53 protein-coding genes (1 of these 53 running past the window's edge) are annotated in these 56084 nt (G+C 70.8%); 28 read left to right on the forward strand and 25 right to left on the reverse strand.

Annotation, left to right across the window (positions count from 1 at the left end; all coding sequences use genetic code 11):
• Window positions 1-184 precede the first annotated feature (184 nt).
• Complete coding sequence (locus ACGF4C_RS08870; protein ID WP_393564536.1) at window positions 185-523, reverse strand: ArsR/SmtB family transcription factor; 339 nt, start codon at window positions 521-523, stop codon at window positions 185-187.
• Between the two features lie 169 nt (window positions 524-692).
• Here ACGF4C_RS08870 and ACGF4C_RS08875 point away from each other — a divergent pair, with 169 nt between their 5' ends.
• Together ACGF4C_RS08875 and ACGF4C_RS08880 are read left to right on the forward strand one after the other, a co-directional pair.
• Window positions 693-1694: a zinc-dependent alcohol dehydrogenase family protein gene (locus ACGF4C_RS08875; protein WP_393564538.1), complete on the forward strand. Its 1002-nt coding sequence runs from the start codon at window positions 693-695 to the stop codon at window positions 1692-1694.
• A gap of 143 nt (window positions 1695-1837) precedes the next feature.
• Window positions 1838-2269 carry a nuclear transport factor 2 family protein gene (locus tag ACGF4C_RS08880; RefSeq protein ID WP_393564539.1) on the forward strand — a complete coding sequence of 144 codons (432 nt, stop codon included), beginning with the start codon at window positions 1838-1840 and terminating at the stop codon, window positions 2267-2269.
• A gap of 52 nt (window positions 2270-2321) precedes the next feature.
• On the opposite strand, the gene ACGF4C_RS08885 is transcribed toward ACGF4C_RS08880, so the two are convergent.
• The 7 genes from ACGF4C_RS08885 to ACGF4C_RS08915 form a co-directional block, all read right to left on the reverse strand.
• Window positions 2322-3347: a hypothetical protein gene (locus ACGF4C_RS08885; protein ID WP_393564540.1), complete on the reverse strand. Its 1026-nt coding sequence runs from the start codon at window positions 3345-3347 to the stop codon at window positions 2322-2324.
• Window positions 3348-3467: 120 nt separating this feature from the next.
• Window positions 3468-3662, reverse strand: coding sequence for a DUF1918 domain-containing protein (locus ACGF4C_RS08890; RefSeq protein ID WP_393564996.1), 195 nt, complete (start codon window positions 3660-3662; stop codon window positions 3468-3470).
• 110 nt (window positions 3663-3772) lie between these two features.
• Window positions 3773-4522: a hypothetical protein gene (locus ACGF4C_RS08895; RefSeq protein ID WP_393564542.1), complete on the reverse strand. Its 750-nt coding sequence runs from the start codon at window positions 4520-4522 to the stop codon at window positions 3773-3775.
• Between the two features lie 7 nt (window positions 4523-4529).
• Window positions 4530-5180: an RNA polymerase sigma factor gene (locus ACGF4C_RS08900; protein ID WP_393564543.1), complete on the reverse strand. Its 651-nt coding sequence runs from the start codon at window positions 5178-5180 to the stop codon at window positions 4530-4532.
• A 136-nt stretch (window positions 5181-5316) separates the two neighbouring features.
• The gene (locus ACGF4C_RS08905; protein WP_393564545.1) at window positions 5317-6801 is read right to left on the reverse strand and encodes a serine/threonine-protein kinase; all 1485 of its coding nucleotides are present in this window, start codon (window positions 6799-6801) and stop codon (window positions 5317-5319) included.
• A complete protein-coding gene (locus ACGF4C_RS08910; protein ID WP_393564547.1) occupies window positions 6798-8789 on the reverse strand; it encodes an ABC transporter ATP-binding protein in 1992 nt (663 codons plus the stop codon). The genes ACGF4C_RS08905 and ACGF4C_RS08910 overlap by 4 nt, the downstream gene beginning before the upstream one ends.
• A gap of 419 nt (window positions 8790-9208) precedes the next feature.
• Entirely contained in the window at window positions 9209-9619 is a 411-nt protein-coding gene (locus ACGF4C_RS08915) for a Rid family hydrolase (RefSeq protein WP_362139274.1), read from the reverse strand.
• Window positions 9620-9858: 239 nt separating this feature from the next.
• On the opposite strand from ACGF4C_RS08915, the gene ACGF4C_RS08920 reads away from it, so the two are divergent.
• Window positions 9859-10389 carry a hypothetical protein gene (locus ACGF4C_RS08920; RefSeq protein WP_393564549.1) on the forward strand — a complete coding sequence of 177 codons (531 nt, stop codon included), beginning with the start codon at window positions 9859-9861 and terminating at the stop codon, window positions 10387-10389.
• 217 nt (window positions 10390-10606) lie between these two features.
• Here the strand turns inward: ACGF4C_RS08920 and ACGF4C_RS08925 are convergent, their stop codons facing one another.
• Entirely contained in the window at window positions 10607-11833 is a 1227-nt protein-coding gene (locus ACGF4C_RS08925; RefSeq protein WP_393564551.1) for a macrolide family glycosyltransferase, read from the reverse strand.
• Window positions 11834-12057: 224 nt separating this feature from the next.
• Between ACGF4C_RS08925 and ACGF4C_RS08930 the strand changes: the two genes are divergently transcribed.
• The 3 genes from ACGF4C_RS08930 to ACGF4C_RS08940 all read left to right on the forward strand — a co-directional run bounded on the left by ACGF4C_RS08930 (window position 12058) and on the right by ACGF4C_RS08940 (window position 15080).
• Window positions 12058-12915: a MerR family transcriptional regulator gene (locus ACGF4C_RS08930; protein WP_393564553.1), complete on the forward strand. Its 858-nt coding sequence runs from the start codon at window positions 12058-12060 to the stop codon at window positions 12913-12915.
• Between the two features lie 76 nt (window positions 12916-12991).
• Window positions 12992-13801, forward strand: coding sequence for an SOS response-associated peptidase (locus tag ACGF4C_RS08935; protein WP_393564555.1), 810 nt, complete (start codon window positions 12992-12994; stop codon window positions 13799-13801).
• Window positions 13802-13934: 133 nt separating this feature from the next.
• Window positions 13935-15080, forward strand: coding sequence for a permease (locus tag ACGF4C_RS08940; RefSeq protein WP_393564556.1), 1146 nt, complete (start codon window positions 13935-13937; stop codon window positions 15078-15080).
• A gap of 107 nt (window positions 15081-15187) precedes the next feature.
• Here ACGF4C_RS08940 and ACGF4C_RS08945 read toward each other — a convergent pair whose 3' ends face one another.
• Window positions 15188-15775 (reverse strand): hypothetical protein, encoded by a 588-nt coding sequence (locus ACGF4C_RS08945; RefSeq protein ID WP_393564557.1) that lies wholly within the window; start codon window positions 15773-15775, stop codon window positions 15188-15190.
• Window positions 15776-16108: 333 nt separating this feature from the next.
• Between ACGF4C_RS08945 and ACGF4C_RS08950 the strand changes: the two genes are divergently transcribed.
• The gene (locus ACGF4C_RS08950) at window positions 16109-17617 is read left to right on the forward strand and encodes a hypothetical protein (RefSeq protein WP_393564558.1); all 1509 of its coding nucleotides are present in this window, start codon (window positions 16109-16111) and stop codon (window positions 17615-17617) included.
• A gap of 63 nt (window positions 17618-17680) precedes the next feature.
• Here the strand turns inward: ACGF4C_RS08950 and ACGF4C_RS08955 are convergent, their stop codons facing one another.
• The 4 genes from ACGF4C_RS08955 to ACGF4C_RS08970 all read right to left on the reverse strand — a co-directional run bounded on the left by ACGF4C_RS08955 (window position 17681) and on the right by ACGF4C_RS08970 (window position 21172).
• Window positions 17681-18079: a hypothetical protein gene (locus ACGF4C_RS08955; protein WP_393564560.1), complete on the reverse strand. Its 399-nt coding sequence runs from the start codon at window positions 18077-18079 to the stop codon at window positions 17681-17683.
• A 198-nt stretch (window positions 18080-18277) separates the two neighbouring features.
• On the reverse strand, window positions 18278-19087 hold the full coding sequence (locus ACGF4C_RS08960) for an SDR family oxidoreductase (protein ID WP_393564562.1): 810 nt from the start codon (window positions 19085-19087) through the stop codon (window positions 18278-18280).
• A gap of 114 nt (window positions 19088-19201) precedes the next feature.
• On the reverse strand, window positions 19202-20134 hold the full coding sequence (locus ACGF4C_RS08965) for a helix-turn-helix transcriptional regulator (protein ID WP_393564564.1): 933 nt from the start codon (window positions 20132-20134) through the stop codon (window positions 19202-19204).
• Between the two features lie 111 nt (window positions 20135-20245).
• Window positions 20246-21172, reverse strand: coding sequence for an MBL fold metallo-hydrolase (locus tag ACGF4C_RS08970; RefSeq protein ID WP_393564566.1), 927 nt, complete (start codon window positions 21170-21172; stop codon window positions 20246-20248).
• Window positions 21173-21364: 192 nt separating this feature from the next.
• On the opposite strand from ACGF4C_RS08970, the gene ACGF4C_RS08975 reads away from it, so the two are divergent.
• From ACGF4C_RS08975 to ACGF4C_RS08985, 3 genes are read left to right on the forward strand one after another with little or no spacing between them, the layout of a single operon-like run.
• A complete protein-coding gene (locus ACGF4C_RS08975) occupies window positions 21365-21604 on the forward strand; it encodes a hypothetical protein (RefSeq protein WP_393564568.1) in 240 nt (79 codons plus the stop codon).
• Window positions 21588-23114 carry an amidase gene (locus ACGF4C_RS08980; protein ID WP_393564570.1) on the forward strand — a complete coding sequence of 509 codons (1527 nt, stop codon included), beginning with the start codon at window positions 21588-21590 and terminating at the stop codon, window positions 23112-23114. The genes ACGF4C_RS08975 and ACGF4C_RS08980 overlap by 17 nt, the downstream gene beginning before the upstream one ends.
• 9 nt (window positions 23115-23123) lie before the next feature.
• A complete protein-coding gene (locus tag ACGF4C_RS08985) occupies window positions 23124-23696 on the forward strand; it encodes a TetR/AcrR family transcriptional regulator (protein WP_393564572.1) in 573 nt (190 codons plus the stop codon).
• 17 nt (window positions 23697-23713) lie between these two features.
• Here the strand turns inward: ACGF4C_RS08985 and ACGF4C_RS08990 are convergent, their stop codons facing one another.
• Entirely contained in the window at window positions 23714-24109 is a 396-nt protein-coding gene (locus tag ACGF4C_RS08990) for a 4-oxalocrotonate tautomerase family protein (RefSeq protein ID WP_393564574.1), read from the reverse strand.
• 153 nt (window positions 24110-24262) lie between these two features.
• On the opposite strand from ACGF4C_RS08990, the gene ACGF4C_RS08995 reads away from it, so the two are divergent.
• Window positions 24263-25150 (forward strand): LysR family transcriptional regulator, encoded by an 888-nt coding sequence (locus tag ACGF4C_RS08995; RefSeq protein WP_393564576.1) that lies wholly within the window; start codon window positions 24263-24265, stop codon window positions 25148-25150.
• A 19-nt stretch (window positions 25151-25169) separates the two neighbouring features.
• Here the strand turns inward: ACGF4C_RS08995 and ACGF4C_RS09000 are convergent, their stop codons facing one another.
• The 5 genes from ACGF4C_RS09000 to ACGF4C_RS09020 form a co-directional block, all read right to left on the reverse strand.
• A complete protein-coding gene (locus ACGF4C_RS09000; RefSeq protein ID WP_393564998.1) occupies window positions 25170-26327 on the reverse strand; it encodes a winged helix DNA-binding domain-containing protein in 1158 nt (385 codons plus the stop codon).
• A gap of 92 nt (window positions 26328-26419) precedes the next feature.
• Window positions 26420-27313 carry a DUF2268 domain-containing protein gene (locus ACGF4C_RS09005; RefSeq protein ID WP_393564577.1) on the reverse strand — a complete coding sequence of 298 codons (894 nt, stop codon included), beginning with the start codon at window positions 27311-27313 and terminating at the stop codon, window positions 26420-26422.
• Between the two features lie 81 nt (window positions 27314-27394).
• On the reverse strand, window positions 27395-27814 hold the full coding sequence (locus ACGF4C_RS09010; protein ID WP_393564579.1) for a hypothetical protein: 420 nt from the start codon (window positions 27812-27814) through the stop codon (window positions 27395-27397).
• 81 nt (window positions 27815-27895) lie between these two features.
• Window positions 27896-28045 (reverse strand): hypothetical protein, encoded by a 150-nt coding sequence (locus ACGF4C_RS09015; RefSeq protein WP_158744938.1) that lies wholly within the window; start codon window positions 28043-28045, stop codon window positions 27896-27898.
• Window positions 28046-28182: 137 nt separating this feature from the next.
• Window positions 28183-28890, reverse strand: coding sequence for an SDR family NAD(P)-dependent oxidoreductase (locus ACGF4C_RS09020; RefSeq protein WP_393564581.1), 708 nt, complete (start codon window positions 28888-28890; stop codon window positions 28183-28185).
• 102 nt (window positions 28891-28992) lie between these two features.
• Between ACGF4C_RS09020 and ACGF4C_RS09025 the strand changes: the two genes are divergently transcribed.
• Window positions 28993-29823, forward strand: coding sequence for a helix-turn-helix transcriptional regulator (locus ACGF4C_RS09025; protein ID WP_393564583.1), 831 nt, complete (start codon window positions 28993-28995; stop codon window positions 29821-29823).
• 65 nt (window positions 29824-29888) lie between these two features.
• On the opposite strand, the gene ACGF4C_RS09030 is transcribed toward ACGF4C_RS09025, so the two are convergent.
• Window positions 29889-31058, reverse strand: coding sequence for an acyl-CoA dehydrogenase family protein (locus ACGF4C_RS09030; RefSeq protein WP_393564584.1), 1170 nt, complete (start codon window positions 31056-31058; stop codon window positions 29889-29891).
• Window positions 31059-31161: 103 nt separating this feature from the next.
• Window positions 31162-32364 carry a CaiB/BaiF CoA transferase family protein gene (locus ACGF4C_RS09035; protein WP_393564586.1) on the reverse strand — a complete coding sequence of 401 codons (1203 nt, stop codon included), beginning with the start codon at window positions 32362-32364 and terminating at the stop codon, window positions 31162-31164.
• A gap of 206 nt (window positions 32365-32570) precedes the next feature.
• On the opposite strand from ACGF4C_RS09035, the gene ACGF4C_RS09040 reads away from it, so the two are divergent.
• The 3 genes from ACGF4C_RS09040 to ACGF4C_RS09050 all read left to right on the forward strand — a co-directional run bounded on the left by ACGF4C_RS09040 (window position 32571) and on the right by ACGF4C_RS09050 (window position 34481).
• The gene (locus tag ACGF4C_RS09040) at window positions 32571-33296 is read left to right on the forward strand and encodes an HNH endonuclease family protein (RefSeq protein ID WP_393565000.1); all 726 of its coding nucleotides are present in this window, start codon (window positions 32571-32573) and stop codon (window positions 33294-33296) included.
• Between the two features lie 11 nt (window positions 33297-33307).
• Complete coding sequence (locus ACGF4C_RS09045; RefSeq protein ID WP_393564587.1) at window positions 33308-33607, forward strand: hypothetical protein; 300 nt, start codon at window positions 33308-33310, stop codon at window positions 33605-33607.
• Window positions 33608-33734: 127 nt separating this feature from the next.
• The gene (locus ACGF4C_RS09050) at window positions 33735-34481 is read left to right on the forward strand and encodes an SAM-dependent methyltransferase (protein WP_393564589.1); all 747 of its coding nucleotides are present in this window, start codon (window positions 33735-33737) and stop codon (window positions 34479-34481) included.
• Window positions 34482-34501: 20 nt separating this feature from the next.
• Here ACGF4C_RS09050 and ACGF4C_RS09055 read toward each other — a convergent pair whose 3' ends face one another.
• On the reverse strand, window positions 34502-35344 hold the full coding sequence (locus tag ACGF4C_RS09055; RefSeq protein ID WP_393564591.1) for an SMP-30/gluconolactonase/LRE family protein: 843 nt from the start codon (window positions 35342-35344) through the stop codon (window positions 34502-34504).
• Window positions 35341-36117, reverse strand: a complete 777-nt coding sequence (locus ACGF4C_RS09060; RefSeq protein ID WP_393564592.1) for an IclR family transcriptional regulator — start codon at window positions 36115-36117, stop codon at window positions 35341-35343. The genes ACGF4C_RS09055 and ACGF4C_RS09060 overlap by 4 nt, the downstream gene beginning before the upstream one ends.
• Before the next feature lie 204 nt (window positions 36118-36321).
• Between ACGF4C_RS09060 and ACGF4C_RS09065 the strand changes: the two genes are divergently transcribed.
• The 6 genes from ACGF4C_RS09065 to mmsB all read left to right on the forward strand — a co-directional run bounded on the left by ACGF4C_RS09065 (window position 36322) and on the right by mmsB (window position 43688).
• Entirely contained in the window at window positions 36322-37476 is a 1155-nt protein-coding gene (locus ACGF4C_RS09065; RefSeq protein WP_393564594.1) for a mandelate racemase/muconate lactonizing enzyme family protein, read from the forward strand.
• Between the two features lie 47 nt (window positions 37477-37523).
• Entirely contained in the window at window positions 37524-38558 is a 1035-nt protein-coding gene (locus ACGF4C_RS09070; protein ID WP_393565001.1) for a zinc-binding dehydrogenase, read from the forward strand.
• Window positions 38559-38738: 180 nt separating this feature from the next.
• On the forward strand, window positions 38739-39713 hold the full coding sequence (locus tag ACGF4C_RS09075; protein ID WP_393564596.1) for a hypothetical protein: 975 nt from the start codon (window positions 38739-38741) through the stop codon (window positions 39711-39713).
• 4 nt (window positions 39714-39717) lie between these two features.
• Window positions 39718-40821, forward strand: a complete 1104-nt coding sequence (gene chvE, locus ACGF4C_RS09080; protein WP_393564597.1) for a multiple monosaccharide ABC transporter substrate-binding protein — start codon at window positions 39718-39720, stop codon at window positions 40819-40821.
• A 56-nt stretch (window positions 40822-40877) separates the two neighbouring features.
• A complete protein-coding gene (locus tag ACGF4C_RS09085) occupies window positions 40878-42458 on the forward strand; it encodes an ATP-binding cassette domain-containing protein (RefSeq protein ID WP_393565002.1) in 1581 nt (526 codons plus the stop codon).
• A gap of 9 nt (window positions 42459-42467) precedes the next feature.
• Window positions 42468-43688, forward strand: a complete 1221-nt coding sequence (gene mmsB, locus ACGF4C_RS09090) for a multiple monosaccharide ABC transporter permease (protein ID WP_393564599.1) — start codon at window positions 42468-42470, stop codon at window positions 43686-43688.
• A gap of 20 nt (window positions 43689-43708) precedes the next feature.
• Here mmsB and ACGF4C_RS09095 read toward each other — a convergent pair whose 3' ends face one another.
• Window positions 43709-44116 carry a winged helix-turn-helix transcriptional regulator gene (locus ACGF4C_RS09095; RefSeq protein WP_393564601.1) on the reverse strand — a complete coding sequence of 136 codons (408 nt, stop codon included), beginning with the start codon at window positions 44114-44116 and terminating at the stop codon, window positions 43709-43711.
• A gap of 109 nt (window positions 44117-44225) precedes the next feature.
• Here ACGF4C_RS09095 and ACGF4C_RS09100 point away from each other — a divergent pair, with 109 nt between their 5' ends.
• The 7 genes from ACGF4C_RS09100 to ACGF4C_RS09130 all read left to right on the forward strand — a co-directional run.
• The gene (locus ACGF4C_RS09100; protein ID WP_393564602.1) at window positions 44226-45173 is read left to right on the forward strand and encodes an NADP-dependent oxidoreductase; all 948 of its coding nucleotides are present in this window, start codon (window positions 44226-44228) and stop codon (window positions 45171-45173) included.
• 471 nt (window positions 45174-45644) lie between these two features.
• Window positions 45645-46937: an MFS transporter gene (locus ACGF4C_RS09105; protein ID WP_393564603.1), complete on the forward strand. Its 1293-nt coding sequence runs from the start codon at window positions 45645-45647 to the stop codon at window positions 46935-46937.
• 79 nt (window positions 46938-47016) lie between these two features.
• On the forward strand, window positions 47017-48396 hold the full coding sequence (locus ACGF4C_RS09110; RefSeq protein WP_393564604.1) for a non-ribosomal peptide synthetase: 1380 nt from the start codon (window positions 47017-47019) through the stop codon (window positions 48394-48396).
• Between the two features lie 201 nt (window positions 48397-48597).
• Window positions 48598-51933: an amino acid adenylation domain-containing protein gene (locus ACGF4C_RS09115; protein WP_393564606.1), complete on the forward strand. Its 3336-nt coding sequence runs from the start codon at window positions 48598-48600 to the stop codon at window positions 51931-51933.
• The gene (locus tag ACGF4C_RS09120) at window positions 51933-53975 is read left to right on the forward strand and encodes a non-ribosomal peptide synthetase (protein ID WP_393564608.1); all 2043 of its coding nucleotides are present in this window, start codon (window positions 51933-51935) and stop codon (window positions 53973-53975) included. Before ACGF4C_RS09115 ends, ACGF4C_RS09120 begins: the two co-directional genes overlap by 1 nt.
• A 52-nt stretch (window positions 53976-54027) precedes the next feature.
• On the forward strand, window positions 54028-55959 hold the full coding sequence (locus tag ACGF4C_RS09125) for an amino acid adenylation domain-containing protein (protein ID WP_393564610.1): 1932 nt from the start codon (window positions 54028-54030) through the stop codon (window positions 55957-55959).
• Window positions 55949-56084: the start of a condensation domain-containing protein gene (locus tag ACGF4C_RS09130; RefSeq protein WP_393564612.1), read on the forward strand. It continues 2870 nt past the right edge of the window; only the first 136 of its 3006 coding nucleotides appear in the window; the start codon lies at window positions 55949-55951; its stop codon lies off the right edge, out of view. The genes ACGF4C_RS09125 and ACGF4C_RS09130 overlap by 11 nt, the downstream gene beginning before the upstream one ends.

The following is a 56084-nucleotide window of genomic DNA, read 5'->3' on the forward strand; positions in this document are numbered from 1 at the left end:
CCAGAAGGGCGTCCAGGTTTGTCGTCACACACGAGCCAACGGGCGCCCTTCGCCATGGTCGCGGCCAGCATGAACATAGGACTCATTCATCTAGGAGGGAGCGGGCGCGCCCTCCCGGGGACTGAAAGAACACGTATGTCGTGCCACCGGCGGTGCAGCCTTGCCGGGGCACGACACGGCACCTTCAGTCCCCCTCGCGCTGCTCCATGAGGACGCGGAGAAGTCCCGGGAAGGCTGGCTCGAACTCATCGCTGCGCAGTGCGTTCATGCGCGAAGTGCCCGCGTAGTACTGCCTGATGAGGCCGGCCTCGCGCAGGACATGGAAGTGGTGGGTGGCGGTCGACTTGCTGACCGGCAGGTCGATCGTGCCGCAGGCGAGTTCCCGGCGAGCGGCGTACAACTCACGGACGATCCGGCGGCGTATCGGGTCGACCAGGGCCTCAAGCACCTGCTGGAGGCTGATCTCCTGAATGTCCGGGTGGGGCGGGACCCGCTCCTGTCCGCTCCGTCGTGCTCCTGCCATCGCGCGTTGACCTCCCATGCCCGTGCCATGACGTCCAGCGAAGTATGGCACTCATCAAAGTACGACTCACATCGAAGTTTGACAGCTGTCGTACCTTCCGCTTGAGTGAGGCCGACGCGGTGGCGCGTTCGCGGTAATTACCTTGGGTCCATGGATAGGGGAATGCATGATGACCAGAGCAGTGCGGTTCCATGAGCACGGTGGCCCGGAAGTCCTGCGACTGGAGGACGTGGAGGTCGGCGAACCCGGCCAGGGTGAGCTGCTGATCCGGGTCGACGCGATCGGCCTCAACCGTGCCGAGGTGCTGTTCCGCGACGGCAACTACATCGAACCCGTACGGGAGTTCCCCGCCCGGCTCGGCACCGAGGCCGCAGGCGTGGTCGAGGCCGTAGGTGCGCACGTCACCGGATTCGAGGTCGGCCAGCCGGTCAGCGTGGTGCCCGCGTTCTCGATGAACGACTACGGCGTCTACGCCGAGCGCGCACTCGTCCCCGCGTCCGCGGCAGTACACCGTCCCGACGAGCTCGACGCAGTCGGGGGCGCCGCGGTGTGGATGCCGTACCTGACCGCGTACGGGGCGCTGGTGGAGGTCGGCGGGATGCGTGCCGGGGACACCGTCGTACTGACCGCCGCCTCCAGCAGTGTCGGACTCGCCGCGATCCAGATCGCCCACCGCGTCGGTGCGGTACCCCTCGCGACGACCCGCACCAACGCCAAGAAGGACGCGCTGCTCAAGGCCGGAGCGGCCGACGTGATCGTCACTGACGAGGAGGACGTCGCCGCGCGAGTGCTCGACCTGACCGGTGGCCGGGGCGCCGAGTTCGTCTTCGACGCCATCGCCGGTCCCGGTGTCGTGGACCTGGCCAAGGCGGTCGCCCCGGATGGCACGCTCTTCCTGTACGGCGCGCTGAGCGGCGAGCCGACCCCCTACCCCGGATTCGAACTCGGCATGCCGGCCCTGAACATGCGCACCTACACCGTCACGCAGGAGACGACCGCCGACCCGGAACGCCTGCGCCGCGCCGTGGCGTTCGTCTCCTCCGGCCTGCGCACCGGTGCGTTCCGGCCGCTGGTGGACCGCACCTTCCCGTTGGACGACATCGCCGAAGCCCATCGGTACATGGAAGCGGGCACCCAGGTGGGCAAGATCGTCGTCACCGTCGACCACTGAGACACACACCCACGCCAGAAGACGGCTATTCAAGTTTGACTAGGTGCCTCCTGCCGACCTACCCTCACTCGCGTAGTCAAACTTGATGTGCTCTTCGTCCGCCCGACGCGACGAGCGCCCAAAAGCCTTGAAGAGGAGCCAGCGTGACCGTTCTGCCCCCGATCGGCTATGTCCCCACCACCGAGGACCGCGCGAGCCTGGATGCCTGGTTCGCGGAGTACGACGCCCAGAGCGCGAAGCGCAACATCGAGCGGATGGCCGAGATGGCGGTCTTCCCCCTCAACCTCGTGAGTGACGACGCAGCCGGCAACGGCCGTTCGGCGCAGTGGGACCGCGAGCAGTTCGTTTCGACGATGACCCATGTCATGGGGGACGGCAGCGAGGACATCGGGTTCGAGTCGACACGAACGCCCGTCTTCCTCTCCCCCGCCATCGCCGTGGTCTTCACGGACTCGACCATGACGATCCAGGGCGAGACCCAACAGCTGCGGTACGCCGACATCCTGCTCAGGCAGGACGGAAAGTGGGCGTTCCAAACGATGATCCAGGGCGGCTGGGGCGACAACCTGGGCTGACCTCGACCAGCGAAGGTGTCTGAGGCTGCTCACGAGGCCATCGGCCAGGCATTCACGCCTCAATGCGCAGCCAGGTGTCCCCCGTACGGAGCCACAGGACGCCGTCGCGGCCTTGGCCGCAGCGCATGACGACCCGTCCGGGCACGCGGAGCTTACGACGGCTGGTCACCGTCCAGGTGGGGGTGTTGGGCGCGTTGGGGGCGTTGCGGCCGGTAGAGCCGGCAGAAGCGGTGGTGTCGTCGAGCTCGGCGCGGATGAGTTCGACGGACCGCTGGTGGTGATTGCGGACGGTCAGCACGGCGCGTCGGCCGCGGACGGCGAACCCGTCCGGGTGGGCAACAGGGCTGCGGTAGCTGGTCACTTCGCCGGTGGACGGGGTGATCCGGGTCAGATACGTGCCGGCACCGCGTCCGCCGCCCGAGTACCACACCAGCCATACCCGTTCGCCCTCGGTGGCGGCGGTACAACCTTGCAACGGGTGGGCGGGGAGCCGCCCTTCGGGCGTCCATATCGCATGGCCCTCGGCATTCCAGCCGGCCATACCTGCCGCTGACTCCGGGTGGCCGCCGTATATGCCCTCGTCTCCGTAGGCCGCCCAGATTCCCCCATGGCGGTCGGCGACCAGAGTGGAGAGGTCATCGCCGATGCAGAATTCGCCTTCGGGTTTCCCGGAGGGCGACAACACCACGGCGTTGGGTATCCAGGCGCCCTCGGTCGCCCCCTCTTCGGTCTTGGGCCTGAAGGTGCGGCCGGCGGCCATGAGGAATCGCGATTCCGGAAGCAGGACCAGGTGGCTGGGCCGGATCGGGATGTTCTCCAACGGCGTGCGCCGCTCTCCCTCTGCCGTGACGGTGACCAGTTCGCCACTGAACGGGGCTTCCGGCCGCCACCCGATCCACCCCTTGACGTAGCGAGAGCGGCTCAGACACCTCCGGTGAACCAACAGGACGGCCAGTTCCCCGGCGGGCCCCACGTTCCACCACAGGGCCCGCCACCCTCGCACGGCGTCGATGGCGGGCAGCCGCCAAGCGCTGCGTATCGCGGCGTCGGAACGGGCAGTTACGGGCCGAAGATTCATGAGGAGACGCCTTGGGGACTCCAGGGGCTCACGCCGCCCGAAGAGCGTTACCTTACCCGGCCCACGACCCTCACCCGAGCCTTATCCGCAATCCGTCCGGCCGCCCCCTCCTCCCCCGGCTCACGCCTCGGTTGCGAAAGGCCGGACCACGGTGTCCGGGCCAGGGGACATGATGGTCTCGTGACCGTCCTCGAAGCGCACCCGATATGGCGGGCTGCCATGTGCTCCCAGCACCTCGATGACCTCGGCGGTCCGGTCGCGCTGCCCGACGATGCGCCCGTGAATGAGCAACCTGTCACCTACGCTGACCTGCATGATCATGCCTTTCTGAAGACCGGTTCCGGCCCGCATGGCATCCCCGTAGCAACACTGCGCTATGCACGGTGTCACCGGATCGGACGCAGCGTCACTTTCCGCGGGAGTGATCAGCGCCCGGTGAAGTGCGCGGTGGCGAGGACCCGGCCGTCGGTCGTGGTCAGGCGGGCGCCCGCGAGCGTGGAGGTGTTCACGGAGTTCGGGGCACCCCAGTAGGCGTAGCCGCCGCGGAGGCTGAAGGTGCCGAGTCGGACGGTGGTGCCGTCGGTACGCTCCAGTGTGCAGATGACCTTCCCGCTGTACCGGATACCGGCGTCGGCGAGGTCGACGGACATGAAGACCCAGCCGCGCGGTCCGGGGTGCGCGAAGATTTCGCCGACCGGTTGGCGATGGTCCGTACCGTCCGCGGTCAGGTTCGCCCGTAGCATTCCCGCCGCGGTCTGCACGGGCGGTGCGGGGCCGGCGGCCAGGTTTTCGATGGCCGTACCGACGGCCCAGCCGCCGAACCCGAAGCCCAGCGCGATGACGGCCGCCGCGGACGCGACCCGTAGCCGTACGCCTCGGCGGACTCGGGTGGGCCGAAGCGCGGCGCCGCGCGCGGTCTCGCGTCCGTCACGTGCGGCCTGCGCCTGGGTCAGCCGCCGCGCCACCCGGGTTTCGAAGCCGGCCGGCGGCTCGCTGCCGGGCAGGAGGGACAACAGGCCGTCGCCGACGAGGGCGAGCTGCTCGATGTGCTCCCGGCAGTCCGCGCAACGGTCCAGGTGAGCGGCGGCCTCGGCCCGCTCCCGGCCCGAGAGCACGCCAAGGGCCAGCTCGGCACCGATCTCGTGCAGCTGTTCGCAGGTCAGGTCCTTGTTCATGGCCGCCTCATTCATGGCCGTCCCGCTTCGGAGCGGGATGCGGATCGGCGGGCTTCGTGGCTTCGGAATGTGTCGGGGGCGGAGGGGCGGGGTGCGGCGAGGTGAGAGTGGTGCGTAGTTTGCCCATGGCGGTCCGGATCCGGGTCTTGGCGGTGCCCAGTGGGATGTCCTCCCGGTCGGCGACCTGCTGAGCGGTCATTCCGTAGATGCCCGCCATCACCAGGGCACGGGCCTGCTCGCGCGGCAACTGCGCCACGGCGGCCCGCAGGGCGGCCGACGCCTCGTCTGCGAGCGCCCGTTCCTCGGGGGTGTCGGTCACCGCGCCGAGGAGCGCGTCGAGGTCTTCGGGGGCCACCGGCTCCGGCCGACGCGACCGGACGGCGTCGATGGCGAGGTTGTGGGCGATGGTCGTCAACCAGGTCGTCACCGATCCACGGCGTGAGTCGTAGACCTGCGCATGCCGCCACGCACGCTCGAAGGTCTGCTGGGCGATGTCCTCGGCCAGCTGCGGATCGCGGGTGACCGCGAGCGCGACGCCGAAGACCGTGTGTCGGAATCGCCGTACGAACGTGACGGCGAGCTCCGGATCCCCCGTGGCCAGGCCAGCCAGCAGCGCCTCGTCGGGGATGCGTCCGACCGGGAGCTGCAACTTCTGCATACCCTTGGGTACGGTCCGCCCCGGCCAGGGGATTGCCCTGCGGTTACGGAAGACCACGCATTCATTCTCTCTCGGGGTAACGGCTCCGTTGGCGCGGTCACGACATGCCGGCGCGGTCACGACGTACCGGCTGTGGCTACCCAGCGTGCACGGATGCGGTGGGTCGGGTGATCTCGGCGGGCGGGGTCCGCGTCTTCGCGACGCCGCACCAGGCGATGAAGGTGATGATGAAGGCCACTTCGGCGACCATGCACAGCACGCCGTAAGGGGGGTCCCAGCCTTCTTCCTGGTAGTTGGGCAGCCCGACGGTACGGGACAACGCGAAGCCGAGAACCATGCCGCCGCTGACCAATGTGCCGAGCAGCCACGCCGGTACGGGGTTCCGCCGCGCAAGACCTGCCGCAGCGACGAGAAGCGCCACACTGCCGATGAGGAACAGGATTCCCATGTACGGCACTTCTTTGAGGTGTTCGGGGACGATGAGGAGATGAGCTACCGCGCTGAGGAGCGCGCAGACGGCGGCAACTCCTCGCAGCGAAGCCTCAGCTGGGCGAGAAGGCATCGGGACCTCCCGGGGCGTCTGGTGTTTGTGTCTGTTTCCGTGTCTGTTTCTGTGTCTGGGGCCCGTGGCTGGGGTCTGTGTCTGGGACGGTGTCCGTTGTCTGTGTTCGGTGTTGTCTGGTGTACGTAACGAGCCTGGTGAATGGTTCATGATCCTCGGCGATGTCTGGAGCGCCACTCCGCGTCGGCCGTGTGGCAGCAGACCGTCCAGTACCGCTGCGAGTTGAGCGAGTGAAGGCCGGGCGCCCGGGTCGGGGGACAAGCAGCTGTCGATCGCCGCGGCGAGGGTGTGGGGCAGTCGCCGGTGTGTGCTGACGGACGGGGCTCGTTCGGCGAGCTGCGGGTACCGATCGGTGCCGGTATAGGTGTCCGTGTCGGTGCCAGAGTCGGTGTCGGTATAGGTCTCGGTGTCGGGGAAGGGGACATCGCCCGTGGCGGCCTCGTACAGCGTGCTGCCGAGGCCCCAGACGTCGGTCGCGGGGGTGAGCATTCCGCCGCGCGCCTGCTCGGGGGCGAGGTAGCTGACGGTGCCGAGGCCCGGCGGGGCGGGGCCCGGTGGGCGGGCGATGCTCAGGTCGAGGACCCTTGCGCGGCGGCAGCCGACCACGATGTTGGACGGCTTGATGTCCAGGTGCAGCAGGCCCTTGCCGTGCAGGTAGTGGAGCGCCGAGCAGAGGTGCAGGCCGAGCAGGGCGAGGTCGTTGGTGGTCAGACGGCGCTGTCGGCGCTCGACGAGGTGGGCCAGGGTCTCACCGGTGAGCGTCTCCAACACGACGTATGGTTCCGGGGTTTCGCCCGTTTCGTAGGCGCGGGCCAGGTGTGGGTGGGTGAAGGTCTGGAGCCAGTGGCCCTCTTGCAGCAGTCGCTCGCGCAGCCTCTCCTCGCCCTGTCGGTCCGGGCGCAGCACTTTCACCACGCATCGGCACTCCCGCTCCTGACTCCAGGCGTCGTAGAGGTCCAGCCAACCGGTGCGGCAGAGGTGGGCAAGGACCTCGTAGCCCGGGGCCACGGTCGTTCCGGCCGTCAGCGGCGGGGTTTCAGGGGGCGGCGTACGGCTCATCGCAGCACCTCGGCCATCGGCGGATCGCCGGGCCCGTGCAGCCGGTAGAGCCGGGCGTACGACGCACTGCGGCCGAGCAACTGGTCGTGCGTGCCGTGGTCGGCGATGTGGCCGTCCTCAAGGAGCACGATCTGGGTGGCGTCGCGGACGGTGAGCAGGTTGTGGGAGATGAGGATCGTGGTGCGTCCGCTCATCAACAGACGCAGTGGTTCGAGGATGCGCCGGCCCGATTCCGCATCGAGGCCGGTGGTCGGCTCGTCGAGGATGAGGAGGGGAGCGTTACGGATCATGGCGCGGGCGATGGCGAGGCGCTGCCGCTGTCCGCCGGAGAGCAGCCGGCCGCGCTGGCCCACCACGGTGTCGTAGCCCTCGGGAAGTTGGCTGATGAAGCCGTGTGCGTCCGCGGCGTGAGCGGCCGCGACGATGTCTTCCTCGCTCGCGTCGGGGCGGCCGTAGGCGATGTTTTCGCGCACCGTGCCGTGGAAGACCAAGGTCTCCTGGAGCAGTACGGCGACGTTGTTCCGCAGGTCGTCCAGGCGCAGATCGCGGAGGTCGTTCCCGTCGAGGCGGACGGTTCCGTGGTCCGGGTCGTAGAAGCGGAGCAGCAGTTTGGCGACGGTCGACTTCCCGGCTCCGCTCGCCCCCACCAGTGCCAGGGTCTCGCCCGGGGCGACGCCGAAGGAGACGCGGGAGAGGGCCGGCCTGGTCGTCCCCGGGTACCGGAAGGAGATGTCGTCGAACCGGATCTCACCGCGCGCGTGCCCGAGTTCCCGAGGGGCCGTGGCCTGGACGACCTGGGGCCGCTGGTCGAGCAGTTCGATGATCCGCTCCGCGGCGGCGGACGCCGAGTAGAAGGTGTTGCTGAGGCCGGAGATGCCGCGGATCGGGCTGTAGAGCCTGCTCAGCAGGGTGAGGAACACCATCAGGCCGCCCAGGGTGAGGCGGCCCTGGGTCAGCTCCCAGGTGCCCAGGCCCATCACGAGCAGCGCGCCGGCCAGCTCGATGACGTCGATGACCGTGGCGTACACCGCACCGATACGGGCCGACGCCATGGCCGCCCGGAACCGTCCGAGGTTCTCGCGCTCGAACCGGCCGTGCTCCCACCGCTGCCGGTTGTACGCCTGCACGAGAACGATGTTGCCGAAAGCCTCCTCGGTGACCGCGCTGACCGAGCCGCTGCGGCGCCGCCGCTCCCGCGAGGCGGCCTTCACCCGCCGGGAGAAGCGTCGGGCGGTCCACCAGAACAGCGGCGCGATGACGAGGGCGAGGACGGTCAGCTCCCAGCGGAGGTAGAACAGCAGGCCGAGGAAGATCCCGAGCCGCATCACCTGGGCGATCGCGTTGACGATCCCGGAGAGCAGGAACGTCTCGACCGCGTCGACGTCCCCGGTCACCCGGGAGAGCACGTCACCGAGCCGCCGCCGCTCGAAGAATCCCAGGGACAGACCTTCGACGTGGCGGAAGAGATCGGACCGCAGGGCCAGCAGGAAGCGTTCACTGACCCAGGTGGAGGTCACCTCGTCGGCGAAGGCGAGGACGCCGGCGAAGAACGTGAAGGCGAGGTAGGCGAGGGCGATCGGCAGGAGGAGGTGCAGATTGCGCGGGACCAGCATGTCGTCGATGACGATCTTGAAGAGCCAGATCTCGGCCGCGTCGACGACGGGTCCCAGCACGACGAACGCCAGGATCACCACCAGCCAGCGCCGCCCGCCCCGCGTGTACGGCCAGAAGCGCCGGAAGACGTCCCGCAGGGCTACCGGCGGAGCGGGCTCGACGATGCCGCCCGTGGTTCCGTCCGCCTTTGCTGCGCATCCGGTTCCGTTGGGGATCCCGTAGGTGATCCCGTCGGTGAATTTGACGGAAGAGCGCAGGGAAGGGTGCTCGGAAGGACGCTGGGAAGGACGCTCCGGAGGGCGCGCCTTCTCCTTTCCCCCGCCGTCGCCTTGCGCGCCACCGGGGGAGGAAGCGATCGGCCGCGCGCTGCTCATATCACCTCACTCCTCAGCCTCGCCGACTGATGCGGCCGGGCGAGGGCCCGGCCGCCGACAGTCAGCAGGAGTGTTCAGCACCTACCTTCATCCATGGCTCCTGTCGTGACGACGGTGTCCTCCGTGACGCCGGTGCCGACGCCGACGGCGATCGTGGTCGTCATCGTCCGTGTCCCTGCGCCGGCCCGTCGTCGAGCGGTCACGACGGCTGTGGCTCAGCGCGGGAGCCAGGTTTTCGAGGACTCCCATGCTCTTCCCTTCTCAGTCCCCCTCCGCAGAGCCCCCCTCGAACCATCCATCAATCACGTATACGGAGGAAAGTTGAAAAGGGATTCAACCGGCGCCGGACACCGCTCACCGGACACCGGTCAGCGGGCGCCTCGGTCACCGGGTCCTTGCGGCCCTCTTGGGTCGGCGCTTCAGGAATCGAGGACGGCGGCGACGGCCTCGATCTCCACGAGCTGGTCGTGGTAGCCGAGCACGGTGACGCCCATCAATGTGCTCGGAACGTCGTGATCACCGAACGCGTCCCGGACCACCTCCCACGCCGCGACCAGGTCCTCCTGGCGGTTGGAGGCGACCAGGACCCGGGTGCTGATGACGTCGTGCAACTCCGCCCCGGCGTCGGCCAGCGCGGTCCGCAGGTTCTCGACGGCCTTGGCCGCCTGCCCTGCCACGTCCCCGATCGCCGCGGTGGAACCGTCCTCGTTCAGCGGGCACGCCCCGGCGAGGAAGATCAGCCGGGACTCGGCGGGGGCCGTGGCCGCGTAGGCGTACTCGGCGACATCGGACAGGGAGGCGGAACGGATCAACGTGACGGCACGAGGCACGGACTTTCCTTTCGCGGCGTGTGCAAGGCGCCCATGACCCTGTCAAAGATGCATTCCACATTCGACGCATTTTCCCGGCCTGCTGACCACCGTCGGACCCGACCGACCACACGACGGGAGCCGGCAGCACCGCGACGCTCGGCCTCCGGGCAGACCGCCACCATCATCCCGTACGCAGTCGCCCACGCACTCAGCAGGGCGGGGTAAAGGCGCGGTAAACCCCGGCGTACGCTCCGGGCATGAGCGAGCGAAGAGCGCTACTACGGCGCATACGCGTGTGGCTGGTCATCTTCATCATCTGCCTGGTGCTGAGCGGGCTCACGGCCTTTCCCCTCGTCACCGAACTGCATCTGGTCCACGGCGCACTGACGTCCTGGGCCTCGTCCGTCGGCGAGGCGCTGCCTGGGCTCGCCGATTGGATCGAGCGTGTTCGCGACGGCCTCGACGCCACCGACGCGAAGTACCCGTTCGTGCTCTACGGCACCGACTGGCTGGCCTTCGCCCACCTCGTCATCGCCGTCGCCTTCTACGGGCCGTACCGCGATCCCGTGCGCAACATCTGGGTCATCGAGTTCGGCATGATCGCCTGCGCCGGAATCATCCCGCTCGCCCTCATCTGCGGGCCGGTCCGCGGGATCCCCTTCTGGTGGTCGGTCCTCGACATGTCGTTCGGCGTGTTCGGCGTGCTCCCGCTGCTCCTCGTACGCCGCCTGATCAAGCGCCTGGAGCAACTCGACCGAGCTCCCGACGCGCAGCCCGTCCCCGCCTGAGGTATTGCCCCAACCTCATCCAAACCAAGGCGCATGGCTGAACGCCGGGCAGGGCAGGCGGAGTGGAGCGAGGGGCTCCACCCTGGAGGGCGGGGTGTGCGACGGGCGTTGGAGATGTCGCCCGTTGCACACTCCCGCCCTCGACCGCTGGGCGGACTTCAACTGGCCTGGGCAACGGCCCAGTTGGGCCGGTCCGAACCAGTTCATGCCGTAGCGGTCAGCGCAGATAGTCCTCGACCACGTCCGCGCCGCGGGCGGCGCCGCCGCTCTCCCGGACGACCTTGCGCATCCGGTCGAGGTTGGCGCGTACCGTGGGGTCGGAGGCAACGCGGGTGACCGCGGCACGCAACGACTCGGCCGTCACCGTCGCAGCGTCCAGTTGCTCACCCAGCCCCAGTTCCTGTACGCGCCCGGCGTTGGCGGCCTGTTCGGGCATCTGTGGGACCGCGATCAGACCGACCCCGTAATACAGCGCCTCCATCGTGGAGTTCATGCCGGTGTGGGAGACGAAGGCGTCCGCGTGACGGAGCACCGCCGGTTGCGGAAAGCGGGGACGTACGTCGATGGTGGGCGGGATATCGCCGAGTTCTGCGAGGTCTACGTTGCCCACGGTCATGGCCACTTGGTACGGGCCCTGACCGAATGCCTCGATGCATGCGCGGTAGAACTCGGGACGGTCGTTGAACACCGTGCCCAGCGAGATGAACAGCACGGGGGCGTCGGGGTCGGCGGGCGACCACGGTTCGTCCTGCTCGCGGCTGCCCAGCGAGGGACCGATGAAGTGGAAGCGTTCGTCGAAGGAGTCCCCCGCCGGCTGGAACTCCCGCGGAATGAACACCAGGTTGAGCTTCTCCGTCACATCCATGAGGTGTTGCGGGTCGAGCTCAACACCGTGTTCGGCGGAGAATTCCGCACACTCGGGGCCGAGGGCCGCGGCGAAGGGATTGGTGAGGGTGTGGGAGTCGGTGTTGGTGTTGGCGTGCGAGTCGACGTTGGAGTCGGCGTTGGGGTCGGTGTGGTCGCCGCCGCCGTGGCTCTTCATGAAGTTGGCGAAGAGCGAAAACGTCTCGTTGGAGGCAAAGTTGGGTATGCAGCGGACGGCGGGAATGCCCAGCTTCTCGGCGACGACGCGGGCCGACCAGTTCATCGCGTCGTAACAGATCGCGTCCGGCAACTCGTTCAGGCAGTGCTCCTGCAGCACGGGGTAGGCCGCGCGCATCGCCGTGAACATGTGACGCATGAAGTTCGCGATCTCCGCGGGACCGAACTCGCGCGGTGGCGTCATCATTTCCCATGACGGCAGCTCCACCCAACGCGCGCCCGCCCGGATGACTGCTTCGGAGTGTTCCGCGCTGGTGGCGTAGTCCACTCGGTGTCCCCGCCGCACGAGTTCCTCGACCAGCGGGAGGGTGGGGTTGACATGCCCGTGCCCGGCAAGGGTCACGAATAACAGGTGTTTCGGCATATCGCACACTCTACCGAGGCCGCAATTTCCGCCTGCGCGGGGGCAGATGGTCGATCAGCCAGACAGCCGGTCTGTCGGGCAGTCGGTCGGTCGGTCGCAGCAAGGGTGGTGGCCTCCGGGTGGTGGCTCCGGGCGCTCCGGGCGCGGCGTGCCTGGCTTGGGCTCGCTTTCGACGAGGTGAGAGGACGTGAGACGCTGAGTCGATGCAGAGCGACGCCCATGAGTGGGAATCGGCCCTTCGCGCGGAAGGCGCCGAACCGGCCGAACCGATTGGCCCCGAGGGCCTCACCGTTGGCCGGACGGCTGCGCTGGTCGGGGTCAGCGTGAAGACACTGCACCACTGGGACGCGATCGAACTCGTCCGCCCGAGCGGCCGCACCTGGGCCGGCTACCGGGTCTACTCCGGCGACGATGTCGCCCGTATCCACCGGGTCCTGGTGTACAGGGAGCTTGGAATTCCGCTCGCCGAGATCGGACGGATCCTGGACGCCCCCGACACCCGTGCGCGCGACCATCTGCGCCGGCAGCGGTCACAACTCGTGGAGCGCATTTCCCGCCTGCAGAAGATGGTCGACGCGGTCGATCGCATGATGGAGGCGTCCAAGACAGGAATGCAATTGACTCCGGAGCAGCAGGTCGAAATCTTCGGCGCCGACTGGCAACCCGCCTGGGTGGAGGAGGCCGAGGAACGCTGGGGCGAGAGCGCGCAGTGGGCGCAATACGCCGAGCGGGCAGCCGAGATGACACCGGAGGACTGGAAAGGGGTCGCGGTCGCGACGGACGCCCTGAACGCGGATCTCGCCGCTGCGTGCCGCGCCGGCGTCGCCCCGGGTTCCGCCGAGGCGAATGCCCTCGCAGAACGACACCGCGCGCTGATCTCCACGTACTTCGACTGTCCGCACGCGAGGCAGGCGTGTATCGGGCGGTTGTACGTCAGCGAACCCGGTTATTCCGAGTACTACGACGCGCTCGCCCCAGGCCTGACCGTCTGGCTGCGCGACATCATCTTCGCCAATGCCGAGACCCACGGCGTCGACCCGGAATCCGCGACCTGGGAGTGACCTCTCTTCGGCATACGGACCAAACGCCACAACCATTAGCACACCCCTCATGGGGCACACATGCCACAGTGGAGGTATGTGCGGTCGATACGTTGCCACGCGCAGCCCGCAGGATCTGGCCGGGCTGTTTCACGTCAGCCGGTGGAACCCGGAGCAGCTGCTCGCGCCGAGCTGGAACGTCGCGCCCACCGATGACGTGTGGGCGGTGCTGGAACGCCCTGATCGGCGGACGGGCGAGGTGGCGCGGCAGCTGCGGGCGCTGCGGTGGGGGCTGGTGCCGTCCTGGGCGAAGAGCGTGGGCGTCGGCGCGAAGATGATCAATGCGCGGGTGGAGACCGTCCACGAGAAGCCGGCCTACCGCCGTGCCTTCGCCAAGCGCCGCTGTCTGCTGCCCGCGGACGGCTTCTACGAGTGGCAGGCGATCCCCGTGGAGGGGAGGGCCAAGCCGCGCAAGCAGCCGTACTTCATCAGCCCTGAGGACGGGCAGCCGATGGCGATGGCGGGTCTGTACGAGTTCTGGCGCGACCCGGACGTGGCCGACGACGATCCGGCGGCCTGGTGGACGACCTGCACCATCATCACCACCGAGGCCACCGATGCGGCCGGCCGGGTCCACCCTCGCATGCCGCTGGCCATCGCCCCCGCCCACTACGACGCCTGGCTCGACCCCCTCCACCAGGACCCCGAAGAGCTACGCGCCCTCCTGACCACCCCCGCCGACGGCCACCTCAACGCCCGCGCGGTCTCCCCCGCCGTCAACGACGTCCGCAACAACGGGCCCCACCTGCTGGAGGACGCACCGGACGACGACCGGAGTGACCCGGGAGGCTCGGGCGACGGGGGCGACTCGGGCCGCGGGGGCGGCTCGGGTGGCTCGGGTGCGTGACGATCTGCGGGTCAGGATCTGCCCGTACGCGAAGCCGTCCCACTGACTCGCCACCCGCCACCCGGCACCCGCTTCCCCCACCTCAGCCGTGTCGATCACCCCCGTCCCGTCCTGCCGCGGGAAGGCTTCAGGGATGGTCCACTCCGTACTGCATGCGCTGTCGATCGCCGGTTCCATGACCTGGGAGATCACCTGGGCCCTGATCCTGGGCTTCGCCCTGTCCGCCGTGGTCCAGGCAGTCGTCCGCAAATCCACCGTGGTCTCGCTGCTGGGCGATGACCGGCCCCGCACCCTCGCGCTCGCCGCCGGCCTGGGCGCGGCGTCCTCCTCGTGCTCCTACGCCGCGGTCGCGCTGGCCCGTTCCCTGTTCCGCAAGGGCGCGCACTTCACCTCCGCCATGGCTTTCGAGATCGCCTCCACCAACCTGGTCATCGAGCTCGGGGTCATCCTCGCGCTGCTCATGGGCTGGCAATTCACGGCCGCGGAGTTCGTCGGCGGGCCCGTCATGATCGTCGTGCTGGCCGCACTGTTCCGCCTGCTGCTACCTGACGGGCTCCTCCGGCGGGCGCGGGGGCAGGCCGAACGCGGCCTGGCCGGGTCCATGGAGGGCCACGCCGCGATGGACATGTCCGTACGGCGCCAAGGCTCCTTCGCCCGACGACTGCTGTCCGGTGAGGGCCTCACCGCCACGAGCCATGTGTTCGTCATGGAGTGGGCGGCGATCGTCCGGGACCTAGTGCTCGGCCTGCTCATCGCCGGTGCCATCGCCGCCTGGGTACCGGACGCGTTCTGGCGCAGCTTCTTCTTCGAAGGCCACCCGCTGGCCGCCAAGCTGTGGGGGCCCGTCATCGGCCCGCTGGTCGCGATCGCCTCGTTCGTCTGCTCGATCGGCAACGTCCCGCTCGCGGTCGTGCTGTGGAAGGGCGGCATCAGCTTCGGCGGCGTCGTCGCCTTCATCTTCGCGGACCTGCTGATCCTGCCGATCCTCAACATCTACCGGAAGTATTACGGCGCCAGGATGGCCCTCTTCCTCCTCGGCACCTTCTACCTCGCCACCGTCATCGCCGGCTACGCCGTCGAGTTCGCCTTCGGCGGCCTCGGCCTCATCCCCGACCAGTCCGACGCCAAGGTCCCTATGGAGGGCGTCACTTGGAACTACACCACCTGGCTCAACATCGCCTTCCTCCTGCTGGCCGCCGCCCTCCTCATCCGCTTCTTCCGTACCGGCGGACGCGACATGCTCCGCATGATGGGCGGCGGGGCCGGATCGGCCGGATGAGCCGGATGAGCCGGACGAGGGGATGAGCTCGACGCGCCGGATGGGCCGGATGGGACGGATGGGCCAAGGCGACCGGTTGCGGTGCTCTTCCCGGACGGCGTCGCCGCTCAGTGCCGGCTGTTGAGGAACCCTATGGCGACCGCTCCCCACCAGCACACTTGAGACACCGCTGCGGTGGCGGCGCCCCACCACGCGGTCCGCGGCCTCAGTGCTGGTGCCGCAGGACGCGCCGTTGCCGCCGGGCGGGCCAGGTGCCGGGCGAGGACCCGGGCCTGGAGACCGTTGAGGGTGAGGACGAGGACGAGGGCCAGCTTGGTGCGGGTGAGGGCGGAGCCGAGGTCGGGGTGGAGCAGCGCGCCGCTGCCGACCAGGCCGGCGAGGCCCGCCCAGACCGGCGGGTGGAGCCGGTCGGCCGTGGTGAGCGCTTCGGCGAGGGTGCATCTGCCGGTCAGCCACAGCAGACCGTAGTAGTCGATCACCAGGACCGCGCCGAATCCCAGCGCCATGGAAGCCAGGTGGACGAAGAGTGCCGCCCTGTGCAGAGCGGGGTCGGGGTGCAGGTGGGCGGAGGCCCACAGGCAGAAGGTGAGGGCGAGAGCGGCCAGCAGGCCAGCGGCGCCGACGGCCCACCACGAGTCGTGCAGCCGCAGCCGTGGGGAAGGATCTGCGGCGGTGGTTGCGGACAGCGATGGCACGTCGAGCTCCAGGCGGAAAGGGCAAGCAATGAAGGTAAGGCTTACCTAATACTATGGGTTTCGGTCAACGCCAGAGGGCCGGAGAGGTGCGGCACCACCCAAGGCGTGGCCGCACCGAGACATGACCGATATCTGACCTGCCGACGGCCGCTCCAGGCGCCTGACCTGCGAGCAGGACCCCACTCCGACTACGCAGCCCCTTCATGCCCATGTCCGGTATATCGATATACGGCGCCTGGGAGGTGGCCGGCCCAGTAGCTGGCGTCAGTCACCTCGGGCGGGCCTTCATCTGCGAGAACGGGCACTGTCAGTGGTCGCCCCTACAGTGTCCGCATGGTGCCTGAGACACAGCCGGAAAACTCCCCGCAGGAGCTGCTTCAGCAGTGGATCGGCGATCTGCCGTATCAGCTGCTGCTGTTGGAAAAGGTGCTCCTCGGCAGGAGCGTTCCCTTCGACTACTCCCCCGAGTCGCTGGAGACTTTGGAGGCTCGCCTGCTGGAGCACCACGACTCCGTTCAAGAGCCCGAGAAGCGGGCGGAGTTCGTGGAGAGCGCGATGGCCTATCTCGGTGAGGTCCTGCTCGGCACAGCGGGCGGCGGTTGGGGCTGGAACACCCGGCCGGTCGACGAGCGTCCGGGGCAGCCGGTCGTCTGGCCGGACCCGGACCTCGAACTCTCCCCCATTGCACCGAGGTTGCTGATAGCGCACGCCCTCCGGGTCCGTACCGGTAACGCGTTCGCCAATGAGGTGGAGCGGCTGCGGCAAGCGGTGTCCGCACTGCAGGACGCGGTGCCGGGGTGGAAGCCGGTCAAGGAGCACACACCGCGGGTGGACCCCGCGGTGCCGATGCCTGAGGATCCGGTGCTGACCGCCTGGCTGGACGAGCGGAACAAGGCACTCTCCGCGTGGGCCGAGGACGCTTTCAACGGAGCTTGGAGACGGGATTTCCACCCCGACACGTTGGACTGGCTGGAATCCGTGGTGCGGCAGCGCTTCGCCACGGTGGAGGAGTTCGACGCCGCCCGGAACGATCCGTTTGTGCAGGGCGTCTGCTGGTATCTGGGAGAGGTGATTCGCCGCGTCAAGGGCGCGGTGTGGCAGTACATACCGTTCGATCCGGATGCCGGGCCCGGGGCCCCGGGGTCGCGGGAGAGCCCGTGGACCGAGGTGCCGTTCATCGACCAGCCGGACAAGCGGGTCGGGGGCGTGGCGATTCCGCTGGGGTGCCTGCGGGAGCTGTTCCTTGAGGAGAACGGCCTTGCGGAGGGCAGCCTCCAGGACGTGCTGGTCTGGTTCAGGGCGACCACGTACGCGCACGTGGGAGCGCTGCTGGCGCGGATGGGCATGGTGTCGCAGGAGAAGGTCGACCGCGTCCTCGCCGAGTACGCCGACTTTGCGCACCATGAGCTGCCACCCCATGAAGTGCCGGACGCACTCGAAGCGTTCGGGGTGGCGATATCGGCCCATGGGGACGATGTCGACGACCTCGAGGGGAGCTACGCATGGTTCCTGGCGGACGCCGAGGCGCTCACCGAGGGCGCGGTCACCATCACCGACGTGCAGCTGCGTGAGGACGAGAAGCTCGGTGAGGTCCTGGAGTTCAAGCGCAACGGTGTTCTGGTGACCCAGCAGACCGAGCATCAGTCGGACGACTACCTGGACCATCTGGCGATCTTGGAGTTCATCGATCACCTCGATCCCGACCCCGAGGACGACCCACGCCGGTTCCACGTGGTCCAATTCGTGCGCATCCGGCCCAGCAACTACGACTCGTACTACCTTTTCGCCACGCCTGAACAGGCGACCACACTGGAGAAGCAGCTCGGCCTGGAACTGCACTGAACGATCGGAATTTCCTGCACGGCAGGCACCCGCAGGGACTTCGGCCAACGGCCCGGCGGCAGCCTACGAAGGCACCTTCCGTGTGCGCAGCCGGAGTTGTACCTCCTTCTCCTGATCACCGGAGGCCGAGCCGACGTCCTGGACGGCGAACGTGCGGGCCAAGCCCGCGTGCAGGCGGTGTACCGCCTGGTAGCCGCCCTGCAGGGTGACCGTCACCGGCTCGGTCAGCCGGCGTGGCTCCACCTCGGCGGGAGCCTCCGATACGTCAACGGACGCTGCCCATACCGTCGGCTGCATGCCGGGTGAGCCACGAGGCACGTCCTCGGTCGCCCGGTTGGAGGTGAACAGCGCGTTCAGCGCGCCGAACACCGTGTGTGCGTCCTCGGCCCGGCAGTCGGTGACCTCCACCTGGACCTGGGCCGCCTGCTGACGGGCCTGCGCGCTGGCCTCTGAGTCCCTCATCGTCGTCTCCCGCCTCCTTTGCGTATGGGAAACCGTTCCGCCGGTGCGCGTACCCGATCAGGCCCCACCTACAACTGGTGGTGCAGCCGAGGGAACCGCCTGACGCTGCGGGCCGGAGGGGCGGTGGCGAGTGGTTGTTCCTGGTCGCCGTCGCGGCGCCGGTCGCTGTTGCGGTGTCGGTCGCTGCTGCGGTGTCGGTCAGCGTTGTCTGGCCGGGCGGACGACGATTTCGTTGACGTCCACGCCGGGTGGCTGGCCGATCGCGTAGGAGATGGCGTCGGCGACGCTGCTCGGCGGGATGGAGTCCGCTCGGTATGCCCGCATCGCCTCCCGGGCGGCCTCGTCAGTGATCGAGTCGGCCAGTTCGGATTCCACGACACCTGGGGAGACCGTGGTGACGCGGATGCTCGGTTCGAGTTCCAGGCGCAGGCCCTCGGTGAGAGCCCAGGCGGCGTACTTCGTGGCGCAATAGACGGCGCCCGTGGGCACCACCTGGTGGGCGCCGATCGAGGCAACGGTGATGAAGTGGCCGCTGTCCTGACGTTGGAAGTGGGGCAAGGTGGCGACGATCCCATGGAGGAGGCCGCGTACGTTCACGTCGATCATGCGGTCCCAGTCATCGGCCTGGAGGGCGTCGAGGCGGGAGAGGGGCATGATTCCGGCGTTGTTGATGATGACGTCGATCCGGCCGTGCCGTTCGGCGGCCGCGTTCACGAAGGCGGTGACGGCCACCCGGTCGGTCACGTCGAGGCGGCACACCTCGGCCTTGCCGCCGGCGGCCTCGATCTCCTGCGCGACCTCGATCAGTCGGTCCTCGCGACGGGCACCGAGTACTACGTGGTGACCCTCGCGGGCCAGGCGTTGCGCGGTGGCACGGCCGATGCCGCTGCTCGCGCCGGTGATGAGGATGACTTTGGAATGGGTGGAGGACTTCGGGGCTGCGCCCGGCACGGGCTCGGTGGTGGCTGACGGCGCGGCTATGGCGGCCTGGGTTCGTGGCGCGGGCATGCGTTCTCCTGAACGGGGGGTGCGGTGGAGCGGTGGGTGGGTTGGTGAGGGCACGACGACAGGGCGCATCGGCCACAGCAGTCATCAAGGGCCGATGCGCGGGAGGAACTGGAATCAGCGCGTGCGCGGATCCACGTCGACAGCCGGTTCGGTCACGGACTGGACGGCCGGTTCGGCCACCGGCTCGACGGCGGGATCGGCCACGCCCTCGGTGGCGGCGGAAGCAGCGGTGAGGCTGCCCAGCAAGGAGAGGGCCTCCTCGGAGCGGCTGGCCGGGGCGGCCTGGTAGACGACCAGTTGCTGGCCGGGGGCACTGTTCACGGTTAACGACTCGTAGTGCAGGGCGAGTTCGCCGACCAGGGGGTGGTGGAAGCGTTTGGTCTCGTGGGTCTTCCGGCGGATGTCGTGGCGGGCCCAGAGGCGTCGGAAGGTCTCGTTCTTGACCGACAGTTCGCCGACCACCTCGATGAGGCGGGGGTCGTCGTATGCGGTGTCGACGGCCGCGCGCAGACCGGCGACCGTGTTGGCCGCCACCTGGTCCCAGTCGGGATAGAGGTCGCGGGCGTCCGGGTCGAGGAAGACGAGCCGGACCAGGTCATCGCTGTAGGTGTGGCCGTCGAACAGGGCCTCCCCCAGTGGGTTGGCGGCCAGAACGGTCAGGCAGTGGTCCAGGACCACGGCGGGGGTGTGCGGCCAGGCCGCCATCATGCGCAGCAGGTGGGGGCTGACCTGCCCGCGCCGGGCGGGCCGGCGGCGTCGGACGGAGGAGGGGTGGGCGAGCCGGTGCAGGTGCGCGGCCGCGTCGTCCTCCAGTTCCAGGGCCCGGGCCAGTGCGTCGAGCACCTGGGCAGAGGGATGACACTCTCGGCCCTGTTCCAGCCGTACGTAGTAGTCGGTGCTCACACCGGCGAGCCGCGCCACCTCCGCACGTCGCAGCCCGGCCACACGACGGCGGGCGCCGACCGGTAGACCCAGGTCCTCGGGCCGGAGCAACTCGCGGCGGGCCCGCAGGAATCGCCCGAGGAGGTTCTCCGTTTCGATCTCCATGGCATCGAGGCTAGGACGGAAGCCGGGTGGGCACGACCCCGGAGAGTGGGCGCGATACTCCCACCCTCCGCCTCTCCCCGGATCTCCTTCGCTTCGCGCCCGGACCTCCCGTCAGGAGGAGACCCCGGGGACGGGACGGAGCCGGTAAGTGCCTGCCTCCGTGGTGACGAGGCCGGCGGTCGGCGGCGGGAAGTGGCTGCCGAGGAGCAGCGTTTCCGTGTCGGCGAGCGAGGCGATCAGTTCTCGGCGGCTGTGGATGGCCTGGGCGGAGTCGATGTCCACGCAGCTGGTGATGCCCGGTCGGTGCAGCTGCACGGGGTGGTGGACGCAGTCGCCGGTGATGACGGCCGAGCGGGCGCCACTGTGGAGTTCCACCGCGACCTGGCCGGGCGTATGGCCGGGGGTGGGCCGCAGGCGAATGCCGGGGGCCACTTCGCTGCCGGTGTCCGGGACGTCGACCAGGTCGAGCAGCCCGGCATCCCGCACCGGGTGCACCGAGTCCCGGAACAGCTGCCGGCGCGGCTCGTCCATCTCGACGCCGGCCCAGTAGTCCCACTCGGTGCGCGCGACCAGATATCGGGCGTTGGGGAAGGTGGGCACCCAACTCCCCTTTCGGTCAACGGTGTTCCAGCCGACATGATCGGTGTGCAGATGCGTCAGGATGACCAGGTCGACACTTTCGGGCGCGAAGCCCGCCGCAGTGAGTCGCCGGAGATAGGGGGTGTCCAGGTGGTCGAAGGCCGGGTTGGCGCGGGTCTTGCCGTTGCCGATGCCGGTGTCGACCAGCACCCGCAGGCCGTTCGCCTCGACGGCGAAGCTGTGGCTGGCCAGCCGCAACGCACCGTCGGACGTGGCGAATTCGGGCCGCAGCCAGCGGGCGTCACCCACCACGTCGGGAGTGGCCTCGGGCAGCAGCCAGGCACCGGTCGGCGGCGGGAGTTCCGTCTCGTCGACGCGGTGCACCAGCAGATCGCCGACGGCCCAGGTCGGCCCGGATCCCTGGACGACGACGTGCGGGGGTGGCGTGAACTGATGCATGGCTTCTCTCCTCGACCCTCTGCACCTAAAGCAGTTTCTTTGCGTTAGTGGCACGCTATGCCGTACGGTCCACTAACGCAAATATTCAGCGTTAGCGGTGACCGCGCCGGCACCGACTCACCCCACCCGCACTCGCACCCCGTACACACGCACACCGATACACACGCACAATGCAGGAAGGAACGTTCCGCAATGACCACCGAAGATCTCTCCCCGCAGGAGGCGGCCCGTTGGGCTCTGCGGGCGGGCCTGCCCGTGGAACCCGGGCGGCTCGACGTGATAGCGGCCACGGCCAACCACATCCAGCACGTCCTGCGTCCGCTCCGCGAACTGGACCTGTTGGACGCGGCCCCAGCCGTCGCGCAGCCACCCCTCGGCCGCCTCACGGCGCGCACCACAGGAGAGGAGCAGGCAGATGCGCTTGCCGTATGAACTGTCGCTCGCCGACGCGGCGCAGGCGATCGCCGCTCGTGAGCTCTCGCCGGTGGAACTGACCGACTCGGTCCTGGAGCGCATCGCGGAGGTGGAGGGCGGTCTCGGGGCCTACGTCACCGTATGCGCGGACGAGGCCCGGAAGGCCGCCGCGCAGGCAGAACGGGACATCGCGGCGGGTCGGCTCCGCGGACCGCTGCACGGAATCCCGATGACCTTGAAGGACCTCATCGACGCCGCCGGGCTGCCGACCACGGCCAGTTCCCGGGTGCGCGCGCACCACACGGCCCTCAAGGACAGCGCCGTCGCGGCACGCCTCCGAAGCGCCGGGGCGGTATTGCTGGGCAAGACCCACACCCATGAATTCGCCTACGGCCTGACGACCCCTCAGACCCGGAACGCCTGGGCCGCCGACCGGGTGGCCGGCGGCTCCAGCGGCGGCTCGGCGGTGGCGGTCGCGGCAGGTGAGGCGACCTTCGCCCTGGGGACGGACACCGGCGGCTCGATCCGCGTCCCCTCCGCCCTGAACGGCGTCGTGGGGCTCAAGCCCACCTACGGGCTCGTACCCGTGGACGGCGTCACGCCGCTGTCCTGGTCCCTGGATCACGTCGGCCCGATCACCCGCACGGTGCGCGACGCGGAACTCGTACTAGCCGCCCTCACCGGTCAGCACCCCGCGGAGGGGCCCTCCCGCACGCACGAAAGTCTGGCCGGCCTGCGCGTCGCCGTCCCCCGCAACTACTACTTCGATCGCGTCGCACCCGAGGTCGCGGCGGCCGTCCGCCGGGCCATCGGTCAACTCGCCGCACTTGGCGCCGAGTTGGTGGAGATCGACATCCCGATGACGGAGTATGTCCAGGCCACCCAGTGGGGCGTCATGGTTCCCGAGGCCACCGCCTCGCACGAACAGACCCTGCGTACGTCCCCGGAGCTGTACGGGCCCGACGTCCGCGTGCTGCTGGAGGCCGGTGGGCTGGTGCCGGCGACCGACTACCTGCGCGCCCAGCGGGCCCGCGCCCTGATGCAGCGGGCCTGGGTGCGGCTGTTCGAGGAGGTCGACATCATCGCCGCACCGACCGTGCCCTGCACGGCCGTCCACCGTGACCAGCAGGAGGTCGGCTGGCCGGCCACCGGAGGGACCGGGAGCGAACCTGACGCGGACGCCCGCGAGGATCTGCCGCGTCCGGACACCCACGCGGGCATGCCCGGCCCGTACGTCAGCGAGAGCGTGTCCGACGCGTACGTCCGGCTGTCGGCCCCGGCGAACCTCACGGGTCTGCCGTCGCTCTCCCTGCCCGTCGGGCTGGACGGCGCGGGGCTGCCCATCGGCATGCAGCTCATCGGCCGGGCGCTCGGCGAGGCCACGCTGCTGCGTGCCGGACGCGCCTACGAGACGGCGTACCCGCCCGTCACCCTCTTCGGCCGGGCAGCTGGTCAGCGGACGACCGCCTCCGCCCCCACACCCGTTTCCCAGTCCACCCCGCCCGCTGATGCAACGATTTTGCGTTAAGCTGAGGGCATGAGTCCCAAACCAGCTGCCCGGCCTGGAGGCCGTAGTGCCCGCGTACAGCAGTCCGTGCACGCAGCGGTGCGCGAACTCCAGGCCGAGCAGGGGCGCGGCGACCTCACCATCCCCCAGATCGCCGCGCGGGCCGGCGTCACCCCGTCGACCCTCTACCGCCGCTGGGGAGACCTCCAGGAACTGCTGTCGGACGTGGCGGTGGAGCGGCTGCGGCCCGAGGCGCCGCCGGCCGACCACGGGAACCTCCGCGCGGACCTGGAGCACTGGGCCGCCGCGTTCCTCGAAGAGATGTCGTCGCCGGCGGGCCGCTCGTACATCCACGACACCCTGGCCGGTGATCCGGACGGCAGCAACTCCGGGCAGTGCTCCGCCTACGCCGTCGACCAGGTCGACACCATCCTCACCCGGGCCGCGCAGCGTGGTGAACACGTACCGGACACCGACACCGTGATGGACCATGTCGTGGCGCCCCTGATGTACCGCATCCTCTTCCGCCCGGGCCTCCTCGACCCGCAGTACGCCCGGGACCTGGTCGCCACCGTCCTCTACCGGCTCATGCCGCTGCCCTGACCGGGCACCGGGGCCGGCTACGTACCTGCCGGCCGGCGGTAGAAGTCGAATTGCGTGACTTTGTTGTAGCCGTAGCTCTCGGGGTGCAGTTCGTGCAGCGCGACGCCGGCCCGGGGCAGGGGGCCGAGGAGCTCCGACAGCAGTTCACCGGCCCGGGCAATGAAGTCGGCCTTCTCCGCGGCACTGTTGGTGCCCAGGGTGAGACTGCCCTCCACATGTGCGTCACGGTGGCCACTCAGCGGCTTGCCGTCGACGAAATAGCTGCCGGCCGGAACCAGGTTGATCTGCACGATGGTGCGCGCGCTGGATTTGTTCAGGACCGAGACCGCCAGCTGGGTCAGTCCCTCGGCGAGGGCGCGCTGGACGTCGGACGGAAGGTCGGGGTCGGGAACGGTGACCCGGAAGTACGGCATGGCATGCCTCTCTGCTTTGCGTGGGCTCGGTGGCCAGGTGCTCTGCGCCCGGTGCGCGGCTCGTTGCCGGCGCCGGTGCAACGCCCAGCCAGCGTCCCCGACCTGGCACGATAGATCCAACGCATAGCTGTCATACGCATATGAGGCCGACGCATGACCGTGAACCTTCCCCAACTGCGGGCCTTCCTCGCCGTCGTGGACGCCGGCGGCTTCGGTGCGGCCGCCGCCGAGCTGGGCCTGAGCCAATCGGCGGTGTCGCACGCCGTCGCCTCCCTCGAACGCGAACTGTCCGCCCCGCTGCTGGTCCGGGCCACCCCCGCCCGTACCACCGCGCTCGGCGAACGGGTCCTGCCGCACGCCCGCCTCGCGGTGTCCGCTGCCCGGTCCGTGGAAGAGATCGCGGCCAGTGCCACCGAGGCCATGTCCGGCATCGTCCGGCTGGCCGCCACGCCAACGGTCTGCCAGGGGCTGGTCCCCCGCCTGCTCCGGCACTGGCGCGAGGACCAACCGCGTATCACCGTCCGGGTCTTCGAGGGGGACAGCGCCGAGGTCACCACCTGGCTGGACGACGGAACGGCCGATGCCGCCGTCCTGATCGATCCGGCGCCCGGGCCCGGCGTCCAGCTCGCCGTGGACGGTTACCGGGCCCTGTTGCCCCGGGACCACCCCCTGGCGGGCGAGCCGGCCGTGGACATCCGCGACCTGGAGGACGACCCGTTCCTGATCTCACCCAACGGGTGCGAGGCCCGCATCCGTACGATCCACCGACTGGCCGGGCTGCGCTTCGACCCCACTCACCGGGTACGGGACCTGGCGACCCTGATCAGCATGGTGCAGGCCGGCATCGGCGTGACGATCCTTTCCGAAGTCTCCCGCGCCTTCGTCCCCCCGGACCTGGTCCTGCTGCCGCTGGCGCCCGAGACCTCGCGCCGCCTCGTACTGACCGGCCCGCAGGCCCGCCCCTGGCACCCCGCGCTCCGCACCCTCGCGGAGTCGGCCGCCCATCACCTGGCCCACACAACGTCCCGGTCGAACGCCTAGGAATCGCCCTCCGGCCCCCCTATCCCGGAAACACCCGTACCTCAGCCTCACCGGGCAGCGCGAGCTTGGCCCACCAATGGTCGAACCGGCGATAGACCGCGGTGTCGCGGTCAGCCAGCAGAGCCGTCAACGAGCGTGCCTCCGCGGCAAGCCCGTCCCATGCTGCGGGCGGGAGGGCATGGAACGCCGTCGCTTCTATGCCTCCGTCGACCGGGCGCCACACACCGGCGACATACCCGTCGACCAGCAATGTCGGCAGCACGTCGCCGTTGGTGCGGATGACCAGCCCGCGGTAGGCCGGGGGTATCACGCGGCTGCGGTCGGCGTAGGCGAGCAGGACGCTGTCCCACATCGCCATCAGCCGGGGCGGGGCCGGCGTGTCCGCGGAGGGGCGCGGGGCGCCGGGGAGGTCGAACAGTGCGGTGCCGTCGGCACCTTCGAGCCTCTCGACGGCCCCGTCGAGGGTGTCGAGAGCCGTGAGCACCTGGCGGACCGGCGTGCGCTGGACCGTGGCGAACTGCGCCACGTCCGCCACCGACGCCGGCCCGAACCCCGCGAGATAGCGCAGGACCAGGGTGGTCAGTGCTTCCGTCCTCGTCTCCCGGCCCGTGAGTACGGGCCCGGTGCGCGCCGCGACGTACGACGGCCGGGTGCCGAACGACCACGGCCCGCCCGTCGGGACGTGCAGCAGCGGTGCGTAGGCCCGCAGCCCCCACCACGCCCCCGCCTTCCGCTCCGCCCCCACCTGCTGCTCCACCCAGGTCTCCATCTCGGCGGCGGTGCGGGCCTGATCGGCGAACTTCAACACCTCCGGCACCAGAGCCTCGCCCTCTGCGGGCGTGAGTCCCGTGGCGGCGAAGTGGTAGCCGAGCCGCGCGGCATACAGCGTCGGCTGCATCGCCTCGCGGAAGAGCCGGTAGTCATCGGCGTGGACCGCATGCAAGGTCATCCGCAGCAGGGTCGCCTTGACGGCCGCACCCCGGGCGAACGCGTGATCCGCCTGCTCCGCCTTGAAACCGTCGATCCGGTTCCACAACGCGAGATACGGCGAAGCCGCGTGCTGGGCCTGCAACGCGACGACCCGGCGAATGACCTCCACGACATCCAACGCCTGCCGTTCAAGCAGCAGTTGGCGGCGCAGAGTGGCCCGGTTGAGTTCGCGCGCGGTAACGGTGATCTTCACGGCCGGAATTGTGCCGCGCCCGGCCCCCGGCCGCCACCACTCCTCTACTCCTCTCCCCTACTCCACTCCGCTACTCCGCTCCACGCTCACGCACTGGTCGCCACTCCCGCGTTGCGAAGTACCTCACGCGCCGGCAGGGCGACGCTCTGGGCGGCGGTCAGGCCGGAAGCCGCCCGGTGCGCCTCCGCGATCCGCAGTCCGACCCCGTACCCGGCGAAGTCCGGCAGTCCCACGGTGGGTTGCCCCAACAGCCGCGCCGTGGCATCGCCCAGCACATATCCGGTCAGGTTCTGCATCCCCGCGACGTCGATATCGGCAGTGATCTTCTCGTACGCCCGGTCCAGCCCTGCACCGCTCAGCGCCGTCGCCCACGGGCCCATGGCCTCCTCCCCGGCCAACTCCCGCACGAACGCCTCGGCCAGCCCCTCGGCGACGACATGCTCCCCGACCGTGACGGTCATCGGGTCCCAGACCACGTTCGCGTACCGCACATTGTGGTGGAGCTCATGTGCGGCAGCGTGACCGATCTTCTGCAGGCTCGTCTCGGTGGGCCACATCACCAGCTGGATCGCCCCCGGAAACCCTCCCATCCCGAAGTAGCCGCCGCTCCGCACCGTCAGGTGTTCATCATCGGGATTGCCCAGCACCAGGAGGACATGCAGGGTCTCTGCGTGCTTGGTCCCGGGTGCCGCCCCGCTGATCTCCTGCCATGCCGCGGTGAGCGACTCCTCGATCCGCTCCCACACCCCCGCGTCCCGCATCTGCCGCACGGCGGGCAGATACCGCGCATCCTCCCGATCGAGCCGGAACCCACTGTTCATTGCGCTGTGCATCTGCACCACATCCACGTCCCCCATGACGGAAGCCAGCACTTCCTGCAGCGGACCGAGCATCTCCCGCAGCGCATCGGGCCGCTCCTCCAGCGGCCGCTGCAGGAGATCGATCATGGCGGACGCGGTGTCGTGAACAAGAATCTTCATGTCTCGGACCGTAGGGCCTCCGGTTACAGGAGGGTCAAGCGTCGTTGAGTTGAGGGGGTGAGCGCGACGCGGCCTACGCGGTCACATCCTGCGGTCGTGGCAGCTGTAGGAGTCGTCCGGGTGGTGGGCCAGGGACTCGTGGCCCCAGCACTTGAGCATCGGGGCGAGGGTGTAGGCGCGATGGCCGGCCGCGGCGAGCAGGAGGGCGCACGCCAGGCCGGCCGCGGCGGTGGGCAGCGCTTTGCGGGAGATGCGCAGAGCGGTCGCCGCTGCTCCGAGCAGCGCGGCCAGCCCGAGGATCAGGATCAGCAGCACGAGGCCGCTGCGGTTGTCCTTGATCCCCGGGAAGGCGTCGGGTGAGTCGATCTCGGTGGTGGCCGCGAAGCTCACCAGGATCAGCAGGGCGCTGAGCAAGAGCAGTCCCACGGTCAGACAGCCGCCGGCGAATCTGCCGGGTGTCTTCGCGGCTCGTGGGGTTGCTGCTGTCGTGTGGCGCATCATCCGGTCATCGAAGCCGAGAGCGCGGGCCGGCAGCAACACGGCCCGCGCCCCCGGTCGAACGGGCCGAAGGGCGGCCGGCCGTCAGAGCGGTCCCTGCAGGCCGCCGCCTCCTGTCGGGGAGGAAGGACGGTAGTGGTCGATCAAGCCCGCGTGCTGGTTGGGCCGGGCGGCGCGGTGGGAGTCGGGGTGGTCGAGCCGGGGCCGGCGCCCGTGGAGCACGAACTGCGCCACGCGAGAGGTTAAGCGGCTGAGACTCTCCGCTGTCATCGATCCTCCATGGGAAGAAGTCAGTGGTACGGCAACGGCAACCTTACGGAAGGAAGGTCAAGTACGCGGTGGCGTAAGGGAGATGGCGTGTCGGACCTCACTCACCAGGGCAGCGTGCCCTCCGCGTCGAAGTAGCCGCCGGTGGGGCCGTCGGAGGCCGCCTGGGCCATGCGCACGATGATCTCGGCGCCCTGTGCCACGCTCTGGGTGCCGGTGTTGCCGTTCAGGTCGGTCTTGGTGAAGCCGGGCTCGACCGCGTTGATCCGCATGTCCGGGAACGCCTTCGCGAACTGGATGGTGATCATGTTGACCGCGGCTTTCGACGTCGGGTAGGCGACGCCCGGGTAACCGTACGCAGGGCTGCTCGGGTCGCTGACCCGGGTAAGGGAGGCCAGGCCGCTGCTGACGTTGACGATGACCGGGGCCGGTGAGCGGCGCAGCAGCGGGAGGAACGCATGGGTGACGCGCACCGTGCCAAAGACGTTCGTGTCGAAGGTCTGCCGCATCACGTCGGCGGTGATCTCCACGGCACCGGGCACGTTGTTGTCGGCGTCCCGGGTCTCGATGCCCGCGTTGTTGATCAGTACGTCCAGCCCTCCCTCGGCCTCGACGGTCCGGGCCGCGGCCGCCACGGACCCGTCGTCGGTGACGTCGAGCTGGACGGTCCGCGCGCCCAGCCGTTCGGCGGCCCGGCGGCCGCGGGCGGCGTCCCGGCTGCCGACGTAGACGGTGTGACCTGCGGCGACGAGGCGGCGGGCGGTCTCGAAGCCGAGGCCTTTGTTCGCTCCGGTGATGAGTGTGGTCGTCATGACGCCAGGCTGCGGCGGCGGGGCGGCGATCAGCCAGGCGTCCCGTCTTCCTGGGACTGTCAGTACCAGGACGAACCGGGTGGCGCGGTGCACAGTGGGGGCATGGCGAGTACGGAGTTCGGGCGGACGGTGCGGCGCTGGCGCGACCGCGCCTCCCCGGAGGCGGCCGGGCTGCCCGGCGGCGGGCATCGGCGCGCGGCCGGGCTGCGCCGTGAGGAGCTGGCGATGCTGGCCGGGATCTCGGTCGACTACGTCACCCGGCTGGAACAGGGCCGGGCGACCCACCCCTCGGAACAGGTCGTCGAGGCTCTGGGGCGGGCCCTGCGGTTGTCCGGAGCCGAGCGCGAGCATCTGTTCCACGTCGCCGGGCTGGTGCCGCCGGGTCAGGGCACGGTGCCCGCGTACATCACGCCGAGCGTGCACCGGATGCTGGACCGGCTGACCGGGGCGCCGGTCGCGGTCTCCGACGCGTCGTGGACGCTGCTGCTGGCCAACCCGCTGTACACGGCGCTGATGGGCGAACGGCAGGGCCGGGAGCGCAATGGCGCCTGGCGCGCGTTCCTCGGGTCGGGCGGTCGGGTCCGCCACACCACGCAGTCCCGGCGCGCGCTGGAGACCGCTGTGGTCGCCGACCTGCGGGCGGCCGTGCGCCGGTATCCGGCGGACCAGCGGCTGGGGCAGCTGATCGCGGAACTGCGCGCGCACAGTGACCGGTTCGCCGAATTGTGGGACTCGGGAGCCGTCGGCCGGCATGAGGCGTCGCGCAAGACCATCGACCACCCGCAGGTGGGCACCATGACGCTGGACTGCGACCTGCTGAGCGTCGCCGGCAGCGACCTGCGGATCATGATCTACACGGCCGAGCCCGGCACCGAGGATGCCGAAAGGCTGGAACTCCTCGCCGTTCTGGGCACCCAGACGATGGTCGGGTAGGGGCAGACGCGGATGCCGGCCCCGGTGGCCCGGCGGGGCTTCCTCGGCCTTCACCTGCTCGGCTTTCACCTGTCGAGGCCGCCGCGTTTCACGAGCTGGCTCGCGATCACGTTGCGCTGGATCTCGTTGGTGCCCTCGCCGACGATCATCAGGGGCGCGTCGCGGAAGTAGCGCTCGACGTCAAATTCGGTGGAGTAGCCGTAACCGCCGTGAATGCGGACGGCGTTGAGGGCGATCTGCAGGGCCGTCTCGGAGGCGAAGAGCTTCGCCATACCGGCCTCCATGTCCACCCGGCGGCCCGCCTCGGCCTCCCGGGCGGCGTACAGGGTCAGCTGGCGGGCGGCGGTCAGCGACGTGGCCATGTCCGCGAGGTAGTTGCCGATCGACTGGTGCTGCCAGATCGGCTTCCCGAACGACTCGCGCTCCTGGGCGTAGGCGAGGGCGTCCTCCAGCGCCGCCCGGCCGACCCCGAGTGCGCGGGCGGCGACCTGGAGGCGGCCGGTCTCCAGGCCCTTCATCATCTGCGTGAAGCCGTTGCCCTCGGTCCCGCCGAGTACGGCATCGGCCGGCGCCCGGTGGTCGTCGAAGGAGAGCTCGCAGCTTTCGACGCCCTTGTAACCGAGTTTCGGCAGGTCGCGCGAGACCGTCAGGCCGGGTCCGTGCTCGACGAGCAGGATCGAGATGCCCCGGTGCGCGGGCTCCGCCTCCGGGTCGGTCTTGCACAGCAGGGCGATCAGCGCGGACCGCCGGGAGTTGGTGATCCAGGTCTTCGACCCGTTGATGAGGTATCCGCCGTCCGGGTCCTTGCGGGCGACCGTACGCAGGGCCTGGAGGTCGGAGCCGCCGCTCGGCTCGGTGAGGGCGATGGTCGCCCGGGTCTCGCCGGTGGCCATGGTCGGCAGATAGCGGCGTTTCTGCTCCTCCGTGCCGTAGTGGAGCAGCAGCTTGGCGACGACGGTGTGGCCGCCCATCGCACCGGCCAGGCTCATCCAGCCGCGGGCGAGTTCCTCGGTGACCAGCACGAAACAGGGGGTGGAGACCGGGGTGCCGCCGTATTCCGCGGGGATGGCCAGGCCGAAGATGCCGAGCCGTTTCATCCGGGCGATCAGGGCCTCGGGGTAGGTGTTGGCGTGCTCCAGTTCCCGGGCGACGGGCCGCACCTCCTTGTCGACGAAGTCGCGCACCGTACGGACGACGAGCTGCTCGTCCTCGGACAGGACGTCGAGGGTGCTCACGCTGTGGCGCTCCTTGCTGAAGGGAGGGGAGGGGAGGGGAGGGGAAGGGAGGGCAGGGCGGGACAGGGATCGCACCTGGATCGGTGGTGGAGGGCGGCAGGCGTCAGATGACGCCGTCGGTCCGCAGGGCGGCGATGTCGGCCGTGTGGTAGCCCAGTTCCGTCAGGACGCGCTCGGTGTGCTCGCCGACGGCAGGTACCGGGTCCATGCGTGGGGTGGTGCCGGTCACGTCCGCCGGGGGCAGCAGCGCGGGCACCAGGGTTCCTCCGGGGAGGCGTACGTCGCGCCAGCGGTTCCGGGCGCTGAGCACGGGGTGGGCCAGGAATTCCTGGACGTCGTTGACGCCGGCGTTGGCGATGCCCGCCTCGTCGAGCAGCTTCATCACCTCGCCGCTGTCCAGCTCGTCGAACCGCTCGGCCACGATCGCGTTCAGCTCGTCGCGGTGGGCCACGCGGTCGGAGCCGGTGGCGAAGCGCGGATCGTCGACGAGTCCGGGCCGAAGCAGGAACTGCTCGCACAGGGCGGCCCATTCCCGCTCGTTCTGGATCGAGAACAGGACGTCCTTGCCGTCCGCCGCGGTGTAGGCCCCGTACGGGGCGATGGTGGCGTGCTGGGTACCGATGCGCGGGGGCTGGGTGCCGCCGTGACGCGTGTAGTACGCGGGCTGCCCCATCCACTCGGCCAGCGCCTCGAACAGGGAGACCTCCACGGCGCGGGCGACGCCGGTGGTGGCCCGGGTGAAGAGCGCGGTGAGGATGCCCGAGTAGGCGTACATGCCGGCGGCGATATCGGCGATCGAGACCCCGACCCGCGCGGATTCCTCGGCGGTGCCCGTCAGGGAGACCAGCCCCGTCTGGCACTGCACCAGCAGGTCGTACGCCTTGCGGCCGGCCCACGGGCCGCTGGTGCCGTAGCCGGAGACGGAGCAGCGGATGAGGGACGGGAAGCGCTCGGCGAGGGCGTCCGCCCCCAGGCCCATCCTGGCGGCCGCGCCGGGGGCCAGGTTCTGCACGAACACATCGGCGCCGCCCAGGAGTTGCTCCAGGACCTGCCGGCCGCGGTCCGACTTCAGGTCGAGCGTCACGGACTCCTTCGACCGGTTGAGCCACACGAAGTAGCTGGACTCGCCGTGCACCGTGGTGTCGTAGCGCCGGGCGAAGTCGCCCCCGCCCGGGCGTTCCACCTTGATGACGCGGGCGCCGAGATCGGCCAGCTGGCGGGTGGCGTAGGGGGCCGCCACCGCCTGCTCGACGCTGACGACGGTGATGCCGGCCAGCGGCAGCCCGCCTTCGGGGAGCTCGGTCATGGGGTGTGGCCTCCAGGAGAGTAGGAATCCCGTAGCGCTCGCTCCGGGCAGCGTATGGGTTCCGTGGTGGAATCGGGAGCAGGTGGCTGCCCTTCCGGCAGGAAGGCGCCCTCGCCCCGAATTCGACATGAGGGCCAATTCCCCGAATTCCCCACCAAAGAGTGAATTGCGGCATGGCAAATCGTTTCCCCGGTGATGCTTTCCGGGTGATGACCCACGCCTGGTGGCGCCGAGTCGCCATGACAACCGCCCTCATCGCAACCGCAATTTTCCCGGCAGTACCGGGTACCGCAACCGCCGCTGCCGCCCCTCATTCACCTGCCCGTCCCAGCGCCGTCAGCCACCCCGCCGACACCGCTTTCCCCACCTCTCCGCGGGAATTGCCGGAGCCCCCGCCCGCCGACGTGGCGCGCGAGGAACTCGCCGAGCTGAATGTCGACACACCCCATTCGATGGAGGGATACAGCCGCGCGAAATTCCCGCACTGGATCAAACAGTACGGCGAATGCGACACCCGCGAAGTCGTGCTCTCCCGGGACGGCATCGACGTCCAGCAGGACGAGAAGTGCCGGGCCGTTTCGGGGACCTGGTTCAGCGAATACGACAGCAAGGTCTTCTCCACGTCGGGTCAGCTCGACATCGACCACATCGTGCCGCTGGCCAACGCCTGGCGTTCCGGCGCCGATGAATGGGCCACCCCGAGGCGCCGCACCTTCGCCAACGACCTCGTCCACGCCCAGCTCATCGCGGTCTCGGCCTCCTCCAACCGGCAGAAGGGCGACCAGTCCCCGGACCAGTGGGCTCCGCCGCGGCACGCCTACTGGTGCGTCTACGCCCGCGCCTGGACCGACATCAAGCACCTCTACCAACTGAACGTCACCGAGCCGGAGAAGGACAAGCTCAACGAGATGCTGGACACCTGCGAAGAGTGACCACCCAGGCAATGACCACCCACGACGGTGACGCGCTCACCGATGAGATCATCGCCGGCCCCGGCGGCGCGATGACGGTCCAGGTCGGCGTCATCACCGGCGACCTGACCGTCACCACCGCCGACCGGGGCGACGGTACGGCGCGCGTCACCATCCGGTACACGGGCGCGGAGGAGTGCTACGACCTCGAAGGCAGCCCGGTCCCGCTCCCGCCGGGCGGCCTGTGCGCGCTCCACCGGGCCGTACTCCGGGCGGTCCGGGCGGGCCACAGTGCCGTGGTACCCGGAACGAGTGCTCCTCCCGGCCTCTGAGGCAAGGCGGCCGCACGGGGTGCAGCCGGTCCGTCCCTGGCAGGCGGAAATCGAATGGACATGACCGTCCCCGTGACCGTACCTTCGGCGCGCCCTGCCCGCCTCGGCCGTCGAAGGACCCCCACGAGTGGATCTGCCCCGTAGCTTCACCATCCGCGAAAGCAGCCATCGCCTCTGCAATCCGTTCACGAGCGAGAAGCTGGCCCTCCTGGGGCGGGCGATCAGCCCGTCGCCGGGCACGCGGGTGCTCGATCTGGCCTGCGGCAAGGGTGAGTTGCTGTGCACCTGGGCGCATGACCACGGGGTGACCGGTACGGGGGTGGACATCAGTACCGTCTTCCTCGACGCCGCCCGCGCCCGGGCCGAGGAGCTGGGTGTGGCGGACCGGGTCGGCTTCGTCCACGGGGACGCGGCCGGCCATGTCGCCGACGAGCCGGTCGGCATCGCCTCCTGCCTGGGCGCCACCTGGATCGGTCCGGGCGTCCCCGGCACCGTCGAGCTCCTCCGGCGCAGTCTCGTCCCCGGCGGCATGATGCTGATCGGCGAGCCGTACTGGCGCCGCGAGCCCCCGGACCAGACGACCGTCGAGGGCTGCCACGCCGCCCGCCGGGACGACTTCCTTCCGCTGCCGGAGCTGCTCGCGCAGTTCGGTGCCCTGGACTGCGACGTCGTGGAAATGGTGCTGGCCGACCAGGACAGCTGGGACCGTTACGTCGCGGCGCAGTGGCTCAACATCCGCCGCTGGCTCGACGCGCACCCGGACGACGAGCTCGCCGACGAGCTGCGTGCGGAACTCTCCGCCTCCCCCGCCCAGTACGCCAGGTACCAGCGCGAGTATCTCGGGTGGGGCGTGTTCGTCCTGATGAACCGCTGACGGGCTTCCCGGCGGCCGGTTCAGCCTCCGAACGCGACCCCCGGCATGCCCTGGCCCGCTTCCGGGATCACCAGGACGGAGCCCGCCAGGGGGTGGGGGCGGGCGGCGCCGGAGCCGGCCGTGGTGATGAACAGGTCGCGTAGCGACGGGCCGCCGAAGCAGCAGGCGGTGGGGCGGGGGACGGGGAGCGGGAGGGTGCGGTCCAGGTGGCCGTGGGGGGTGTAGCGGCGGATCTGGCCGCCGTCCCAGAGGGCGACCCAGAGGCAGCCGTCGGCGTCGACGGTCAGGCCGTCGGGGTAGCCGGCGTCGGGCTCGATGATCACCAACGGACGTCGTTCCACGGGGAGTTGACCGTTCATGCGGCAGACGTCGATACGTCGGGTCGGGGAGTCGATGTAGTAGAGGCGGGTGCCGTCCGGGCTCCAGGCGAGGCCGTTGCTGACGGTGACGGAGGGGAAGATCAGCTGTGTCTTGCCGTCGGGGGCAATGCGGGTGAGCGTGCCGCCGCCCGCGGCCTCGTCGTAGCGCATGGTGCCCGCCCACAGCGAGCCGTCGGGGGCGACGGCGGCGTCGTTGCCGCGGCGGCCGGGGACGGGGTCGCGGACGAGCCAGGAGAACGCCCCGTCGGCGTCGTAGCGGGCGGTACCGTCCCGCAGATTGACCACCAGGCCGCCGGTCGCGCACGGTTTGGCCGCGCCGACGTGCTGCTCGGTCGCCATTACGGTGCGTCGGCCGGAGGCCGGATGGTAGGTGTGGATGCGCGAGCCGAGGATGTCCACCCAGATCAGGCGGTCCGTCGCCGGGTCCCAGGTGGGCCCCTCACCGAGCGTGGCCGAAGCGCGGACCGCGACCTCGGCCCTCATCGGTGGCCACCGCGATGGCCCAGGCGCACGGACAGGTCGCTCGCGCCCTTGGCGGCCAGTTCCGCGAGCTCGGCCTCGCGTTCCTCGCTCCAGCGGATCACCGGTACGGAGATGGACAGGGCGGCGACGACCCGGCCCGTGCCGTCCCGTACGGGTGCGGCCACGCAGTTCACGTCCGGGTTGGACTCGCGGTGCTCGATGGCGATGCCACGCTCGCGGACGACGGCGAGCGCGGCGCGGAGTGCCTCGGGGTCGGTGATGCTGTGGTGCGTCATCGCGTCGAGCTCGCCGGCTTCCTCGATGCGGAGCTCCAGTTCGTCGGCGGGGAGGGCGGCGAGCAGCATCTTGCCGACCGCGGTGCAGTGGGCGGGGAGCCGGCGGCCGGCGGCCGAGACCATGCGCACGGCGTGGATGGAGTCGACCTTGGCGATGTAGATGACGTCGAGGTCCTCCAGGATCGCGACGTGCACGGTCTCGTCGCAGGTCTCGGCCACCTCGCGGGCCACCTGCTGGCCTTCGGCGGCGAGGTCGAGCTGTTCCGCGTAGCGGCTGCCGAGCTGGTAGGTGCGGACGCCGAGCCGGTAGTAGCCGGGCCGACCGGGAGCGGGCACCAGGTACGAGCGGGCGGTGAGGGTGGTGACCAGCTCGTGCACGGTGGTGCGCGGCAGCCGCAGCTTGCGGGTGATGTCGGGCGCGGAGAGGGTTCCGTCGCCTTCGAGGAACAGCTCAAGGATGTCGAGCGCCCTGGTCACCGCGGGGACCAGCCGTCCCATGTGCCTCACCACCCGTTCGTTCGAGGAGCCGGCCGCTGACCGGTATGCCGAACGCAGGCTATGCACAGCAGGGTTCGGCGGGCAATGGTGGGGACGGACCGGCCGCTGCGCAACCCATTGACACCCCCGTCGGGACCTGACTACGGTCACGCCACCATTTCGAACGAGTGACGAAATTTCGAACGACATGGAGGGGCAATTGCCGTGCGCATCACGGGAATCAGCACACACGTCGTCGGCACCCCCTGGCGTAATCTCACCTACGTACTCGTCCACACCGACGAGGGGCTGACGGGGGTCGGCGAGACCAGGATGCTCGGCCGCACCGATGCCCTGCTCGGCTATCTGCGGGAGGCGGAGGCCAACCACATCCGCGGATCGGATCCGTTCGCGGTCGAGGACCTGGTCCGGCGCATGAAGTACGGGGATTACGGGCGGGCCGGCGAGATCGTGATGTCCGGGATCGCCTGTGTGGAGATGGCCTGTTGGGACATCAAGGGCAAGGCGCTCGGGGTGCCGGTGTGGCAGTTGCTCGGCGGCCGGGTCACCGATCGCGTCATGGCGTACGCCAACGGCTGGTACACCACCGAGCGCACCCCCGAGGCGTACCACAAGGCGGCTCAGGACGTGGTGGCGCGTGGCTATCGGGCCCTGAAGATCGACCCCTTCGGGACCGGCCATTTCGAGCTCGATCATCAACAGACCCTCTACTCCGTGTCGTTGATCGAGGCGGTACGGGACGCCATCGGCCCGGACACCGAGCTGATGCTGGAGATGCACGGCCGGTTCAGCCCGGCCACGGCGGTCCGGCTCGCCCGCGAACTGGCGCCCTTCCGGCCCGCCTGGCTGGAGGAGCCGGTGCCGCCCGAGAACCTCAAGGCGCTGAAGAAGGTCGCGGACAAGGTGGAGCTGCCGGTGGCCACCGGTGAACGCATCCACGACCGGATCGAGTTCCGGGAGCTGTTCGAGACGCAGGCCGCCGACATCATCCAGCCGGACCTCGGGCACATCGGCGGCATTCTCGAAGCCCGCAAGCTCGCCGCGACCGCCGAGACGCACTACGTGCTGGTGGCCCCGCACAACGTCGGTGGTTCGGTCCTGACCGCGGCCTCGCTCCAACTCGCGTCCTGCACCCCGAACTTCAAGGTCCTGGAGCACTTCAACGACTTCGCGGACGCGGAGATCACGAAGGTGGTGCGGGGCGCGCCGTACGTGGATCCGGAGACCGGTTGCTTCGCGGTGTCGCACGCGCCCGGGCTCGGCGTCGAGTTCGATCCGGACGCCGCGGCCGAATTCCCGCAACAGCAGGCACGCTTCGACCTCTGGGCCGAGGGCTGGGAGCAGAGGCGGCCGCGGTGAACCGAGCGGGCGGCGGCCCCGGCGGCCGGGCGGCGGACGGGGATGCGGTGGGACGGGACCGTGGGTCGGAGCTCAGCCGCTCGATCGTCGTCGAGCGCCCCCGGCACCACCGGCTGGTGCACGGCGCGGTGCCCGAGCCCGGGCGGGGTGAGGTGCTGGTGCGGGTCGCCGCCGCCGGGATCTGCCTGAGCGACCGCGAGGTCTATGACGGCCGGCGCGACGCCGGGTACGTCCACTATCCCGTCGTGCCCGGTCATGAGTGGTCGGGCACGGTGGCGGCGGTCGGCGCGGGGGTCGATCCGGCGCTGATGGGGCGCAAGACGGTGGCCGAGGGGTTCCGGGCATGCCGGGCGTGTGAGCGGTGCCGGGCCGGCGAGACCAGCCTGTGCACCGGCGGGTACGCCGAGACCGGGTTCACCGAGCCGGGCGGGTTCGCGGACCATCTCACCCTGCCCGCCGAGCTGTTACATCCGCTGCCCGACGACGCCGATCTGCGGGCCGCCGCACTTCTGGAACCGGCCGCGGTGGTCGCCGCGGCGGTGCGGGCCGGGCGGCCGCGGCCCGGTGAGCGGATCGCGGTGGTCGGTGCGGGCACGCTCGGGCTGCTCGCGGTGCAGCTGCTGGCCGCGGCGGAACCCGCCGAGCTCGTGGTGGTCGATCCCCGGACCGGGCGCCGCGCCCAGGCGCTGCGGTTCGACGCGACCGCGGTGTGCACGCCCGAGCAGGCGGCGAAGCGCAACGGCTGCTTCGATCTGGTCGTGGAGACCGCGGGAGCACGCTCGACCGCGGCCTCGTCCTGTCTGCTGGCCCGCCGGGGCGGCCGGGTGGTGCTCACCGGGGTGTTCCCGCCGGGCGCGGCCGGAATCGACCCGGTGCACCTGTCCCTGAGCCAGCTGGAGATCCGCAGCATCTTCGGGGCGCCGTCGTCGGCCTGGTTGTACGCGGTGCGCGCGTTCAGCCGCGGACTGCTCGACCCGGCACCGCTGATCACCCATGAATTCCCCCTGGAAGGGTTCGCCGAGGCCATCGCGCTGGTCGGCGACGGCGATCCGGGGACCGGAAAAGTGCTGCTGCGCCCCTGAGTCACTGCCGTATGTGAGGTGCTGCCGCCCTCCTGAGACGTGCGGTGGTACGGGAGCCGCGCCCGCCCCGTACCACCGCACCCCACGCGCCGTCGTACACCCCGCCCCCTGAAAAGGCATCCGCACACCCACCACTCCGAACGCCGTCCGAGATACCGAACACTCCACCATGGGAGCCTCGTGACCGCCCCATCAGAGTCCGAACCTCGTCGCCCCGGCGCCGACGCCCTCGCCCGCATCGGCCATCCCACTCCCCCGGCCGATCCCGCGGACGCCTCACCGCACGCCTTTCCCGACGGCGGCGTCTGGCGGACCGAGATCCCGTCGGTGGAGGGCCCGGAGGCGCTGTCCGTCGTGCTGGAGGAGAGCGCCCGGCTCGAGGTGCCGGTCCACCGGATCAGTCAGGGCAGTGGCGTGTGGATGCTCACCGACGGTGAGATCACCGAGATGGCCGGGGCGTGCGTCGCGCACGACATCGAGCTGTGTCTGTTCACCGGTCCGCGCGGCACCTGGGACATCGGCGGCTCCACCCGCACCTGCTCCGGCGGCGCGGGCCTGCGCGCCCGCGGCCATGACGGCCTCGCCGGATGTGTCGAAGACGCCCTGCGCGCCACGGAGTTGGGGGTGCGCTGTCTGCTGGTGGCGGACGAGGGCGTGCTGTGGACGCTGCACCGGCTGCGGGCGGCCCGGCGCCTGCCCGCCGACACCACTTTCAAGTTGTCCGCCCTCTCCGGGCCGGTCAATCCCGCCTCGTTCGCCGTGTACGAGCGGCTAGGCGCCGACTCCCTCAACGTGCCCTCCGACCTGACTGCGGAGCACCTCACCGAGATCCGGCGGGTCAGCGGTGCCCCGATGGACCTGTACGTCGAGGCGCCCGACGACCTCGGTGGCTATGTGCGGATGTACGAGACGGCCGAGCTGATCCGGCGCGGCGCGCCCCTGTACCTCAAGTTCGGCCTGAGCAACGCGTCCGGCATCTATCCCTACGGCGCGCACCTGCGCGAGCACGCCCTCGCCACCGCCCGGGAACGGGTCCGGCGTGGGCGCCTGGTCCTGGACCTGCTGGCCCGGCACGGCGCGGACGGCGGGATGTCACCGCTGGGCGCCCGCCTCCCGGGCCGGCTGCACCGCTTCCCCGTACCGGAAAGGGACTGATCCCATGCGCTCCCGCACCCTCCTCGTCACCGCGAGCGCCGCCCTGCTCGCCGTCTCGCTGACCGCCTGCGGCCAGGAGGCCAGGGGCGGCAGCCGCTACCGGCCCGACCGCGGTACGGGCGGCACCATCGGCATCGCCATGCCCACCAAGGCGTCCGAGCGCTGGATAGCCGATGGCCGGAACATGGCGGAGCAGTTCCGCAAGGCCGGGTACCAGGCGGACCTGCAGTACGGCGACGACAAGGTCGAGAACCAGGTCGCCCAGTTGGAGAACATGATCGCCGAGGGGCACCGGCTGCTGGTGGTCGCCGCCATCGACGGTTCCGCGCTCACCGACGTACTCCAGCGCGCGCACGACGCCGGCATCCCCGTGATCGCGTACGACCGGCTGATCATGGGCACGAAGAACGTCGACTACTACGCGTCCTTCGACAACGAACGCGTCGGCCGCCTCCAGGGGCAGTACCTCGTCGACAAGCTGAAGTTGGGCCGGCCCCGCAGCGACGCGGGCAAGAGCTACCACATCGAACTGTTCGCGGGCTCGCCCGACGACAACAACACCCGCTACTTCTGGCGCGGCGCGCTCGACGTCCTCAGGCCCTACCTGCACAGCGGGCAGCTGGTGGTCGGCAGCGGGCAGGCGAGGATGAACCAGGCCACCACGCTGCGCTGGGACGGGGGTACCGCGCAGAAGCGGATGGACGACCTGATCAGCAAGAACTACGGCGCGGAAAGGGTCGACGCGGTGCTGTCCCCGTACGACGGCATCTCGCTGGGCATCATCTCCGCCCTCAAGAGCGCCGGTTACCGGGGCGCGGACCTGCCGATCGTCACCGGCCAGGACGCGGAGCTGGCCTCGGTGAAGTCCATCATCCGGGGGGAGCAGACACAGACGGTCTTCAAGGACACCCGCAAACTCGCCGCCCGTGCCGTGCAGATGGGCGACGCCGTACTCCACGGCCGGAAACCCGAGGTCAACAACACCACCGATTACGACAACGGGAAGAAGACCGTGCCGGCGTATCTGCTGAAGCCGGTGAGCATCGACAAGGGGAACACCGATCTCCTCGTGCGCGAGGGCTACTTCACCGCGGGACAGCTACGGTGACCCGGCCCGTGGGTGAGCCGCGGCCGACGGCCGAGCGGGCGCGACCCGTCCTGGAGATGCGCGCCATCACGAAGAGCTTCAACGGCGTCACCGCGCTCTGCGAGGTGCAACTGACCGTACGGGCCGGCGAGATCCACGCCGTCTGCGGGGAGAACGGCGCCGGGAAGTCCACCTTGATGAAGGTCCTCAGCGGGGTGTATCCGCACGGGAGTTACGAGGGCGAGATCCGCTTCGAGGGCGAGCCGGTGGCCTTCAAGGACATCCGGGCCGGTGAACAGCGCGGCATCGTCATCATCCACCAGGAGCTGGCGCTGGTGCCGCAGCTGTCGATCGCCGAGAACATCTTCCTCGGCAACGAGCGGCGATCGGCCCGCGGCACCATCGACTGGCACGCCACCTACCGCGAGGCGAGCCGGCTGCTGGAGCGGGTCGGGCTGCGCGAGAGGCCGCAGACGCCGGTCGCGGAGCTGGGCGTGGGACAGCAGCAGCTGGTGGAGATCGCCAAGGCCCTGTCGAAGGAGGTGAAGCTGCTCATCCTGGACGAGCCCACGGCGGCGCTCAACGACCAGGACAGCGCTCATCTGCTCGAACTGATCCGCCAGCTGCGCGCACAGGGCGTGGCCGGCATCGTCATCTCCCACAAGCTCAACGAGATCCGGGCGATCGCCGACTCGGTGACCATCCTGCGCGACGGTCGGACGATCGAAACCCTGACGGTACGTCAAAGTCGCTCTGCTGCACCGCTCTTGTCCGAGGAACGCCTCATCCAGGGCATGGTCGGCCGCGATCTCGACCAGCGCTTCCCCGACCGCACTCCCTACCGGGGCGAGGACGCCGACCAGGTGGCTCTCGCCGTCGACGGCTGGACCGTACGGCATCCGGTCGACCATCGGCGCACGGTCGTCGACGAGGTGTCGCTCACCGTGCGCCGCGGCGAGATCGTCGGCCTCGCCGGGCTGATGGGCGCGGGCCGCACCGAACTCGCGATGTCCCTCTTCGGGCGCTCCTACGGGCAGTACGTCGGCGGCACGGTGGCCGTCGGCGGCCGCGAGGCCGACACCGGAACCGTACCGGCGGCCATCGCCGCCGGCCTCGCCTACGTCACCGAGGACCGCAAGCGCTACGGTCTGAACCTCCTCGACACCGTGCAGCGCAACATCTCCCTGGCCTCGCTGCCCAATATGCGGCGTCACGACACGGGCCGGCGGAAGGGCCTGCGCGGCTTCGTGGACGAACACCACGAACGCCGGGTCGCCGAGCACTACCGCACGGCCCTCACCATCAAGACCCCCACGGTCGCCGAGCAGGTGGGCCGGCTCTCCGGCGGCAATCAGCAGAAGGTCGTGCTGAGCCGGTGGATTCACACCGACCCGCAGGTGCTGATCCTCGACGAGCCGACGCGCGGCATCGACGTCGGCGCGAAGTACGAGATCTACACCGTGATCGGCGACCTCGCGGCCCGCGGAAAGGCGGTGCTCTTCCTCTCCTCCGACCTGCCCGAACTGCTCGGGATGTGCGACCGGATCTACACCATGGCCGAGGGCCGGCTGACCGGTGAGGTCTCCCGCGCCGAGGCCACCCAGGAAGTCCTGATGCGCCATATGACCCTGCGCCGTACGACCGAGAACGGGAGCTGAGGCCCCGCCATGACCCCCACCACGAGCACTCCCCCCGAGGCCCCGCCCGCGCCACCGCCTACCCTGGCCCTCCTGTTCCGCAGCGCCCGGGCCAATCTGCGCCAGTACGGCATGCTCATCGCCCTGGTCTTCCTCGTCGTGCTGTTCCAGATCTGGACCGACGGCACGCTGCTGCTGCCGAACAACGTCTCCAATCTGATCCAGCAGAACAGCTACATCCTCATCCTGGCCATGGGCATGATGATCGTCATCATCGCGGGCCATATCGACCTGTCCGTCGGTTCACTGGTCGCCTTCGTCGGCGCGATGGCGGCGGTACTGATGGTCAAGCACGACCTGCCGTGGGTACCCGCCCTGCTCCTCTCGCTGCTGATCGGGGCGGTCGCGGGAGCCTGGCAGGGCTTCTTCATCGCGTACCTCGGGATCCCGTCGTTCATCGTGACGCTGGCCGGCATGCTGCTGTTCCGCGGCGCGACGCAGATCGTGCTGGCGGGCCAGTCCCTGGCGCCGTTCCCGGACGGCTTCCAGGACCTCGCCAAGGGATTCCTCCCGGAGGTGGGCCCGTACACGCAGTACCACAACCCCACCCTCGCGCTGGGCCTCTGCGCCGTCGTGCTCCTGCTGCTACGGGAAGGGCGGCAGCGCAGCCGCCAACTCGCCCTCGCACCGGACGTGTTGCCGACCGGTCTGTGGGTGGCCAGGTGCACCGCGCTCACCGCCGCCGTCGTGGCCTTCACCCTGACGCTGGCCAGTTTCCACGGCGTGCCGGTCGTGATGCTCGTGATGGGCGGTCTGCTGCTCGCCCTCGGTCATGTGATGCGCAATGCGGTCGTCGGACGGCATGTGTACGCGCTCGGCGGCAACAAGGCGGCCGCGCAGCTGTCCGGCGTCAAGGACAAGCGCATCACGTTCGGCGTCTTCGTCACCATGGGTGTCCTGGCAGCGCTCGCCGGTTGTGTCTACGCGGCCCGGCTGAACGCGGGTACGCCGCAGGCCGGCCTGAACTTCGAACTCGAAGCCATCGCCGCGTCGTTCATCGGCGGCGCCTCCATGAGTGGCGGCGTCGGCACGGTCATGGGTGCGGTCATCGGCGGCCTGGTCCTCGGTGTCCTCAACAACGGCATGTCGTTGGTCGGCATCGGCACCGACTACCAGCAGGTCATCAAGGGCCTCGTACTGCTCGCCGCGGTCGGCTTCGACGTCTGGAACAAGCGCAGGGCGGGGCGTTAGGGAACTTCCAGGTCCGTTGGTTACCGCACCGGCGCCGGCGGGGCGGCGTCCCGTTCGTCGAACCGGCCGCGGGCCGTGAGGATTTCCTGAGCGTGCGCCACGGACCAGTCGGCGATGGCGGCGGTGAGCTGCCCGGCCTCGACGCCGAGCGCGGTCAACTCGTACTCCACGCGCGGCGGGACGGTCGGATAGACGGTACGGCTGACCAGGCCGTCCCGTTCGAGGGCCCGCAGGGTCTGGGTCAGCATCTTCTGCGTGATGCCGTCGAGGACCCGCCGCAGCTCGTTGAACCGCATCGGCCGGTCGTAGCGCCGCAGGGCGCCCAGGACGTACAAGGCCCACTTGTTGGCCAGGACTTCGATGACGGTGCGCGAGGGGCAGTCGCGGCGATAGGTGAGCTGCCAGTCGGCTCGGGTAGTGGTATCCATGAGGTACCTAGATATCAAACAGGTGCCTACTTCACAACGGGTACCGCCTTCTTCCAGGATGAGGCCGTGGCCGACCAGCCACGGCGGAGTGGGTGAGGAAGGCGGGGAGATGAGCAGCGGTATGCGGGCGGTCAGCCAGCGGGTGTTCGGCGGTCCGGAGGTACTGGAGGTCGTCGAGACCGAGCGGCCGGTGCCCGGGCCCGGCGAGGTGCTGGTGCGGGTGCATGCCGCCGGGGTCAACCCGGCCGACCGGCAGCGGCGTTCGGGCCTGCTGGGCAGGCTGGGCGAGCCGCCGTTCGTGCTGGGGCTGGACCTGTCCGGCGTGGTGGCAGCGGTGGGCGGCCAGGTGACGCGGTTCCGGCCGGGCGATGCGGTGTTCGCGGCGGTACTGCCGCCGCGCGGCACCTATTGCGAGTACGTGGCCGTACCGGAGGAGTCCCTGGCCTTCGTCCCGCCGGGCCTGGACCATCTGCACGCCGCGGCGCTCCCGACCGCAGCGCTCACCGCCTGGCAGCCGCTCGTCAAGATCGCCGGCGTCCGGGCCGGTCAGCGGGTGCTCATCCACGCGGCGGCCGGCGGCATCGGACATCTCGCGGTGCAGATCGCCAAGTCCCGGGGCGCCTATGTCATCGGCACCGCCCGGCAGGACAAGCACGACTTCCTGCGCGGGCTCGGCGCCGACGAGCTGATCGACTACACCACCGTCGACTTCGAGGAGGTGGCGCGCGACATCGACGTGGTGCTGGACCCCATCAGCGGGGCGTACGGGCCCCGGTCGCTGGCCACCCTCACCGCGCAAGGGGTGCTGCTCGACATCAGGGGCACCGGTCCGGACCGCACGGCCGTCAGGGCACGGGCCGCCGCACTCGGCCTGCGTTACGTGGAGTTCGGCTTCACCCCGGCCGGCTCCGACCTCCAGGAGATCGGCGAGCTGGTGGCAGGCGGCGCGCTGCAGGTCGTCGTCGACCAGGTGCTCCCCTTGGAGGAGGCCGGCAAGGCACATGAGCTCAGTGAGACCGGCCGCGTCAAGGGCAAGATCGTGCTTGCGGTGCGCTGACGCCGGTCGCCTTTGCCCGGCTGGGTATTACGCGGAGTGCGGTGACGGCCCAATCTCCGTGCGGCCCAGGAAGCGGCGTACTGCCCAGGCCAGCCGACGCGTCGCAGTGACTCCGGAGTGAGGTCCGCGAGCGCGGGCGGCGACCGCATAGCGGGTGAAGCGCGGGGTTCCGTTCATAAAGGGACATCGATGGCAGTTTTCGGTCAGATTGCGACTCATGACGTTGCGTGCAGCCCAGAGGGGCCGTGATCCGCCGTCGGCCCGACCGGACCTGCCGACGGGCCAGGGCGTCACAGACGCCGGACATCCCGCCATTGCCAGAATCTGACGGAAAATTTCCGGCGCGTGTGCGTAATTGGTGAAGAAAAGCGTCTGAAACTACGCTCTTCTTTTTGACCGGAGATCGCCTGGTCCCCGAATGTCATCGGCATGCCCGTCAGACCCCGAGCCGCCACAAGCGGCCCGCTGCGCATGCCCGAGTTCCGCCTGCTCCTCACCGGAGCCGCGGCCGGACTCTTCGGTTCCCAGGTCACCCTGGTCGCGCTGCCCCTCGTCGCAGTACTCCAGCTCAACGCGCCCGCGTTCCAGGTGGGTTTGCTCACCGCGGCCGAGACCGCCGCGTTCCTGCTGGTCGGCCTGCCCGCGGGAGCCTGGGTCGACCGGATGCGGAAGCTGCCGCTGCTGATCCGTGCCGATGTGGTGCGGGCCGTGGCCATGGCGAGCATTCCCCTGGCCGCCGTCGCCGGAATGCTGACGATGGCCCAGCTGTACGTCGTCGCCCTGGTCACCGGTGTGGCGACGGTCTTCTTCGACGTCGCCCACCAGAGCTTCGTACCGCAACTGCTGCCCAAGGAACAGCTGGTCGCCGGCAACGGAGCGCTGGAGACCGTCCGCTCCTCGGCGCAGGTCGCGGGCCCAGGGCTGGGCGGTGGCCTGGTGCAGCTGCTCGGCGCGCCGCTGGCCATCGTGGCGGACGCCTGCGGCTACGCGCTCTCCGCGCTCTTCCTGTGGCGCATCAAGCGGCCGGAGAGCCTGCCGGAACGCGTAACGGGAGCCTCGCTCCGCAAGGAGGTCGGCGAGGGGCTGCGCTTCGTGTTCGGCCACCGCCTGCTGCGGGTGATCGCCCTGGCCACGGGGCTGGCCAACCTCTTCTCCGCCATGCTGATGGCCACCCAGTCCGTCTTCCTGGTACGGGAGCTGGGGCTGGCACCCGCGGCCGTCGGCCTGGTGCTGTCCGCCGCCGCGCTCGGCGGCCTGGCGGGCGCCCTGTGCGCCGGCCCGCTCGCCGCACGGCTCGGCCGGGCCCGGATCATCTGGCTGTCCGCCCTGGTCACCGGGCCGTTCGCGGTGCTGTGGCCGCTGTCCGGGCGCGGCGCGGGCGCCTCGTTGTTCGCGCTCGGCTCCGGCGTGGTCTTCTTCGGGGCGGTCGTCTACAACGTCGCCCAGGTCAGCTTCCGGCAGACGGTCTGCCCGCCCAGGCTGCTCGGCCGGATGAACGCCACCCTACGGTTCGTGATGTGGGGCACGCTGCCGCTCGGCGCGCTGGTCGGCGGTGCCCTGGCCGATGCGTACGGCGCCCGTGCGGCGCTGGTGTGGTGCGCGGCGGGATTCCTCGTCGTACCGCTGCCGCTGCTGCTCTCGCCGCTGCGGACGATGCGCGAACTCCCGTCTGCTGAGGGCGAATTGGACGCCACCGATGAGGAGTCGGACGAGGGCGCCGGTGCCGGTGCCGGCCAGCAGGTCGAGGCCGCCGGGCGCGGCTAGAGCGCGCGCCCGTCCCCAGCCCTCGTCCCCGTTCTCCCCGCCTCCCCCACCTCACTTCTCCCTCCCCAGAGAGGCTTCCGTGCACAGCATCACGAGCCAGTACCTGGCCCGCTTCCGCCGGCTCGACGACGGCGTCGGCGGTGCCGACAGCGACGGGGCCCCGGCCCTGCTGCCGGTCACCGGTGCCCAGCGGCGCTTCGTCCTCGTCCGGGCCATGGACCCGGCCGGGCGGCCCGACCTGGTGCCGATGTTCTTCTCCTTCCCGCGCGGCACGGTGGACCTCGCGCGCCTCGCCGCGGCGGCCCGACGCCTCGCCGTACTGCATCCCGTCCTGCGCGCCCGTCCTGAGGTGCTGCGGGGCACCCCGGTGCTCCGACTGGGGCCGCCGGAGGTGCCGGTGACGCGGGTCTCCCGGGTGCCCGGGGAAGACGCGGCGGCCGCGCTGCGGCGGGTCCTGCATGACTGGGCCCCGCAGGGAGCGCCGCTGCGGCTGTTCCTCGCGGCGGACGGCCTGGACGGCGCGGAGGGGCCGGACGGACCCGACGGGCCCGACGGCCAGGGCGGGCCGGGTGCCGAGGGGCCGCGGGAAGTGCTCGCCGTGGTGCTGGAGCACACCGCGTGCGACGGCCAGTCGCTGAACCGGATCGTCGAGGAGCTGGGCGCCGCCTACGCCGCGGGCCGCGCGGCGGACGGCCCGTCGCCCGCCGACGCGGCCGCCGAGCTGGACGCCTACCGGGAGGCCGTACTCCTGCAGTTGGCCGCGGAAGACCGGGCGGGTTCGCCGGCGGCGATGGCGTACTGGGGCGACCGGCTCCGCGCGGTGGGTGAACGGGCGCGGTCCGCGAACGGGCCGCAGGGCCCGGCGCAGGACGGGCTGCCGAGCGGTTCGGCCGAGCGGCGGGTACCCGCTCCGGAGACCGGGACGTCCTTCCCCCAGCTGCTCGACGCCTGCCGCGCCGCCGCCGAGGTGCTGTACGGGAAGGGCCACGTGGTGCCGCTCGGCTATCCGTGGGGCGGCCGTCCCCCCGGCGCCGCACCGGTGCTCGGCTGCTTCCTCAACACCGTGGTCTTTCCCACCGCGACGGGCACGGGCCCGGTGACGCCGGAGGAGACGGCCGGCGCGTGGTGGGACGATCTGGACCACGCCGGCACGCCGTTCGACGCGGTGGTGCACGCGGCACGGGCCGCCGGGTCCGGCTGGCGGGGCGGTCTCGACGGGCTGTTGACCGTGGACGACGCCCGGCGGCGGCCCCCGCTCCGGCTCGGCGGGGTCACCGGCCGGGAGATCCACATCGACGGCAGAGCGGTGCGCGGCCCCTTCGCGGTGTCCGTCACCCAGGGCCCGGAACTGCGGCTGCGCATGGTGTGGGACCGCGCGGTGCACTCCGACGCGACGGCCGGGGCCGCCTTCGCCGCGCTGACCGGTGCCCTGGGTTCCCCGGCTGCTGCGGTCAGCTGACCCGCCGCCTCCGTCCCTTCCCTTCTGCCTCTTCTTTCCCTTCTTCATCTCAGTCTTTACCTCTTTCCTCGCACGTCCCCTCGCCCCTGAGGCCACCTCGCGGCCGGCCGTGTGATCCGCGGCCCGGCCTGCGCACTGCGCGGCCGGCCCGACCGTGCCCGGCCGCGCCACTCCGATCCGACCACACATCAAGGACCGCCCATGCTTCCGCTCTCCTCCTCGCAGGAGATTGTCTGGCTGCACGAACAGGTGCAGCCGGGCAGCCGCGCGTACAACTTCACCGCCGCACTCGATCTGTGGGGCACCCTCGACGCCGAAGCCCTGCACCGCGGGCTCGCCGCCGTCCTCGACCGGCACCCCGGTCTGCGGCTGGAACTCGTCGCCGTCCCCGGCGCGGTGCCGGGCCAGCGGGTCGCCGAGGACTGTGCGCCGCGGCTGCGGACGGTGGACCTGAGCGGGGCGGACGACCCCGACCGGGCCTTCGAGGAGCTGCTGCGCACCGAGGCGGAGACCCCGCTCGACACCTATCAGGCGCCGCTGCTGCGCTGGACGCTGGTCCGGCTGGCGGAGGACCGGCACCGGCTCATCCACGTCGAGCACCATCTGATCCACGACGGCCACTCCTTCGCGATCCTGCTGCGGGACGTCTTCACCGTCTACCGGGGCCATGTCCTGGGCGGGCCGGTCGAGTTGCCCGCGGCGTCCTCGTACGCCGATCACGTCCGGGTGCAGCGGGACGGCGGTGCCGCGGGCGACGAGGAGCGGCGGGCCGGGCTTGAGTTCTGGACCGGTGAACTGCGCGATTTCTCCTACGACATGCCGCTGCCCGGGCTGTCCCGGCCGGGGTCGCGGCGTCGCCACCACGGCGGGCAGCTGCGCCAGTCGATCGGCGCCGACCTGGCCGGACGGCTGCGGGAGCACGCCCGTGCCCGCGGTCTGACGCCGTTCGCCGCGCTGCTGGGGCTCTTCGCCGAGCTGCTGCGCCGGCACAGCGGGCGTACGCAGATGGTCATCGGCACCGCGGTCGGCAACCGCCCGCGGGGGTTCGAGGACGCGGTGGGGATGTTCGTGAACACGATTCCGCTGCCGCTCCGGCTGGATCCGGACGCACCGGCCGAGGAGTCCATGGACGAGGTGACCGACACCTTGATCCGTGCGCTGCCGCACCAGGAGGTGCCGGTCCAGGAGCTGACCCGGGCGCTGGGTCTGCACACCTCGGGTGCGGACAACCCGCTGTTCAGCGTCATGTTCAGCGCCCATGACGCGGAGCTGCCCGAGATCGACGTGCCCGGTCTGGACATCACGCTGTTCGAGGGCTTCAACACCGGCACCACGCGCTTCGACCTGGACGTGGTGCTGCTCCCGGACGACCGGCGCGGGGTCACCCCGCGGCACGGTGCGCCGGGCATGACGCTGGTGTGGGACTACGACGCCGACATGTTCGGGGAGGACGTGGCGAAGCTGCTCGCCGGGCGGTTCCTCGACCTGCTGCGGGCCTACCTCGACGCCCCCGGCACCGTCCTCGCCGACCTGGCGCTGCCGTCGGTTCCCGAGCCGGTCCCGGCCGCGGCCGGCACGCCCCTCGCGCCGGCGGCCCAGGACGGTGCCGGCCGTGACCCGCTGGACCCCGCCGCCGCCCATGACCCGTCGCTGCCGGCACTGCTCGTCGGCGCCCGCCGGATCACCTACGGTGACCTCGACGCGCTGGTGGACTCGCTGGTGGAGCGGCTGGCTGCCGCGGGGGTGACGGCCGGTCAGCCGGTGGCCGCGGTGCTGCCGCGCGGCCTCGACTCGGTCGTGACGCTGCTGGCGTGTCTGCGGAGCGGAGCGGTGTACTGCCCGCTGTCGCCGTCCGACCCGCCGGCGCGGCTGGAGCTGCTGCTGGAGCGGCTCTCCCCGGCCCTGGTACTGACCCCCGCCGAGGCCCCGGTCACCGGCCCGGCCGACTGCTCCGCCCCGCCCCTCGCCTCCCGCCCCTCCGTCCCTGCCGGTCTTCCGGTGGCCCCGGTCGACGCGCCGGTCCTGCCCCCGGCCCGGAAGGCCGAGGTGGTGCCCGGCGCCTCGTACATCATCCACACCTCGGGCTCGACGGGTGTGCCCAAGCCCGTGGCCGTCGGACGGGCGGCGCTGGCGAACCATCTGACCGGCGCGGCCGAGCGGTTCGGGCTGGCGCCCGGTGACCGGGCGCTGCTGTTCGCCCAGCCGTCGTTCGACGTGGCGCTGGAGGAGGTGCTGCCGTCGCTGTACGCCGGGGCGTGCCTGGTCGTGCCCGAGTACGAGGTGCCGACCGGGGCCGAGCTGACCGAGCTGCTGACCACCGCCAGGGTCACCGTGGCGAACCTGCCCACCAGTTACTTCCTCGCCACCCGTGACGACATGTCCCCCGCCCTGCGCGCCGGCCGGTGGGCGCCCCGGCTGCTGGTCCTCGGCGGGGAGCGCCTCCCGGCCGAGGTGATGCGCGCCTTCCTCGCCGACACCGACGCCACGGTGCTCAATGTCTACGGCGTGACGGAGGCCGCCATCAGCTCCACCGTCCACGAAATCACCCGCGACGGCCTGGCCGAGGGCGCGGAGATCCCGTTGGGCACCGAACTGCCCGGCGAGCGCATCCACGTCCTGGACGCCGGGCGCCGTCCGCTGCCGGACGGCGCGGTCGGCGAGCTGGCGATCGCCGGGGCCGGGCTCGCCGAGGGGTACGTGGGCAACCCGGAGGCCACCGCCGCCCGGTTCGTCACGGTCGACGCGCTCGGCGGGGAACGGGTCTACCTCACCGGTGACCTCGGCTACCGGGGCCGCGACGGGCTGCTCCACTTCCTGGGCCGACGGGACAACCAGGTCAAGCTGCGCGGCTACCGCATCGAGCTGGAGGAGGTGGAGGCCGCCGCCTCGGCCGTGCTCGGCGGCCGGTCCTGCGCCGTCGTCCTGGACCGCGAGGCCCCCGGCGGGCCCCGGCTCGTCGGCTTCCTGGAGAACACCGGCCCGGGCACACCGGGTGCGGAGTGGGACGAGCAGGCCCTGCACACGGAGTTGAGCCGCCGGCTGCCGGCCGCTCTGGTGCCGGGGCGGTGGGCGCGGCTGGAGGTGCTGCCGAGGCTGGCCGGTGGCAAGCCGGACCGGGTGGCGCTGTCCCGTACGGCCGCGGCGCTGGAGCCGACGGTGCCGGTGGAGGCGGTGGCTTCTGCGGCCCCGGCCGGGGAGGGCGAGGCCACCGGCCCGGTGTCCGACGATCCGCTGACGGTGCTGCTCGCCGACGGCTGGCAGGAGGTCCTGGGCCACCGCCGCTTCGATGCGGCCTCGCACTTCTTCCACGTCGGCGGTCATTCGCTGCTCGCCGCGCAGCTGTCCGCCTGGCTGGAGCCCCACCTGGGCGAACGCCCGCCGCTGCGGCTGCTGTTCCGCAACCCGGTACTCGCCGACCAGGCCGACGCCCTCGCGGCGTTCGCCGCCGCGTCCACGACGGCCGCGGCTCCTACGACCACCACGGCCACCCCTGTCGTGACCACTGTGACTGCTGCGACCACTGCGACGGAGGCGTGATGCACCCGACCTCGACCCCGACCATCCAGGCACCCCGGACCTCCCAGCACCCCCAGGACCGGGACCGCCCGCTGAGCATCGCCCACGGCGCCGAGCCCGCGGCCGGCGCCCCGGCCGGTGTGCTCTCCCGCTTCGCGGAGTGGGCCGCGCGTTCGCCCGAGGCCCCCGCGGTGATCGACGGCGCGCACACCTGGACGTACGGGGAGATCGGCACCGCCGCCGACGCGGTGGCGGACGCACTTGGCGACCGGGTCCGGCCCGGCGACCTGGTCGGCGTCTGCCTGGACCGTTCGGCCGCGCTGGTCGTGACCGCCGTCGCGCTCGCCCGCCTCGGCGCGGTCTACCTGCCGCTCGGCCCGCAGCCCGGTGAACGCCGGGTCGAGACCGTCACCCAGGACCTGGACGTCGCCTGTCTGATCGGCGATCCGGTGCTGCTGCCGCCCCGTTTCCGGGCGTCCGGGCAGGCCGAACGGACCGGAGCGGAACGGATCGAGGCGGCGCAGGTCGACCAGGTGGTGCTGCCCCTGCCGGTGGTGGGCGCCAATGCCCCGGCGAAGGCCGTCGCAGCGTTCGCGGACGGACCCGGCGCGGGAGCCCGTCGCGCGCCCGCCGAGGCGTTCTACGCCGTACTCACCTCTGGTTCCACCGGCCGCCCCAAGGCGGTCGCGGTCGCCGAGGCGGCCCTCGGCACCCTGCTCGACTGGTACCGCGGGGAAACCGGGCTGGCCCCGGGCGACCGCCACTCCCTGCTCATCGGCGTCGCCTTCGACCCGCACGTGCTGGAACTGTGGGCCGGGCTGACGTCCGGCGCCGCCCTGGTACCCGCCCCGGACGAGGTCCGCTGGGACTCGGAGGTGCTCACCGACTGGTGGCGCGATGCCGGGGTATCGGTGTCGATCGGGGCCACCCCGATGATCGAGCCGCTGCTCGACCGTCCTTGGCCCAGCGGCCTGACGCTCCGTCATCTCATCGTCGGTGGCGACCGGTTGCGCCGCCGCCCGGCCGCGGACGTGACGGCCACCGTCCACAACGCGTACGGCCCCGCCGAGGCCACCGTCATGGCCACCTCGTATGCCATGCGTGGCACGGACGCCGCCAAGACGGCGGACGCGGAGAGCGCACCGCCGATCGGCGGGCCGGTGCCGGGCGTGACCGTGGTGGTCACCGACGACGACGGCCGGCCCGTACCCCGCGGCGCCGAGGGCGAGTTGCGCCTCGGCGGACGCTGCCTGGCGCTGGGCTATCTGGACCCCGACCTGACCGCGCGCCGCTTCACCATTCCGCCCGCGGGCCTCGACCTGCCGCCCGGCGTGGACCGGCTGTACCGCACCGGGGACCGGGTGCGGATGCGGGCCGACGGGCTGCTGGAGTTCCTCGGCCGCCTCGACGACCAGGTGAAGATCAGCGGCGTGCGGATCGAACCGGCGGAGGTGGCGGCCGCGTTCGAGCAGGACCCGGCGGTGCGCAGCGCCGTCGTCGTCGCACCCCGGACGCCCGGCGGCCGCACTCGCCTGGTGGCGTACGTACGGCCGGCCGGCGGCGCCACCCCGACCGCGGAGGATCTGCTCACGGCGGTCCGGGCCTGGCTGCCCGAGCAGGCCGTCCCCTCGGCCGTACGCCTCGTCGACGCCTTCCCGCTGGACGCCAACGGCAAGGTGGACCGGGCGGAGCTGGTGCGCCGGGCGACCGAGGAGGGCGCCTCGCCGGTACCGCCCGGCACTGGTTCGTCCGGCCCCGGTTCGTCCGGCCCGGCGGCGCCGCCCGGGTCGGAGGTGCTCCCCGACGGATCCACCCCCGGGGAGCGGCTGGTGCTCGGCACGGTGCGCGATCTGCTCGCCCGGCCGGAGACCACGCTGGCCGAGAACTTCACCGCGGCGGGCGGCACTTCGCTGATCGCCGCCCGCCTGCTGACCGCCGTCCAGCGGGAGACCGGCGTACGGCTGCGCGCCCCGGAGCTGCTCCGCCAGCCCGATCTGCGCGCCGTGGCGGCCCTGGTGGACGCCCGCCGTGCGGATGCGGACCCGAAGCCGGGGCGGGCCTGAGATGACCGTCCCGCTGTCTCCGCACCCCGACGACACCTGGAAGGAAGGGCCCGTGCCCACCGAAAGCGCCCTGTCGAGCGAGCCCGCCCCGACCAGCCTGCCGGCACTCGTGGCGCGGCACGCCGAACGGACCCCCAACGCCCTGGCCGTGGCGGACGGCGACACCACGCTGACGTACGCGCAGCTGGTCCGGGCCGCCCGGGCGCTCGCCGGGCATCTGCGCCGGCGGGGAGTCCGCCGGGGTGACGCCGTGGCGTTGCTGACGCCCCGCTCGGCCCGTACCGTCATCGCCCAGCTCGCGCTGTGGTGGGCGGGGGCCGTCTGCGTACCGCTCGATCCGGCGCACCCGCGCCCGCGGAGCGAGGCGCTGGCCGCGGAGGCCGGTGTGACGCTGACCGTCGGGGACGCCAAGCTGCTGGAATCCGCCGCCCCGGCCGGCCCGACCCTGGCCCTGCCCGACGAGCCGCAGGTGGAAGAACCGCGGCTCGACGAGCCGCAGGCCGACGGTTCCCAGGCTGACGGGCCCGTCCCCGATGCCGCCGCGTTCATCATGTTCACCTCCGGCTCCACCGGTCGTCCCAAGGGCGTGGCTATCGCCCACCGCGCGATAGCCGAGCTGGTCAGCGCCCCGGCGTACCTCACCCTGACGCCCCGCGACCGGGTGCTGTTCCATTCGCCGCTGACCTTCGACGCGTCGACCTTCGAGGTGTGGAGCGCCCTCGCCAACGGCGCCGCCGTCGTGGTGTGCACCGTCGAGCGGCCCTCTCTGGAGGACCTGGCCCGGCAGGCGGAGCGGCACGGGGTCACGGTGGCCTTCTTCACCACCGCGCTCTTCCACCAGCTGGCGGTGCGCCGTTCCCGGATCTTCGCGCCGCTGCGCACGGTCGTGGTCGGCGGCGAGGCGCTCGCCGCGCACCATGCCCGCGAGGTGCTGCAGGCGTTCCCCTGGCTGGAGCTGGTCAACGGCTACGGGCCGACGGAGACGACGACGTTCGCCACCGCCCACCGGGTCACCGCCGCCGACTGCGCCGGACAGATACCGATCGGCCGTCCCATCGCGGGGGCCGCCGCGCACGTCCTGGACGAGGCCGGCCGGCCCGTCCCGGACGGCGAGCGGGGCGAACTCTGGGTCGGCGGCAGTCGGCTGTCGCTGGGCTACACCGGCCGTCCGGAGCTGACCGCCGAACGTTTCACCACCCACCCCCACCGGGGCCGCCTCTACCGCACCGGCGATGTGGTCTCGAGACGCCCGGACGGTGTGCTCGACTACCACGGCCGCACGGACGACCAGGTGAAGGTGCGCGGCTTCCGGATCGAGCCGGGGGAGGTCGAGTACGCGCTGCGGGAGCAGCCGGAGGTGGCCGATGCGGCCGTCACCGTGCACCGTCCCGCCCCCGACGACGCCCGGCTGGTCGCCTTCGTCGTCGCCGCACCCGGTCCCGTCCCCCGGCCGGACGCCCTGCGTGACCGGCTGGCCGCGGCCCTGCCCGCCCATCTGGTACCCGACGAACTGACCGTCGTCACCGACCTGCCCCTCAACCCCTCGGGCAAGGTCGACCGCCACGCGCTGGCCGGCCTGCTCTCCCCGAAGGGGCCCGAGGTTTCCGGTAGTTCAGGTGCTTCAGATGGTTCAGACAGTTCAGGTGCTTCAGATGCTTCGGATGCGCCGGACGGCTCGCCGGTGTCTGCGGCCCCGGACGGACCGCTGACGCCGCTGGAGCAGGCCGTCGCCGACGTCTGGAGCCGTTCCCTGGGCTGCGAAGTGACCCGCCCGGACGCCGACTTCCTCGCCCTCGGCGGCCACTCACTGCTCGCCCTGGCCGTCACCGACGACCTCCGCGAGGAGCTCGGCGTGGAACTGTCGCTCGCCGACTTCTTCGGCTCCCCCACCGTGGCCGGCCAGGCCGCCCTGGTCGAGCGGGCGTTGCTCGCCGCGCACGGTGATCTTCACCCGCACGCCCCGGAGGACACCGATGGCCACTGACCGCCCCGCCGCCCCTTCCTTCCAGGAGGAGCTGCTGCGCCGGGCCCGGGAACGCGCCGCGGCCCGACCCGCCGCCCGTCCCGATTCCGCCGACCGCGGCCCGGCACCGCTCTCCCGCGCCCAGC

It is taken from the genome of Streptomyces sp. NPDC048197 (assembly GCF_043202395.1).
GTDB classification, from domain to species: domain Bacteria; phylum Actinomycetota; class Actinomycetes; order Streptomycetales; family Streptomycetaceae; genus Streptomyces; species Streptomyces siderophoricus.

What these genes read in the sequence shown, in the direction of transcription:
- ACGF4C_RS08870 (WP_393564536.1), bottom strand. Translation starts at nt 523, where the DNA reads ATGGCAGGAGCACGACGGAGCGGACAGGAGCGGGTCCCGCCCCACCCG.
- ACGF4C_RS08875 (WP_393564538.1), top strand. Translation starts at nt 693, where the DNA reads ATGACCAGAGCAGTGCGGTTCCATGAGCACGGTGGCCCGGAAGTCCTG.
- ACGF4C_RS08885 (WP_393564540.1), bottom strand. Translation starts at nt 3,347, where the DNA reads ATGAATCTTCGGCCCGTAACTGCCCGTTCCGACGCCGCGATACGCAGC.
- ACGF4C_RS08890 (WP_393564996.1), bottom strand. Translation starts at nt 3,662, where the DNA reads ATGCAGGTCAGCGTAGGTGACAGGTTGCTCATTCACGGGCGCATCGTC.
- ACGF4C_RS08895 (WP_393564542.1), bottom strand. Translation starts at nt 4,522, where the DNA reads ATGAACAAGGACCTGACCTGCGAACAGCTGCACGAGATCGGTGCCGAG.
- ACGF4C_RS08900 (WP_393564543.1), bottom strand. Translation starts at nt 5,180, where the DNA reads ATGCAGAAGTTGCAGCTCCCGGTCGGACGCATCCCCGACGAGGCGCTG.
- ACGF4C_RS08905 (WP_393564545.1), bottom strand. Translation starts at nt 6,801, where the DNA reads ATGAGCCGTACGCCGCCCCCTGAAACCCCGCCGCTGACGGCCGGAACG.
- ACGF4C_RS08910 (WP_393564547.1), bottom strand. Translation starts at nt 8,789, where the DNA reads ATGAGCAGCGCGCGGCCGATCGCTTCCTCCCCCGGTGGCGCGCAAGGC.
- ACGF4C_RS08920 (WP_393564549.1), top strand. Translation starts at nt 9,859, where the DNA reads ATGAGCGAGCGAAGAGCGCTACTACGGCGCATACGCGTGTGGCTGGTC.
- ACGF4C_RS08930 (WP_393564553.1), top strand. Translation starts at nt 12,058, where the DNA reads ATGCAGAGCGACGCCCATGAGTGGGAATCGGCCCTTCGCGCGGAAGGC.
- ACGF4C_RS08935 (WP_393564555.1), top strand. Translation starts at nt 12,992, where the DNA reads ATGTGCGGTCGATACGTTGCCACGCGCAGCCCGCAGGATCTGGCCGGG.
- ACGF4C_RS08940 (WP_393564556.1), top strand. Translation starts at nt 13,935, where the DNA reads ATGGTCCACTCCGTACTGCATGCGCTGTCGATCGCCGGTTCCATGACC.
- ACGF4C_RS08950 (WP_393564558.1), top strand. Translation starts at nt 16,109, where the DNA reads ATGGTGCCTGAGACACAGCCGGAAAACTCCCCGCAGGAGCTGCTTCAG.
- ACGF4C_RS08955 (WP_393564560.1), bottom strand. Translation starts at nt 18,079, where the DNA reads ATGAGGGACTCAGAGGCCAGCGCGCAGGCCCGTCAGCAGGCGGCCCAG.
- ACGF4C_RS08960 (WP_393564562.1), bottom strand. Translation starts at nt 19,087, where the DNA reads ATGCCCGCGCCACGAACCCAGGCCGCCATAGCCGCGCCGTCAGCCACC.
- ACGF4C_RS08965 (WP_393564564.1), bottom strand. Translation starts at nt 20,134, where the DNA reads ATGGAGATCGAAACGGAGAACCTCCTCGGGCGATTCCTGCGGGCCCGC.
- ACGF4C_RS08970 (WP_393564566.1), bottom strand. Translation starts at nt 21,172, where the DNA reads ATGCATCAGTTCACGCCACCCCCGCACGTCGTCGTCCAGGGATCCGGG.
- ACGF4C_RS08975 (WP_393564568.1), top strand. Translation starts at nt 21,365, where the DNA reads ATGACCACCGAAGATCTCTCCCCGCAGGAGGCGGCCCGTTGGGCTCTG.
- ACGF4C_RS08980 (WP_393564570.1), top strand. Translation starts at nt 21,588, where the DNA reads ATGCGCTTGCCGTATGAACTGTCGCTCGCCGACGCGGCGCAGGCGATC.
- ACGF4C_RS08985 (WP_393564572.1), top strand. Translation starts at nt 23,124, where the DNA reads ATGAGTCCCAAACCAGCTGCCCGGCCTGGAGGCCGTAGTGCCCGCGTA.
- ACGF4C_RS08990 (WP_393564574.1), bottom strand. Translation starts at nt 24,109, where the DNA reads ATGCCGTACTTCCGGGTCACCGTTCCCGACCCCGACCTTCCGTCCGAC.
- ACGF4C_RS08995 (WP_393564576.1), top strand. Translation starts at nt 24,263, where the DNA reads ATGACCGTGAACCTTCCCCAACTGCGGGCCTTCCTCGCCGTCGTGGAC.
- ACGF4C_RS09005 (WP_393564577.1), bottom strand. Translation starts at nt 27,313, where the DNA reads ATGAAGATTCTTGTTCACGACACCGCGTCCGCCATGATCGATCTCCTG.
- ACGF4C_RS09010 (WP_393564579.1), bottom strand. Translation starts at nt 27,814, where the DNA reads ATGATGCGCCACACGACAGCAGCAACCCCACGAGCCGCGAAGACACCC.
- ACGF4C_RS09020 (WP_393564581.1), bottom strand. Translation starts at nt 28,890, where the DNA reads ATGACGACCACACTCATCACCGGAGCGAACAAAGGCCTCGGCTTCGAG.
- ACGF4C_RS09025 (WP_393564583.1), top strand. Translation starts at nt 28,993, where the DNA reads ATGGCGAGTACGGAGTTCGGGCGGACGGTGCGGCGCTGGCGCGACCGC.
- ACGF4C_RS09035 (WP_393564586.1), bottom strand. Translation starts at nt 32,364, where the DNA reads ATGACCGAGCTCCCCGAAGGCGGGCTGCCGCTGGCCGGCATCACCGTC.
- ACGF4C_RS09045 (WP_393564587.1), top strand. Translation starts at nt 33,308, where the DNA reads ATGACCACCCACGACGGTGACGCGCTCACCGATGAGATCATCGCCGGC.
- ACGF4C_RS09055 (WP_393564591.1), bottom strand. Translation starts at nt 35,344, where the DNA reads ATGAGGGCCGAGGTCGCGGTCCGCGCTTCGGCCACGCTCGGTGAGGGG.
- ACGF4C_RS09060 (WP_393564592.1), bottom strand. Translation starts at nt 36,117, where the DNA reads ATGGGACGGCTGGTCCCCGCGGTGACCAGGGCGCTCGACATCCTTGAG.
- chvE (WP_393564597.1), top strand. Translation starts at nt 39,718, where the DNA reads ATGCGCTCCCGCACCCTCCTCGTCACCGCGAGCGCCGCCCTGCTCGCC.
- ACGF4C_RS09085 (WP_393565002.1), top strand. Translation starts at nt 40,878, where the DNA reads ATGCGCGCCATCACGAAGAGCTTCAACGGCGTCACCGCGCTCTGCGAG.
- mmsB (WP_393564599.1), top strand. Translation starts at nt 42,468, where the DNA reads ATGACCCCCACCACGAGCACTCCCCCCGAGGCCCCGCCCGCGCCACCG.
- ACGF4C_RS09095 (WP_393564601.1), bottom strand. Translation starts at nt 44,116, where the DNA reads ATGGATACCACTACCCGAGCCGACTGGCAGCTCACCTATCGCCGCGAC.
- ACGF4C_RS09100 (WP_393564602.1), top strand. Translation starts at nt 44,226, where the DNA reads ATGAGCAGCGGTATGCGGGCGGTCAGCCAGCGGGTGTTCGGCGGTCCG.
- ACGF4C_RS09105 (WP_393564603.1), top strand. Translation starts at nt 45,645, where the DNA reads ATGCCCGAGTTCCGCCTGCTCCTCACCGGAGCCGCGGCCGGACTCTTC.
- ACGF4C_RS09115 (WP_393564606.1), top strand. Translation starts at nt 48,598, where the DNA reads ATGCTTCCGCTCTCCTCCTCGCAGGAGATTGTCTGGCTGCACGAACAG.
- ACGF4C_RS09120 (WP_393564608.1), top strand. Translation starts at nt 51,933, where the DNA reads ATGCACCCGACCTCGACCCCGACCATCCAGGCACCCCGGACCTCCCAG.